Source organism: Pantoea sp. EA-12, assembly GCF_030053355.1.
Classification (GTDB): Bacteria; Pseudomonadota; Gammaproteobacteria; order Enterobacterales; family Enterobacteriaceae; genus Pantoea; species Pantoea vagans_C.
In genome coordinates this window covers 288358-345276 of the sequence record NZ_JASGBY010000005.1, presented here as the reverse complement: position 1 = coordinate 345276, position 56919 = coordinate 288358, and the positions used below count along the sequence as shown (strand labels likewise).

At 53.9% G+C, this 56919-nt stretch carries 53 protein-coding genes, 1 tRNA gene, 1 pseudogene and 1 riboswitch (2 of these 56 cut by a window edge); of the genes and pseudogenes, 30 read left to right on the top strand and 25 right to left on the bottom strand.

Features of this window, described 5'->3' with window-relative positions:
• The 3 genes from sstT to QMZ30_RS10515 all read right to left on the bottom strand — a co-directional run.
• On the bottom strand, positions 1-439 hold the beginning of the coding sequence (gene sstT / locus QMZ30_RS10525; protein WP_283227307.1) for a serine/threonine transporter SstT. Its footprint begins 794 nt before the window's first position; only the first 439 of its 1233 coding nucleotides appear in the window; it begins with the start codon at positions 437-439; its stop codon lies beyond the left edge, outside the window.
• A gap of 228 nt (positions 440-667) precedes the next feature.
• Positions 668-1639, bottom strand: a complete 972-nt coding sequence (locus QMZ30_RS10520; protein WP_283227306.1) for a TerC family protein — start codon at positions 1637-1639, stop codon at positions 668-670.
• A 255-nt stretch (positions 1640-1894) separates the two neighbouring features.
• Positions 1895-2881, bottom strand: a complete 987-nt coding sequence (locus tag QMZ30_RS10515; protein ID WP_283227324.1) for a Gfo/Idh/MocA family protein — start codon at positions 2879-2881, stop codon at positions 1895-1897.
• Between the two features lie 139 nt (positions 2882-3020).
• Here QMZ30_RS10515 and QMZ30_RS10510 point away from each other — a divergent pair, with 139 nt between their 5' ends.
• Entirely contained in the window at positions 3021-4700 is a 1680-nt protein-coding gene (locus QMZ30_RS10510) for a chloride channel protein (RefSeq protein WP_039328487.1), read from the top strand.
• Here the strand turns inward: QMZ30_RS10510 and QMZ30_RS10505 are convergent.
• Positions 4697-5197 (bottom strand): M48 family metallopeptidase, encoded by a 501-nt coding sequence (locus QMZ30_RS10505; RefSeq protein ID WP_283227305.1) that lies wholly within the window; start codon positions 5195-5197, stop codon positions 4697-4699. The genes QMZ30_RS10510 and QMZ30_RS10505 overlap by 4 nt on opposite strands.
• Before the next feature lie 81 nt (positions 5198-5278).
• Between QMZ30_RS10505 and rlmG the strand changes: the two genes are divergently transcribed.
• Positions 5279-6397, top strand: coding sequence for a 23S rRNA (guanine(1835)-N(2))-methyltransferase RlmG (gene rlmG, locus QMZ30_RS10500; protein ID WP_039328489.1), 1119 nt, complete (start codon positions 5279-5281; stop codon positions 6395-6397).
• On the opposite strand, the gene QMZ30_RS10495 is transcribed toward rlmG, so the two are convergent.
• Positions 6398-8401: an NADPH-dependent 2,4-dienoyl-CoA reductase gene (locus QMZ30_RS10495; RefSeq protein ID WP_283227304.1), complete on the bottom strand. Its 2004-nt coding sequence runs from the start codon at positions 8399-8401 to the stop codon at positions 6398-6400.
• Positions 8402-8872: 471 nt separating this feature from the next.
• On the opposite strand from QMZ30_RS10495, the gene idnD reads away from it, so the two are divergent.
• The 3 genes from idnD (at position 8873) to QMZ30_RS10480 (ending at position 12077) form a co-directional block, all read left to right on the top strand.
• Positions 8873-9904 carry an L-idonate 5-dehydrogenase gene (idnD, locus tag QMZ30_RS10490; protein ID WP_283227303.1) on the top strand — a complete coding sequence of 344 codons (1032 nt, stop codon included), beginning with the start codon at positions 8873-8875 and terminating at the stop codon, positions 9902-9904.
• Positions 9905-9913: 9 nt separating this feature from the next.
• Positions 9914-10678, top strand: a complete 765-nt coding sequence (gene idnO, locus QMZ30_RS10485; protein ID WP_283227302.1) for a gluconate 5-dehydrogenase — start codon at positions 9914-9916, stop codon at positions 10676-10678.
• A gap of 79 nt (positions 10679-10757) precedes the next feature.
• Positions 10758-12077 carry a gluconate:H+ symporter gene (locus QMZ30_RS10480; RefSeq protein WP_283227301.1) on the top strand — a complete coding sequence of 440 codons (1320 nt, stop codon included), beginning with the start codon at positions 10758-10760 and terminating at the stop codon, positions 12075-12077.
• A 29-nt stretch (positions 12078-12106) separates the two neighbouring features.
• On the opposite strand, the gene QMZ30_RS10475 is transcribed toward QMZ30_RS10480, so the two are convergent.
• Positions 12107-12817: a purine nucleoside phosphorylase YfiH/LACC1 family protein gene (locus tag QMZ30_RS10475; RefSeq protein WP_283227300.1), complete on the bottom strand. Its 711-nt coding sequence runs from the start codon at positions 12815-12817 to the stop codon at positions 12107-12109.
• Between the two features lie 109 nt (positions 12818-12926).
• Here QMZ30_RS10475 and QMZ30_RS10470 point away from each other — a divergent pair, with 109 nt between their 5' ends.
• From QMZ30_RS10470 to QMZ30_RS10455, 4 genes and pseudogenes are all read left to right on the top strand, one after another.
• The gene (locus QMZ30_RS10470) at positions 12927-13736 is read left to right on the top strand and encodes a 5'-nucleotidase, lipoprotein e(P4) family (RefSeq protein ID WP_039328497.1); all 810 of its coding nucleotides are present in this window, start codon (positions 12927-12929) and stop codon (positions 13734-13736) included.
• A gap of 587 nt (positions 13737-14323) precedes the next feature.
• Positions 14324-14446 (top strand): annotated as a pseudogene (locus QMZ30_RS10465) (carbonic anhydrase); the annotation flags it as partial.
• 50 nt (positions 14447-14496) lie between these two features.
• Positions 14497-15966, top strand: a complete 1470-nt coding sequence (locus QMZ30_RS10460) for a SulP family inorganic anion transporter (RefSeq protein WP_283227323.1) — start codon at positions 14497-14499, stop codon at positions 15964-15966.
• Between the two features lie 229 nt (positions 15967-16195).
• Positions 16196-17620: a GGDEF domain-containing protein gene (locus QMZ30_RS10455; protein ID WP_283227299.1), complete on the top strand. Its 1425-nt coding sequence runs from the start codon at positions 16196-16198 to the stop codon at positions 17618-17620.
• Positions 17621-18068: 448 nt separating this feature from the next.
• Here QMZ30_RS10455 and ddlA read toward each other — a convergent pair whose 3' ends face one another.
• The gene (ddlA, locus tag QMZ30_RS10450; protein ID WP_283227298.1) at positions 18069-19163 is read right to left on the bottom strand and encodes a D-alanine--D-alanine ligase; all 1095 of its coding nucleotides are present in this window, start codon (positions 19161-19163) and stop codon (positions 18069-18071) included.
• A 399-nt stretch (positions 19164-19562) separates the two neighbouring features.
• Between ddlA and QMZ30_RS10445 the strand changes: the two genes are divergently transcribed.
• On the top strand, positions 19563-20267 hold the full coding sequence (locus QMZ30_RS10445) for an MgtC/SapB family protein (RefSeq protein WP_283227322.1): 705 nt from the start codon (positions 19563-19565) through the stop codon (positions 20265-20267).
• A 278-nt stretch (positions 20268-20545) separates the two neighbouring features.
• On the opposite strand, the gene QMZ30_RS10440 is transcribed toward QMZ30_RS10445, so the two are convergent.
• Positions 20546-21256: a hypothetical protein gene (locus QMZ30_RS10440; RefSeq protein WP_283227297.1), complete on the bottom strand. Its 711-nt coding sequence runs from the start codon at positions 21254-21256 to the stop codon at positions 20546-20548.
• Positions 21257-21324: 68 nt separating this feature from the next.
• Between QMZ30_RS10440 and QMZ30_RS10435 the strand changes: the two genes are divergently transcribed.
• On the top strand, positions 21325-21582 hold the full coding sequence (locus QMZ30_RS10435; RefSeq protein ID WP_283227296.1) for a hypothetical protein: 258 nt from the start codon (positions 21325-21327) through the stop codon (positions 21580-21582).
• A gap of 275 nt (positions 21583-21857) precedes the next feature.
• Here the strand turns inward: QMZ30_RS10435 and QMZ30_RS10430 are convergent, their stop codons facing one another.
• The 3 genes from QMZ30_RS10430 to QMZ30_RS10420 all read right to left on the bottom strand — a co-directional run bounded on the left by QMZ30_RS10430 (position 21858) and on the right by QMZ30_RS10420 (position 23722).
• Positions 21858-22016: a hypothetical protein gene (locus QMZ30_RS10430; RefSeq protein WP_283227295.1), complete on the bottom strand. Its 159-nt coding sequence runs from the start codon at positions 22014-22016 to the stop codon at positions 21858-21860.
• Between the two features lie 338 nt (positions 22017-22354).
• On the bottom strand, positions 22355-22834 hold the full coding sequence (locus QMZ30_RS10425) for an Hcp family type VI secretion system effector (protein ID WP_283227294.1): 480 nt from the start codon (positions 22832-22834) through the stop codon (positions 22355-22357).
• Positions 22835-23047: 213 nt separating this feature from the next.
• Positions 23048-23722 (bottom strand): hypothetical protein, encoded by a 675-nt coding sequence (locus QMZ30_RS10420; protein WP_283227293.1) that lies wholly within the window; start codon positions 23720-23722, stop codon positions 23048-23050.
• Positions 23723-23963: 241 nt separating this feature from the next.
• Between QMZ30_RS10420 and QMZ30_RS25880 the strand changes: the two genes are divergently transcribed.
• Positions 23964-24227: a hypothetical protein gene (locus QMZ30_RS25880; RefSeq protein ID WP_502921471.1), complete on the top strand. Its 264-nt coding sequence runs from the start codon at positions 23964-23966 to the stop codon at positions 24225-24227.
• Positions 24228-24345: 118 nt separating this feature from the next.
• Here QMZ30_RS25880 and QMZ30_RS10410 read toward each other — a convergent pair.
• Both QMZ30_RS10410 and QMZ30_RS10405 read right to left on the bottom strand, forming a co-directional pair.
• A tRNA-Ile gene (locus tag QMZ30_RS10410) sits at positions 24346-24421 on the bottom strand.
• 198 nt (positions 24422-24619) lie between these two features.
• Positions 24620-25402: an SDR family NAD(P)-dependent oxidoreductase gene (locus tag QMZ30_RS10405; protein ID WP_283227292.1), complete on the bottom strand. Its 783-nt coding sequence runs from the start codon at positions 25400-25402 to the stop codon at positions 24620-24622.
• A 135-nt stretch (positions 25403-25537) separates the two neighbouring features.
• Between QMZ30_RS10405 and QMZ30_RS10400 the strand changes: the two genes are divergently transcribed.
• The 3 genes from QMZ30_RS10400 (at position 25538) to QMZ30_RS10390 (ending at position 27483) form a co-directional block, all read left to right on the top strand.
• Positions 25538-26125, top strand: a complete 588-nt coding sequence (locus QMZ30_RS10400; RefSeq protein WP_283227291.1) for a TetR/AcrR family transcriptional regulator — start codon at positions 25538-25540, stop codon at positions 26123-26125.
• Positions 26122-26637 (top strand): G/U mismatch-specific DNA glycosylase, encoded by a 516-nt coding sequence (mug, locus tag QMZ30_RS10395; RefSeq protein ID WP_283227290.1) that lies wholly within the window; start codon positions 26122-26124, stop codon positions 26635-26637. Before QMZ30_RS10400 ends, mug begins: the two co-directional genes overlap by 4 nt.
• Before the next feature lie 84 nt (positions 26638-26721).
• Positions 26722-27483 carry a substrate-binding domain-containing protein gene (locus QMZ30_RS10390; RefSeq protein ID WP_283227289.1) on the top strand — a complete coding sequence of 254 codons (762 nt, stop codon included), beginning with the start codon at positions 26722-26724 and terminating at the stop codon, positions 27481-27483.
• Positions 27484-27531: 48 nt separating this feature from the next.
• Here QMZ30_RS10390 and rpoD read toward each other — a convergent pair whose 3' ends face one another.
• The 3 genes from rpoD to rpsU all read right to left on the bottom strand — a co-directional run bounded on the left by rpoD (position 27532) and on the right by rpsU (position 31811).
• On the bottom strand, positions 27532-29376 hold the full coding sequence (gene rpoD / locus QMZ30_RS10385) for an RNA polymerase sigma factor RpoD (RefSeq protein WP_039328543.1): 1845 nt from the start codon (positions 29374-29376) through the stop codon (positions 27532-27534).
• Between the two features lie 355 nt (positions 29377-29731).
• Positions 29732-31477 (bottom strand): DNA primase, encoded by a 1746-nt coding sequence (dnaG, locus tag QMZ30_RS10380; protein ID WP_283227288.1) that lies wholly within the window; start codon positions 31475-31477, stop codon positions 29732-29734.
• A gap of 118 nt (positions 31478-31595) precedes the next feature.
• Positions 31596-31811 (bottom strand): 30S ribosomal protein S21, encoded by a 216-nt coding sequence (gene rpsU, locus QMZ30_RS10375; RefSeq protein WP_001144069.1) that lies wholly within the window; start codon positions 31809-31811, stop codon positions 31596-31598.
• 279 nt (positions 31812-32090) lie between these two features.
• Here rpsU and tsaD point away from each other — a divergent pair, with 279 nt between their 5' ends.
• On the top strand, positions 32091-33104 hold the full coding sequence (gene tsaD / locus QMZ30_RS10370) for a tRNA (adenosine(37)-N6)-threonylcarbamoyltransferase complex transferase subunit TsaD (RefSeq protein WP_283227287.1): 1014 nt from the start codon (positions 32091-32093) through the stop codon (positions 33102-33104).
• Positions 33105-33134: 30 nt separating this feature from the next.
• Here the strand turns inward: tsaD and plsY are convergent, their stop codons facing one another.
• Positions 33135-33734, bottom strand: a complete 600-nt coding sequence (gene plsY, locus QMZ30_RS10365; RefSeq protein ID WP_039328547.1) for a glycerol-3-phosphate 1-O-acyltransferase PlsY — start codon at positions 33732-33734, stop codon at positions 33135-33137.
• Positions 33735-33841: 107 nt separating this feature from the next.
• Here plsY and folB point away from each other — a divergent pair, with 107 nt between their 5' ends.
• Both folB and bacA read left to right on the top strand, forming a co-directional pair.
• The gene (folB, locus tag QMZ30_RS10360) at positions 33842-34201 is read left to right on the top strand and encodes a bifunctional dihydroneopterin aldolase/7,8-dihydroneopterin epimerase (RefSeq protein WP_034828354.1); all 360 of its coding nucleotides are present in this window, start codon (positions 33842-33844) and stop codon (positions 34199-34201) included.
• 191 nt (positions 34202-34392) lie between these two features.
• Entirely contained in the window at positions 34393-35211 is an 819-nt protein-coding gene (bacA, locus tag QMZ30_RS10355; protein ID WP_038644661.1) for an undecaprenyl-diphosphate phosphatase, read from the top strand.
• 17 nt (positions 35212-35228) lie between these two features.
• Here bacA and QMZ30_RS10350 read toward each other — a convergent pair whose 3' ends face one another.
• Together QMZ30_RS10350 and QMZ30_RS10345 are read right to left on the bottom strand one after the other, a co-directional pair.
• Entirely contained in the window at positions 35229-36461 is a 1233-nt protein-coding gene (locus QMZ30_RS10350; protein ID WP_283227286.1) for a multifunctional CCA addition/repair protein, read from the bottom strand.
• 141 nt (positions 36462-36602) lie between these two features.
• Positions 36603-37226 (bottom strand): TIGR04211 family SH3 domain-containing protein, encoded by a 624-nt coding sequence (locus QMZ30_RS10345; RefSeq protein WP_039328553.1) that lies wholly within the window; start codon positions 37224-37226, stop codon positions 36603-36605.
• A 204-nt stretch (positions 37227-37430) separates the two neighbouring features.
• Here QMZ30_RS10345 and QMZ30_RS10340 point away from each other — a divergent pair, with 204 nt between their 5' ends.
• From QMZ30_RS10340 to hldE, 3 genes are all read left to right on the top strand, one after another.
• Complete coding sequence (locus tag QMZ30_RS10340) at positions 37431-38741, top strand: CYTH domain-containing protein (protein ID WP_283227285.1); 1311 nt, start codon at positions 37431-37433, stop codon at positions 38739-38741.
• A gap of 31 nt (positions 38742-38772) precedes the next feature.
• The gene (gene glnE / locus QMZ30_RS10335; RefSeq protein WP_283227284.1) at positions 38773-41628 is read left to right on the top strand and encodes a bifunctional [glutamate--ammonia ligase]-adenylyl-L-tyrosine phosphorylase/[glutamate--ammonia-ligase] adenylyltransferase; all 2856 of its coding nucleotides are present in this window, start codon (positions 38773-38775) and stop codon (positions 41626-41628) included.
• Positions 41629-41810: 182 nt separating this feature from the next.
• Complete coding sequence (gene hldE, locus QMZ30_RS10330) at positions 41811-43235, top strand: bifunctional D-glycero-beta-D-manno-heptose-7-phosphate kinase/D-glycero-beta-D-manno-heptose 1-phosphate adenylyltransferase HldE (protein WP_039328559.1); 1425 nt, start codon at positions 41811-41813, stop codon at positions 43233-43235.
• 197 nt (positions 43236-43432) lie between these two features.
• Here the strand turns inward: hldE and ubiK are convergent, their stop codons facing one another.
• Positions 43433-43738 carry a ubiquinone biosynthesis accessory factor UbiK gene (ubiK, locus tag QMZ30_RS10325; RefSeq protein WP_034828368.1) on the bottom strand — a complete coding sequence of 102 codons (306 nt, stop codon included), beginning with the start codon at positions 43736-43738 and terminating at the stop codon, positions 43433-43435.
• A 171-nt stretch (positions 43739-43909) separates the two neighbouring features.
• Positions 43910-44059, top strand: a riboswitch (FMN riboswitch).
• Positions 44060-44169: 110 nt separating this feature from the next.
• Here ubiK and ribB point away from each other — a divergent pair.
• On the top strand, positions 44170-44826 hold the full coding sequence (ribB, locus tag QMZ30_RS10320) for a 3,4-dihydroxy-2-butanone-4-phosphate synthase (protein WP_283227283.1): 657 nt from the start codon (positions 44170-44172) through the stop codon (positions 44824-44826).
• A gap of 321 nt (positions 44827-45147) precedes the next feature.
• Positions 45148-45933 carry a 4,5-DOPA-extradiol-dioxygenase gene (gene ygiD / locus QMZ30_RS10315; protein ID WP_283227282.1) on the top strand — a complete coding sequence of 262 codons (786 nt, stop codon included), beginning with the start codon at positions 45148-45150 and terminating at the stop codon, positions 45931-45933.
• A gap of 37 nt (positions 45934-45970) precedes the next feature.
• On the opposite strand, the gene QMZ30_RS10310 is transcribed toward ygiD, so the two are convergent.
• From QMZ30_RS10310 to tolC, 3 genes are all read right to left on the bottom strand, one after another.
• On the bottom strand, positions 45971-47134 hold the full coding sequence (locus QMZ30_RS10310; RefSeq protein WP_039328568.1) for a glutathionylspermidine synthase family protein: 1164 nt from the start codon (positions 47132-47134) through the stop codon (positions 45971-45973).
• A gap of 8 nt (positions 47135-47142) precedes the next feature.
• On the bottom strand, positions 47143-47835 hold the full coding sequence (locus QMZ30_RS10305) for a DUF1190 family protein (RefSeq protein ID WP_283227281.1): 693 nt from the start codon (positions 47833-47835) through the stop codon (positions 47143-47145).
• 133 nt (positions 47836-47968) lie between these two features.
• Entirely contained in the window at positions 47969-49441 is a 1473-nt protein-coding gene (gene tolC / locus QMZ30_RS10300; protein ID WP_039328571.1) for an outer membrane channel protein TolC, read from the bottom strand.
• Between the two features lie 212 nt (positions 49442-49653).
• Here tolC and nudF point away from each other — a divergent pair, with 212 nt between their 5' ends.
• From nudF to QMZ30_RS10270, 6 genes are read left to right on the top strand one after another with little or no spacing between them, the layout of a single operon-like run.
• A complete protein-coding gene (nudF, locus tag QMZ30_RS10295) occupies positions 49654-50289 on the top strand; it encodes an ADP-ribose diphosphatase (RefSeq protein ID WP_283227321.1) in 636 nt (211 codons plus the stop codon).
• The gene (locus tag QMZ30_RS10290; protein ID WP_058968800.1) at positions 50286-50711 is read left to right on the top strand and encodes a DUF1249 family protein; all 426 of its coding nucleotides are present in this window, start codon (positions 50286-50288) and stop codon (positions 50709-50711) included. The genes nudF and QMZ30_RS10290 overlap by 4 nt, the downstream gene beginning before the upstream one ends.
• Before the next feature lie 30 nt (positions 50712-50741).
• On the top strand, positions 50742-51569 hold the full coding sequence (cpdA, locus tag QMZ30_RS10285; RefSeq protein WP_283227280.1) for a 3',5'-cyclic-AMP phosphodiesterase: 828 nt from the start codon (positions 50742-50744) through the stop codon (positions 51567-51569).
• A gap of 3 nt (positions 51570-51572) precedes the next feature.
• Positions 51573-52154, top strand: a complete 582-nt coding sequence (yqiA, locus tag QMZ30_RS10280; protein WP_039328578.1) for an esterase YqiA — start codon at positions 51573-51575, stop codon at positions 52152-52154.
• A 47-nt stretch (positions 52155-52201) separates the two neighbouring features.
• Positions 52202-54097 carry a DNA topoisomerase IV subunit B gene (gene parE, locus QMZ30_RS10275; RefSeq protein ID WP_039328580.1) on the top strand — a complete coding sequence of 632 codons (1896 nt, stop codon included), beginning with the start codon at positions 52202-52204 and terminating at the stop codon, positions 54095-54097.
• A gap of 57 nt (positions 54098-54154) precedes the next feature.
• A complete protein-coding gene (locus tag QMZ30_RS10270; protein ID WP_283227279.1) occupies positions 54155-55054 on the top strand; it encodes a LysR substrate-binding domain-containing protein in 900 nt (299 codons plus the stop codon).
• Between the two features lie 38 nt (positions 55055-55092).
• Here the strand turns inward: QMZ30_RS10270 and QMZ30_RS10265 are convergent, their stop codons facing one another.
• Both QMZ30_RS10265 and QMZ30_RS10260 read right to left on the bottom strand, forming a co-directional pair.
• Positions 55093-55401: a putative quinol monooxygenase gene (locus QMZ30_RS10265; protein ID WP_039328588.1), complete on the bottom strand. Its 309-nt coding sequence runs from the start codon at positions 55399-55401 to the stop codon at positions 55093-55095.
• A gap of 31 nt (positions 55402-55432) precedes the next feature.
• Positions 55433-56014: an NAD(P)H-dependent oxidoreductase gene (locus tag QMZ30_RS10260; protein ID WP_283227278.1), complete on the bottom strand. Its 582-nt coding sequence runs from the start codon at positions 56012-56014 to the stop codon at positions 55433-55435.
• A gap of 163 nt (positions 56015-56177) precedes the next feature.
• Here QMZ30_RS10260 and QMZ30_RS10255 point away from each other — a divergent pair, with 163 nt between their 5' ends.
• Positions 56178-56919: the 5' portion of a transporter substrate-binding domain-containing protein gene (locus QMZ30_RS10255; protein ID WP_039328592.1), read on the top strand. It continues 23 nt past the right edge of the window; the window shows 742 of its 765 coding nt (coding positions 1-742); the start codon lies at positions 56178-56180; its stop codon lies beyond the right edge, outside the window.

Sequence of the window (56919 nt, the reverse complement as noted above, 5' to 3'; positions counted from 1 at the left end):
TAGCGTTCATTAACGCTTCAATCGGGTTAGCCACCATGCTCATCAATAAACCATGCAGCACTTCGGTGATGCCAGACGGCGGGGAAATCTCGGTCGCTCCCACTTTCATGGAGAGGGTTTGCGGGAACAGATGGCTCATGCTCACGGCGACCACCGCCGCAAAGAAGGTGCTGAGCAGATAGAGCATCACGATCGGTCGAATATTGGTTTTCTGACCCTGCTGGTGATTGGCAATCGAAGAGATGACCAGCACCAGCACCAGCAACGGTGCTACAGCCTTCAACGCGCGAACAAAGAGTTCACCCAACAGGCCCACCGCCAATGCGGCATCATGCGAGAACCACGCCAGCGCCACACCGGCAACCAGGCCAATCATGATTTGTTTTACCAGGCTTCCTGCGAACAGCGCGCCCAGACGTCCAATAAAGTTGTTTTGCATAGTTCGGTCTTTTTATAGCGGTATGAATGTTGTGCGCGGTTCCTCCGCGCCTAACGGTTTGCCCGGCGGAGTATAAGGAAAAGTCTTGGTGATAAAAGAGATAATTCTGTACTAAACGCTCAGGTTGGTTTTTTGATCTGCTGGTGTAGGACGATGTTGCAGAGTTATGAAAGGGAAAGATTACAAGAGACAAAACAAAGCAGGGGCGATAACCGCCCCTGCAGAGAATTATGGCGAGATCTGCTTCTGGTCGTTTCTGTGGTTAACCCAGGCGTTAATCAGCAGTGTACCGCCCAGAATCACTCCCACCACCGTCAGTGAGACACCAACCGGGATATGATAGAACTCGACAATCAGCATCTTGATACCGATAAACACCAGCACTATCGCCAGGCCATATTTCAGCATCGAGAAACGTTCCGCCACGTTCGCCAACAGGAAGTACATCGCACGCAGGCCGAGGATTGCGAACAGGTTTGAGGTCAACACGATAAAGGGATCGGTGGTGACCGCGAAAATCGCCGGGATGCTATCAACCGCGAAAATCACATCGCTCAATTCCACCATAATCAGCACCAGCAGCAGCGGAGTGGCAAACAGCACGCCGTTTTTGCGGGTGAAGAATTTCTCTCCTTCCAGGTTATCGGTCATGCGCAGATGTTTACGCAGCCAACGCACCACCGGTTTATCGCCTACCGCCGCATCATCGCCATCTTTTGCAAAGGCCATTTTGAGGCCGGTGAACAGCAGGAAAGCACCGAAGATGTACAGTATCCAGCTAAACTGCGTGACCAGATAACTGCCCGCGAAGATCATGATGGTACGCAGCACAATCGCGCCCAGTACGCCGTAGATCAAGACGCGACGTTGTAGCTGCGCCGGAATCGCAAAGTAGCTAAACAGCATCAGCCACACAAAGACGTTATCCACCGCCAGCGCTTTTTCCAGCACGTAGCCGGTCAGGAAAGCCAGGGTTTGTGCGGTTGCCACTTCACGTCCCGCGGTGCCTTCGAGATACCACCAGAACGCCGCGCTGAAGAGTAGGGAGATGGAGATCCAAACCAGAGACCAGATAGCCGCCTGTTTGAATGACATGGTTTGAGCGCCGCGACGTCCCTGTAAGAAGAGATCAATCGCCAGCATGATGAGCACAACAACAGCGAAGCTGCCCCAGAGTAGTGGTGTGCCTACAGAGTGCATAGTCGTATCCTGTCGGAAAATAAAAAACGGCTAAGTCAGAAGACGTTAGCCGCTTTTATTAAGCTGCAAGCAAACCTCGCCTTCCGGCAAGGTCTCACTTACAACTCAGAATTCGATTCCGGGTTGCCTGACGACCGGATGCGTTAAGCATCGTAATGACGATCAATCAGCTTACAAGTTACTCCCCTTTGCAGCGCTCAACATACGTCCAACCGCAGGAAGATACAATGGGGGAGTGGAAATATTTTGCAATATTTACTGATTAACCTGGTCCGCCGGGAACACCACGCCGGTCTGACGACGGATTTCCGTCAGCAGTTTTGCCGTGATACGTGAGGTTTCCAGGGCTGGATGTTCAACCTGATGTTGTTCAACCAGACGGGCAAAGGTCTCGGCTTCATACAGCATAGTATTAGTATGCTGGGGCTGCGTCAGCGTCTGGCTCTCACCGCCGCGCGGGATAAATCGCAGTTGCTGGCACTCAGAGATTTTCTCAATCACCAGCGAACCGGCCTCACCCTGAATTTCGCTGGGGATCAGGGAGTCGCTGACTTTAGAATGCAGCAAAGTGACGTCAAAATCCCCGTAGCCCAGCACCACTACGCCGTGTGCATCCACGCCGCTTTCCAGCAGTGAAGCCTGCGCCTGTACCTTTTGTGGCTCGCCAAATAGGGTCACCGCCGCGGCCAGACAGTAGAATCCGATATCCATGATCGAACCATTCGACCAGCGTGGATTAAAGGTGTTCGGGTTTTCACCGTCGAGATAACGCTGATAACGTGATGAATATTGGCAATAATTGATCAATGCTTTACGCAGCTTGCCGAGTTGCGGCAGGGTTTGCTGCAGTTGCAGGAAAGTGGGCAAGCTGGCGGTTTTAAAGGCTTCAAACAGCACCACCTGATGCTGGCGCGCGCAGGCGATCATCGCTTCGGCTTCACGCAGGTTTGAGGCCATCGGCTTTTCACAAATCACGTGTTTGCCGTGCGACATAAACAGCATCGCCTGTTCAGCATGCAGCGCATTCGGGCTGGCGATGTAGACCGCGTCAATCTCCGGGCTGGCTGCCAGCGCATCAAGCGACGTGAAAGTGAGTTTGCAGGGATAATCGGCGATAAAGGCATCAGCCTGGGCTTGCTGACGCGAATAGACGCCGCTTAACTTCATTTTGCCGGTCTCGTGCGCGGCGTCGATAAACTGGCGGGTTATCCAGTTGGTTCCCACAATGGCAAAACGAATCACGGTTAGCTCTCCTGCAACAGTAAAGCGGCAGAGTAGCATGTTCAGCGGGAAGGTCGTCAGACGAAATTTGATCATGCGATCCGCATTCCAATATGATGATGCGGCACAATTTTCTTAACCAGCAAACGGGGACGCGTGGGTGAGTGGAAGTAAACATGCATTGAACTGGACCACGCTGTTAATCGCTATCCCCGTGGGATTTGTCGCCTCGCTGGTGACGCTCGCCTTTCGCGGCGTGATTGATCTCATCAACCGTCTGCTGTTTAACAGCGACAGCGAAATCACCGTGGCGATGCACGTTTGGCCGTGGATCTTCTGGCCGTTGCTGGTGGGCGCGGGCGGGGTACTGGCGGGCTATTTCCTGCGTTTTGCCGTGGCGATCGAGAAACAGGAAACGGTCAAAACCGATTACCTCGAAGTGATCAACGCCCGTCTGGATGCGGTGCCGACCAAAACCTCCTTGTTCCGTGCGCTGTCATCAATTGCCAGTATCGGCAGCGGCGCCTCGATCGGTAAAGAGGGGCCGATGGTGCAGCTGTCGGCGCTGAGCGGCAGTCTGATCGGCCGCTGGTTTCCGCAGATGCGCAACAGCGATATCGTGGCGATGGCCGCGGCGGCTGGGCTCTCTTCGGTGTATCACGCTCCCTTAGCGTCCGCGATCTTCGTGGCTGAAATTGCCTTCGGTATCTCAGCCTTACAACGGCTGATCCCGTTGATTGTCGCGTCGGCGGTGGCGGTGATGACCATGTGGTCATTGGGTTTCCGCAGCGCGCTTTATCCACTCTCCGAAGCGCTATTCCAGATGGATATCAGCAGCTTGCTGATGACCATCCTGATTGGCCTGGTGGCGGGGGGCGCGGGCTGGCTACTGATTAAGTTGATTGCACGCAGTAAAGCGCAGTTTGCTCGTATCTCATCTCTGCCCGCACGCCTGGGGTTAGGCGGTTTAGCGGTGGGTTTTTTGGCGCTGATCTCCACGGATATCTTGGGCAATGGCTACGAAGTGATCGTGAAAATCATTGATGGTCACTATGTGCTGGCGGGATTGGTGGGCCTCTTGGTGCTGAAAACCCTGGCGACCACACTGTCGGTGGGATCGAACGCGGTGGGCGGGCTGTTTACCCCTTCTTTACTGATAGGCGCGTTGCTGGGCGTGGCACTGGCGCAGATTGGCGTAGTGCTGCATATACCGGTGGGTAACACCTTGCTGTATGCGGCGATTGGCATGGCGGCGGTGCTGGCAGCAGTCAGTCAGGCACCGTTGATGGCGATGTTGATGGTGCTGGAAATGACGCTCAACAGCAGCCTGCTGTTCCCAATCATGATTGCCTCGGTGCTGGCCTCCATGGTGGTGTACCGGCTGCAATCCGCCAGCACCTATCCGGTGGTGAGCAATCACTTTAGTCGTTCAGAAGCCAAATTCGACTTCGATAATATGCGCGTGGATCAGCTGATCATCCCCGGCGCGGCGCTGCAACCGGAAGAGTCAGTGGGGCAGGCGCTGGCGGTGAGTTCGCTCAAACGTGAACGCTATGTCTACGTGATCAACAGCGTTGGGCAGTTCCTTGGCGTGGTGTCGATTCACGATATCTCCCGCAAAGTGCTGACGCAGGAGATCACCCTGGATTCGCCGGTTAGCAGTGTGATGGACGATAACTTTCCGTGTATTTATCAGAATCAGAGTATGCGGGAAGGCTGGGAGGCATTTGCCCGGGTGACGCTGGAGCGCTTGCCGGTGCTAAACAACCCGCAGGAGCGCCGTTTTATGGGCGCCCTGACCAAAACCAGTTTGATACAGAAGGCGCAGGAGTTTCTTTAAGCCGCGTTGCCGCGCATCGCCTGGTCTGTCATCCACAGGCGAGCATCAAACTCCAGCTGGTGATAATCCGGTTCCATATGGCAGCAGAGTTGGTAAAACGCTTTATCGTGCTCTTTCTCTTTCAGGTGCGCGAGTTCGTGCACCACGATCATGCGCAGAAAAGGTTCCGGCGCCAGGCGGAAGAAGGTGGAGATGCGAATCTCGGCTTTGGCCTTTAGATTGCCACCCTGCACGCGTGAAATGGCCGTGTGCAGGCCAAGCGCATGTTTCATCACCTTGATTTTGTTATCCCAAATCACTTTGCTCACTGGCGGCGCGCTGCGCATATAGCGGCTTTTCATCGCCTGGGTGTAATCGTAAAGTGCCCGATCGCTGACTATATCGTGGGTATCGGGATAACGTTCCTGCAAAAAGCTGCCTAATCGCTGATTATCAATCAGCAACTGCACCTGTTCGAGGATGTTTTCAGGGTAACCCTGCAGATAGATTAATGACATTGGGATTCCCGACGAAAGACAGTATACTGCGCCCCCTTTTTAGGGCGAAAATCGCGCAAAGTGTACCACGCCGGAGATTCCATGAGCCAATTTGAACTGACCGATCGCACGCTGACGTTGCAGCGCTTCCCGCCAATGCGTGAAGAAAGCCCGTTACAGGCGTGGGATTCCGCCGATGAATACCTGTTGCAGCAAGCCCTGCCAGAAGGACCGGTGTTGGTGTTCAACGACAACTTTGGCGCCTTGACCTGTGGATTAGGCAACCGTGAAGTCTGGCACGTGAGCGATTCCTGGCTCAGCCAGATGGCGGCGAAACAGAACCTGCGTCTGAATGAGATGGATGAAGATCAGGTGCACTTTATCGATAGCCTGGCACCACTGCCGGCCGCGCCTGCCGCCGTATTGATCAAAATCCCGAAAGCACTGGCGCTGTTAGAGCATCAACTGCGTGCGCTGCGCAAAGTGGTCACGCCTGATACGCTAATCATCGGCGCGGCAAAAGCCAAAGACATTCATAATTCCACGCAACAGCTGTTTGACCGCATCCTCGGTGAGAGCAAAACGTCACTGGCGTGGAAGAAGGCCCGTCTGATTTACTGCACCTTCACGGAACCGAAATTGCCGGAGGTATCAGACACAACGGTTTGGCCGCTGGATGATTCGTCTTACCAGATCCATAACCACGCCAACGTCTTCTCACGCGGTTCGCTGGATGTCGGCGCACGCTTCTTTATGCAGCATCTGCCGTCGGATATTGAGGGCGAAATCCTCGATCTGGGCTGCGGTAACGGCGTGATTGGTTTACTGGCGCTGGAGCAGAACCCGAATGCTGAGGTGCTGTTCTATGACGAATCCTACATGGCGGTGGCGTCCAGCCAGCTCAATGTGGAAGTGAACCGTCCGCAGGATCTGGCGCGCTGCCAGTTCCGCGTTAACAACGTGCTGAGTGGGTTCCCGTCGGATCGGCTGCACGCCGTGCTGTGTAATCCACCGTTCCACCAGCAGCACGCGGTGACCGATCATCTGGCCTGGCAAATGCTGCGTGATGCCAAACGTTGCCTGCAATATGGCGGCGAATTGCGCATTGTTGGCAACCGCCACCTCGGTTATCACGTCAAAATGAAAAAGCTGTTTGGTAACTGTGAGCTGGTGGCGTCCAATGCCAAATTTGTGGTGCTGCGCTCGGTTAAACTGCGTTAATCACACACTGAGCGCCAGTTCAGTCGCCTGAGCGATGGCGCGGCGAGCATCCAGCTCCTGCGCCACATCCGCGCCACCAATCAGCCGCACTGCTTTACCGCGTGCGGTCAATTCATCCGCCAACTGGCGCATCGGTTCCTGACCGGCACAAATCACTACATTATCCACTGCCAGCGTGATCGCCTCGCCTTGATGGCGCAGATGCAGTCCTTCATCATCAATCTTCAGATATTCCACATCGCCCCACAGCTGCACCCCGTGTGCCTGCAAACTGGCGCGGTGGATCCAGCCAGTGGTTTTTGCCAGTCCAGCACCAGGTTTACCCGACTTACGCTGCAACAGCCAGATTTGCCGATCGGCTGCCAGCGGCTGCGGGCGCACTAATCCGCCGCGCGCCTGCATGCTGCGATCGATGCCCCAGCTTTGATAGAAGTCTTCATGTTCATTTCGATGCAGTAAAAACTCGGCGGTATCGAAACCAATGCCGCCGGCACCAATGATCGCCACGCGCTGTCCCACCGGTTTTTTATCGCGGATCACCTCGAGATAGCTGAGCACGCTGGGGTGATCGATGCCGGGAATGCTCAACTGGCGTGGCGTAATACCGGTGGCAATCACCACTTCATCGGCGCTTTCCAGTTCATCTGCACAGACACGATGCTGCGTATGGATCGCCACGCCTGCGGCTTCCAACTGATGGCGGAAATAGCGCAGCGTTTCACTGAACTCCTGTTTGCCGGGGATCTGCCGGGCGATATTAAACTGACCGCCGATCTGCGCATCGGCCTCATACAGCGTGACCTGATGCCCACGCTGTGCCGCCTGCAGCGCAAATGCCATGCCTGCGGGGCCAGCGCCTACTACCGCAATCTGTTTGCGATGCTGCGTAGGCACAATCGGCATCAACGTTTCATGGCAGGCGCGAGGATTGACCAGGCAAGAGGTGACCTTGCCGACAAAAATCTGGTCGAGGCAGGCTTGGTTACAGGCGATGCAGGTATTGATGGCATCGGGCTGCCCGGCTTGTGCTTTGCGCACAAAGGCCGCATCGGCGAGGAAGGGGCGGGCCATCGATACCATATCGGCGACGCCATCGCGCAGTAGCGTTTCCGCCACCTGTGGATGATTGATGCGGTTGGTGGCGATAACCGGTACCGACACGGCTTCACGTAAGTGCTGTGTCACCCAGGCGAATCCAGCGCGCGGCACGCAGGTGGCGATGGTGGGAATGCGCGCTTCATGCCAACCAATGCCGCTGTTAAACAGCGTCACGCCGCGCTGTTCCAGCATTTTTGCCAGCGTCAGCGTCTCTTCCAGCGAGCTGCCGTTATTTACCAGGTCGAGCATCGACAGGCGGAAGATAATAATAAACTCGTTACCCACTGCTTCACGTACCGCCTGGGTCACCGCCAGCGCAAAGTGCCGACGCCGCACGACATCGCCACCCCAGTGATCATCGCGATGGTTGGTGCGCGCGACCAAAAACTGATTAATCAGATAGCCTTCCGAGCCCATGATCTCCACGCCGTCATAACCGGCCTGCTGAGCTAAGCGGGCGCAGTGCGCGAAGTCAGCAATGGTTTGCTGAATCTCCGCATCGCTGAGTTCACGCGGGGTAAAGGGGTTAATCGGGGCCTGTAACGCCGAAGGCGCCACAAGATCGCGCTGATAGCTGTAGCGTCCGGTATGAAGAATTTGCAGGGCAATTTTACCGCCTTGCGCATGCACCGCATCGGTGAGCGTGCGGTGCCAGTCGCACTGGCTTTCCTGGTTAAGAACGGCTCCCCCTTGCGCACCCACCCCTTGCGGATTTGGCGCGATGCCGCCCGTCACGATCAGTGCCACGCCTTCACGCGCCCGCTCGGCATAAAACGCCGCCAGGCGCTCAGCACCATCGGCATGCTCTTCCAGTCCGGTGTGCATTGAGCCCATCAAAAAACGGTTCTTCAGTTGGGTAAATCCCAGATCAAGCGGGGTAAACAAGTGGGCGTAATGCTCAGTCATGATCACAGTCTCAGAAAGTGGTCGGATGAGTGAACTGTAGCGGGAAAAGGGCGGGATGGAAATTCGTGGCGTTCAGGCTGTGAGAAACCTCAAAAAAAGCAGGGCGGCAAGTCGCTAGCGAAAGGTTCGGACTCCTTCGCCAGGCACGGGAAGAAACCTGCGCGCCCTGAAAGAACATGAAGATGCGGGCTAATGAATTAGCTCTTTGGTTATGACTCCTGTCAGATTCAATCTAAACAACATTCCCAGGTGAGGGTGTGGCGATAATGGCATATTCATTCCCGCTTAATCCCCCAGACCGTTCTTGGTTTTCGCCAGTAAAAAGTGATCCAGGTTCCATCTTCAGCACGAGTAGTTCACGTTCCAGGTAACACCTTTTTCGTAACATGATTTTGAGTGATCTGGTTCACAGTTTTGTCGTGCGGATCCCGTTGTTATGGCGCCATTGCAATAGCACCAAATGGGGAAATCATGAATATCGAAACACAATCCTGCGTGATCACCGGTAAAAAACAGGTCAGCGTCGCGCAGCAGCAGGTGAAGTGGGAGGGTAAAGGCACGCTGGTGCGGGTTACGCGCGGAGGCATCTGCGGTTCTGATCTGCACTACTATCAGGAAGGTAAGGTCGGCAATTTTGAAGTCAAAATGCCGATGATCCTCGGCCATGAAGTTATCGGTCAGGTGGTCGAGAGTGATGATCCTAACCTCAAGCCGGATCAGAAAGTGGCGGTCAACCCGTCCAAACCCTGTGGCGAGTGCAAATACTGCCAGCGCGATCAGGAAAACCAGTGCACCTCCATGCGCTTCTTCGGCAGCGCCATGTACGTACCGCACGTGGATGGCGGTTTCACCCAATACAAAGTGGTGGACAGCAAGCAGTGTGTTCCCTTCCCACAGGACGCCGATGAAACAGTGATGGTGTTTGCCGAGCCGCTGGCGGTGTGCATTCATGCTACGCATCAGGCGGGCGATCTCACCGGCAAGCACGTGTTTATCTCTGGCGTGGGGCCGATTGGCTGCTTGATTGCCGCCGCCGCCAAAGCGCGTGGTGCCGCTTCAGTGGTGTGCAGCGATATCAGTGAGCGTTCACTGAGCATGGCATTGCAGATGGGCGCGAGCGAGGTGATCCACGCCGCCGACGGAGATTTCACGCCGTATCTGGCGGATAAAGGCTATTTCGATGTGGCGTTTGAAGCGTCTGGCCACCCGTCTTCGCTGCAACGCTGTCTGGATGTGGTGTGTGCCAAAGGCACGCTTGTGCAGGTCGGCATGGGCGGCACCATCCCGAACTTCCCAATTATGGCGCTGATTGCCAAAGAGATTCAGCTGGTTGGATCTTTCCGCTTCACGCACGAGTTCAACACCGCCGTGGAGTGGCTGGCGACCGGCGTAGTGCAACCGCTGCCGTTGTTCAGCGGTGAATACGATTTGCAGGACATCGATGCAGCATTGCAGTTTGCCGGGGACAAAACCCGTGCAGCGAAAGTTCAGTTAACCTTTTAAGGAGCAGTGATGAGTCAGTTATTTTCCCTCGAAGGCAAACGTGTATTGCTCACCGGTTCTGCGCGCGGCATCGGCTTTCTGCTGGCACGGGGTTTAGGTGAAGCCGGCGCGGAAGTGATTATTAACGCCACCACCGCTGAGGGCGCAGAGAAGGGCGCCGCAAAATTACGCGAGCTGGGCCTGCGCGCGCACGCCAAAGCCTTTGATGTGACGCAGTCTGCCCAGGTGCAACAAGCGGTGGATGAGATTGAAGCGGAGTGGGGGCCGATCGATATTCTGGTCAACAATGCCGGCATTCAGCGTCGTCGTCCATTCCTGGAATTCCCAGAGCAGGACTGGAATGACGTGATTGCCGTTAACCAGACCGCGGTGTTTTTGGTGTCACAAACCGTGGCGAAGAAAATGGTCGATCGTCAACGCGGCAAGATCATCAATATTGGTTCGATGCAGAGCGAGCTGGGCCGCGACACTATCACGCCTTATGCTGCCTCAAAAGGGGCGGTGACCATGTTGACGCGCGGCATGTGCGTCGAGCTGGCACGTCATAACATCCAGGTGAACGCTATCGCACCGGGCTACTTCGTCACTGAAATGACGCAGGCGCTGGCCGACGATCCTGCCTTCACCGGCTGGCTTACCAAACGCACTCCAGCTGCTCGTTGGGGTAAACCGGAAGAGCTGATTGGTGCGGCTGTGTTCCTCGCTTCTGGTGCCTCTGATTTCGTGAATGGTCATCTGCTGTTTGTTGATGGTGGTATGCGCGTCGCCGTGTAATGCCATGGCGCGGCTGGCATTATTGCCGGGCCGCGCCTAAACCTTAATCACCCCTCTGTATTTCTAAGGATAATAAAAAATGCCAATAACCATTATTGTGCTGGGTGTGATACTGCTGCTGGTGTTAATGATTGTTTTCAAGGTTAACGGCTTCATTGCGTTGGTGTTTGTCTCAGCTGTGGTCGGGATTGCCGAAGGCATGACACCGCTTAACGTGATGGCCTCGATCCAGAAAGGTATCGGTTCAACGCTCGGCGGATTAGCGATGATCCTCGGCTTCGGTGCCATGCTCGGGCGGCTGGTATCGGATACCGGTGCGGCACAGCGTGTTGCCACCACCCTGATTGCGGCTTTTGGTAAGGAACGGCTGCAATGGGCGTTGGTGGTCACCGGCTTGATCGTCGGCCTGGCGATGTTCTACGAAGTGGGCTTCGTGTTGCTGCTGCCGCTGGTGTTCACCATCGTCGCCGCGGCCGGTTTGCCCCTGCTGTACGTCGGCGTACCGATGGTGGCTGCGCTCTCCGTGACGCACTGCTTCCTGCCGCCGCATCCCGGTCCAACTGCCATCGCCACCATCTTTGGTGCGAATCTCGGCACTACCTTGCTGTACGGCATGATCATCACCATTCCTACGGTGATCGTGGCTGGGCCGATCTTCTCGAAATTCCTCAAGAGCTTTGAGAAGTCGCCGCCGGAAGGGTTGTACAACCCGAAAATCTTCAGTGAAGATGAGATGCCAGGCTTCGGTATCAGTATTTTTGCGGCGGTGATCCCAGTGGTGCTGATGGCGATTGCCGCCGTGTTTGAGCTGACCACGCCAAAAGAGAACCCGCTGCGTCAGTTCTTTGAGTTCATCGGCAACCCAGCGGTGGCGCTGTTTATCGCGGTGGTGATTGCGGTGCTGACGTTGGGCCTGCGCAATGGACGCAAGATGGAAGAGGTGATGGATATGTGCGGCGAGTCGATTGCCGCCATCGCCATGATCGTGTTCATCATTGCTGGCGGCGGTGCCTTTAAGCAGGTGCTGGTGGACAGCGGCGTCGGTAACTACATTGCCGACATGATGAAAGGATCGTCGCTCTCTCCGCTGTTGATGTGCTGGACCGTGGCCGCCATGCTGCGTATCGCACTGGGATCGGCGACGGTGGCCGCGATCACCACGGCGGGGATCGTCACGCCGATCATTGCTGCGACCCATGCCGATCCGGCATTGATGGTGCTGGCGGTGGGATCGGGCAGTGTGATCGCCTCACACGTTAACGATCCGGGTTTCTGGTTGTTCAAGGGTTACTTCAACCTCAGCGTGGTGGAAACCCTGAAAACCTGGACAGTGATGGAGACGCTGATCTCCATCCTCGGCCTGGCGGGTGTGCTGGCACTCAACGCCATCATCCACTGAGGTCACGGCTTCACAGGGACGTGAAGCCATCAATCCCGGCGGCGAATCCACGAAAAACGTGACTGGAAGCCGCTGTCAAAATGGGTGTTGAAGCGATAGCTCGATCCCGACTCTGCCATGCAATAGGTGCACACATTCAGCAGCTCAATGTGTTGCGCCGCCATACCGCGCTGTAACAACAATCCCCGCGCCAGATGCGGCAAATCAAACCAGACACCCTGATGATGCGCGCGGGCCTGCGGACGGATCGCCGCGCTATTTTGCGGTTGCTGGCTGGCCCATTTTAATTTAGGTAAATCATCACGCTGCTGCATCTCTGCCACTAAATCCTTACCCAACTCATAGCAGCATGGCCCAATCGCCGGGCCAATGGCGACACGCAGCGTGTCAGGGCGAGCGCCGCGCGCCAGCAGGCCATCAATCGCGCTGTTCAGCACGCCTGCCAGCGTCCCTTTTAGCCCTGCGTGCACCGCCGCAACCAGATGGTGCTGGGTATCGGCAAACAGCACCGGCAGGCAGTCTGCGGTATAGACCGCCACGGGCAGGTGATCGTCACCGATTACGCCATCTGATTCACAGCTTTTCGGCGGCTGATTCTGCGTCGCCAGCACCACGGTGGCGGTATGGCGCTGCTGGCCATAAGCCGCATCGGTGGGCACCGGTTGGCCCGCAGGCTGAAAGGCATAATCAACCCATGGCAGAGCATCAAGCAGGGTTGAGCGCGGTCCGGCATGTGACATAAGTGTCTCCTTTGACTGGGCGGCAGCTTTCTTCTGCCCACAGCTTACGTTAACTGCTACATTTTTAAAGCTTTACACAAACTGACCATAATCACTTAAGGATGAAATGATGAAAAACACCACGTTGCTGGCGGCGTCCGGCATGCTTGCGCTGCTGCTGACAGGATGCGCACAACCCGCCAAACAGCAGGCTCAGCAGCAACTCAGCCAGCAATCGGTATTGGCGGTGAACTGGTTCCAGCAGTCTGGGGAATATCAGGCGTTAAGCTGGCAGGCATTCAACAGCGCCCGTATGGCATTTGATGCCGCCCCTTCGCTGGCGGGCAAGCCTAAAGCGGTGATCGTCGATCTGGATGAAACCATGATCGATAACAGCGCCTACAGCGCATGGCAGGCGAAAAACGGTCAGCCGTTCTCCGGTAAAACCTGGTCCGCCTGGACTCAGGCGCGTCAGGCCACTGCGGTGCCGGGCGCAGTAGAGTTTGCCAACTACGTGAACAGCCATGGTGGCACCATGTTCTACGTCTCCAACCGCGACCAAAAGGATTACGCGGCGACAGTGGATAACCTCAACAAGCTGGGCTTCAGCGGCGTCAGCGACCAAACCGTGCGCCTCAGCACCGGGAACTCCAACAAACAGGATCGTTTTGATGCCATCAAAAATGCCGGCTACAACGTGGTGCTGTATGTGGGCGATAACCTGAATGACTTCGGCGGTGGAACCTGGCATCAGGGCAATGCGCAACGCCAGCAGTTCGTTAGCCTTAATCATCAGCGTTTTGGCACCCAGTTTATCGTGCTGCCTAATCCACTGTACGGTGACTGGGAAAGCGGCATGGCGGAAAACTACAATAAGCTGACGCCGGAACAGCAGCTTCAGGTCCGTGAAGCTCGCCTGAAAGCGTGGAACGGTAAATAATTCGTCAAGCGAAATAGCGCCTCTCTGGCAGGCGCTATTAATCCTTCATTCAGGACCAGTCATATTTACTTTTCTTCGTCATTATTATTACCCTCATTATTTTCCTGATATCTTGCTTTGTTGTTGGTAGTATTTTAGAGAAAAATGCCGCTAATTTAATATTCGTCCGGTGAATCACGCTAATCATAAATTTTATAATTAAGATTTTTCTCACCCCAAAATGTTTATATCACCATACCAGTGCATAGGCATAAAGAGAGTGCGTGTATATTTTTGTCATTTCATTTGAAATGAATGATTTAAATCTCGTCTTAATTGATTGATATTTATTTAATATGCTGATTCTCAAGTCAACTCTCTCGCTTGCACTAAATTACGTTCGAATGACATTTTTTGACGTTAATTTTACAGAACGTGTTGTTTTATGGCGCGTGGAAATATTCAGCATGCAACACCAAGCATTAGCAGCTATAAACAATTTCTGTGAAGGATCGCGGATTTTGCCTTTCACCGCCTGTCCTTGCGGCTTTTAAACTCCTGTGGCTCAGCCTGAAAATCCTATTTCTGGCAGTAGAGAAAAGATAATTATGACGATACTAAAACCCTTATTAGCGAAAAATTGCAGCGGGGCATTACAGCGCCTTGAGCGTAATCCAGATTATTTTGCGCAGTATCTGCATCAGCACAAACCACATTTGTTGTGGATCGGTCCGCTGAAACAGCTGGCCCAGCCATTTGCCGAGGGACCTGTGCCATGAATCTGAATACACTGCGTCAGGATGTACCCGCCGGACTGGTGGTGTTTTTGGTGGCCCTGCCGCTCTGTTTAGGCATTGCGCAGGCCAGCGGTTTACCGCCTTTTGCCGGGCTGCTTACTGGCGTGATCGGTGGCCTGCTGGTCACCTCGCTGAGCCCATCACGTTTTGCGGTTAGTGGCCCGGCAGCGGGTCTGGTCACCATTGTGGTCGCGTCGATCGAAACACTCGGCAGCTTCTCGGCTTTTCTCACCGCATTGATTCTGGCGGGCGTGTTGCAGTGCCTGTTCGGCGTGCTGCGCGCCGGTCGCTTTATTTCCCTGGTGCCGAGTAGCGTGATTAAAGGGATGTTGGCTGCAATCGGTATTTTGTTGATTATGCAGCAGGTCCCCGTCGCACTCGGTGCAGCGGGGGATGCCGAGCTGGTCTCGCTGGTGCAGGGCGATTTCCAGTTTTCTCTCAGTGCGATGTTGGTAGCAGGCATCGGCCTGGCGATTTTGTGGCTGTGGACCACTCCCGTAGTGAAATCGGTTAAGGCGCTGGGCTGGATCCCGGGGCCGTTAGTCGCGGTGCTGTTCGGTTGTATGGCGACGCTGTTTGGCGATCGCCTGTTGCCAAGCCTGGCGGAAGGGCTGCCCCGCATCGTCTTGCCGGCCTTTGACAGCCTGTCGGCACTGGCGGCTGAACTGGAAACGCCGGACTGGCTGGCATGGCAAAATCCGTCGGTTTGGGTGGTCGCCGTGACGCTGGCGCTGGTGGCAAGCCTGGAAACGTTGCTGAGCCAGGAGGCACTGAAAAAGTTGCGCTCTCAGCATCCGGCGCCGTCACCTAATAAAGAGATGTTCGCCCAAGGCGTCGGCAACCTGACGGCTGGCTTGCTGGGTGCGATGCCTATCACCGCCGTGATTGTACGCAGCTCGGTGAACGTCAGCGTCGGGGCGCAAAGCAAGCTTTCCATTTTGATCCACGGCGCGCTGTTGTTGATTTGCGGGCTGTGGTTCAGCGATCTGCTAAATACCATTCCGTTAGCCAGCCTCGCGGCCGTGCTGTTGTACACCGGCTACAAGCTGGCGACGCCGCGCCTGTTCGTTGAGCAATTCCGTATGGGGGCGCAGCAGTACGTTCCTTTTCTCGCCACCATTGGCGGCATTATCGTGTTTGGCATGTTGGCAGGTATTGGCATCGGGATCGCCACGCAGATCCTCTACAGCATTTATAAGAGCCATCGTAATGCGTTGCAGTTAACCCGCCATGATGATCACTACGTCCTGCGCTTCCAGCAGAATCTGACCTTTATGCACAACCCGAAATTGCAGGGTTTGCTGGCGGAGATCCCGGAAAACAGCACGGTGATTGTCGATCATGATAACGCCAGGTACATGGACCCGGACGTCAAAGCGGTCCTGAAGGATTTCGGTGAAAACGCCCCTCAGCGTGGTATTCGTCTGAGTCAGTGGCCAGTTGCGGTGAAATAGCAATATCACTTTGCTTAAAAACGGGTTTTTAAGGTAAAAATCGGATATCTCGGATATCCGATTTTTTTATTTGCAGGGCATAATTGCAGCGATTGAGCACCCCCAGTCGCAGAGTAGGTTGACGAACACCCGCTTAATTGCCGAATCATCACACGGGTATTTCAGGTTTAATGCTTGCTGATGCCCGTGGGCAGAGAGCAGCGATTTCCAGGTCACAGGGTTCAGACGTATGCGCGTTAAGCTGTTTGCTGAGAATAATTTAAAAAAGAATGCACTCTCGCTGTTCCTCATTACGCTTTTTTTCTGCTTTATTGGCAGTCATCTGCGCATTCCTGAGGAATTTTCACTGTTTTGGCCGGTGAATGCACTGATTGCCGGTTTGATGGTGCGCAATCCTTTCCTGCATACCACCTCCAGTTATCTGGTGTGTTTTGCTGCGATGATTTTTAACGACACGGTGTTCTCAGGCTGGGCGCTGCCCGCCGTGACGGTCAACTTCGCTAATATCCTGTTTATCCTCGTTTCAGTCAGTATGCTGATTAAGCATCTGCAGCCACCTTCCGCTAACAGCCAGGTATTCAATGCGATGCGCATCTTCCCGGCCTGTTTTCTCGGGGCCGCCGCCTGTGCGACCTGGGGCGCATGGGCGCAGGATATCGATTTCAATGCACGCTTTGTGGTGGCCTGGGGCGACTGGTTTAGCGAGCAGTTCTCCACCTCATTAATGCTGTTACCGGTGATGCTGGCGCGCTCTCTGCGCAGTGTTTCCCCACGCGCCTTGCTGCATCCCGGCAAGCTGTTGCCGCTGGCGGCGGTGGTACTCTCATTAACCATGGGCGCAATGATTGGTGGCGCAGGCAGCCTGACCTTCCCGGTGCCGGCGCTGATCTGGTGCGCCATCGTGTTACCGATTCCTGTTACAAGCTTGGTGATCCTGATTACCGGCATCACTGAGATCGTTCTCGTTTCACATGGTGTGATGAATATTCAGGGCGATGACGCGCTGCTGCCTATCAGCCACCTGACATCGGCGCGCTTGGGTGTTGCCACCGTGGCCTTAAGCCCACTGCTGGTGGCAGTAAGTATGGATGCGGTCCGCCAGCTTAATCATCGCCTGGCGCTGCGTGCTAACTTCGATTTCCTTACTCAGCTGCTGTCGCGATCAGGCTTATATGAAAGCCTGAAGCAAGAGCCTTTCTCCCTGCAGCGCGAAGCAGGCGTCTTAATGCTGGATGTCGACTATTTCAAAGCGATCAACGACAACTTCGGCCATGATGCCGGTGATGGCGTACTGGAAGAGATTGCGCGTCGCATCCAGAAAGTGGTGGGTAATCGCGGCATGGTGTGTCGCTTTGGCGGCGAGGAGTTTGTGGTGGTGGTGTTTGACTACAGCCACCTGCAACTGTATCAACTGGCGGAAGCCATCCGTCAGGCGATGGTCAAAGAGAAGTTCTGGATTCAGGGCAACACCGTGACCGTGACTGCCAGTCTAGGTCTGGCGCGCGGCAGCGGCATCAACGAACGCGAGTGGCCTGGCGTGATCAATCGCCTGGTGTCAGCGGCGGATAAGAATCTCTATCTCTCTAAGCGCAATGGCCGCAATCAAACCTCTCCGGCGATGGAACCCCGCAGCATGGTGAATGACGTGGCCTGAGGTATGCAAAGGGCAATAGATTGTGCCGCGACGGTTGGGGAGAATACTGATGCCATCACTGGCTGCAGCGCAAATGCGCAATAAACTGCGCCGCAACGGTGGGGGAGGATATTGATGCCAACACTGGCTGCAGCGCAAAGGGCAATAGATTGCATCGCTACGGTTGGTGAGCATGTCGATGCCAGCACCGGCTACAGCAATAACCATGCTAAAAGCCCCGTAAAGGCCAGCCCGAAGAGCAAAGCGTCCGCCGCCGGGAGCGGCGGCCGATCTGCATGGATGCGTGATTCCTTTGCGATCGGGCTGGCCTTTATGGGGCCGTGCACGATACCCACAGCAACGTTAGCCAGACCAGCAAAAAGTGTTACCTGTGTGCCCGGTCTGATCCGTTACCCACGTGCTCAGTTGTACCTTCATGCACACCAGGAAACGGCTCTGATCTTACTGATTAAACGCTGCTTTTTAACTGGCTGCTCTGCTGATGTCGCGCCTGCGCCAGCTCAATCAACCGCGTAATCAAATCGCTGTAGCTCAATCCTGCCGCCTGCCATAACTTCGGATACATGCTGATATTGGTGAAGCCCGGCAAGGTATTCACCTCGTTCACCACAATCTCGCCACGCTCCGTCAGGAACACATCTACGCGCGCCATGCCGAAGCACTCCAGCGCCTGGAAAGCGCGGATCGCCACCTCACGAATCGCTGTGCTTTCTTGCTCAGTGATGGCAGCAGGCACCACGATTTGCGCGCCGTCTGCGCTGATATATTTGGTGTCGTAGGAGTAAAAGGCATCATGCACCACCACTTCACCGCACGGGCTGGCTTCTGGTTCATCATTACCCAGCACCGCACACTCAATCTCGCGACCTTTAATGCCTTGTTCGATCAGCACTTTGCGATCGAAGGTAAAGGCCAGATCAAGCGCTGCCGCCAAATCTTCAACGCGATCCACTTTACTCACGCCGACGGACGAACCCTGATTGGCTGGCTTGATAAACAGCGGTAATCCAAACTGATCGACCACGGCTTGCGCATCCAGACGAGCACGCTGCGCCTGAGTGACACTAATCCATGGTGCCACTTTCAATCCTGCATCACGCAGTAAGCGCTTAGTGAAGTCTTTGTCCATACTCACCGCCGATCCCAGTACATCCGAACCGACAAATGGCAGGTTAGCCATGCGCAGCAAGCCCTGCAACGATCCATCTTCACCCAGGGTGCCGTGAACAATCGGGAAGATCACATCCAGCTGTGACAGCGGTTGTGCCTGCTGGCGGCTAATCAGCTGCTGCGAAGCACTGCCCGGCACCAGCGCCACGTTTTCGCCTGAGCGGTTCAGGGCAATCAACGCTGGATTATCAGCATTCAGCAGAAAGCCTGATGCCTCATTCAGATGCCACTCGCCCTGTTTATCAATGCCCAGCAACATCACCTCATATTTGCTCTTATCAATCGCTTCGAGGATGTTTTTTGCTGATTGTAACGACACTTCATGCTCAGCGGACTTGCCGCCAAACACGATTCCTACACGTTGTTTTGCCATTGCTGTTGATCCGGTTGCGGTAAAGCGAGTGGGTAAGATAGCACGGTGATTAAAGGCATCAACAGCGCGGGTAACCGGATCGAGGTGTCTTGAACCCAACCTAAACGAAAGCGCTATTCAGAGTAGCCATAACAGGGCGCGGGGTTTAGAATCCCGGCGAATTTTTACCCATGAGGATAAAAGCCTTGGACACCTGTCCCGAACGATTACAAAAGGTCCCTGCGGTAAGATAGCCCTCTACGCTGTCTTAACCGTGCGTTAAGACGGTGGATTTCCTTCCTGAATCTCCCCCTCTTTTTTGGCGTGATGCTGCTGAATTTCAGCGGTAATGGCACCGGCTGTAATCCATTTATTACCCCCTGATGTTCCGTCACATGAAGCGGCGGAGTGAGGTTTATGATGGATTGGAAAATCTTTTTACTGCGCGTCACTGTCGCGCTGGTTCTGGGCGCGCTGATTGGCAGCGAGCGCCAGCTTCGCCAACGTATGACCGGTTTGCGCACTAATGCGCTGGTCAGCACCGGCGCGTGTTTATTTGTGTTGATGACGCAAAGCGTACCCGGCATCGCCACCGATGCCTCACGCGTCGCGGCTTATGTGGTCTCCGGTATCGGCTTTCTCGGTGGCGGCGTGATCATGCGCGATGGTCTCAACGTGCGCGGACTGAACACCGCCGCAACCCTTTGGTGTACCGCCGCCGTAGGCGTGTTGTGCAGCATGGGATTGCTGTTGGAAGCGGCAATCGGCTGCATGGTGATCCTCTGTGCCAACATTCTGCTGCGCGATCTGGCGCAAGGGATCAATCGCCAAAGCCTGGTGCCGGCTGAAGAAGTGGTGCAGCACTACAAAGTGCAGATCATCTGTCTGGCGCAGGATGAAGTGCAGGTGCGCAGCCTGATGCTGCACAGCCTCGGTGGCAGCGGCTTGCGCCTGCAATCACTGCATAGCGAGGATATGGATCCGCCACACCGTATGGAGGTGAATGCCGAAGTGCTGGGGAAACCGAGCATGACGGATCAGCTGGAGAATCTGGTGGGTAGGATCAGTCTGGAGAAGGGCGTGAGTTCGGTAAGGTGGCAGGTTTTTGGATTGGAAGGGGAGTGATGGGTTGCGATACGATTTCGTTTCCTCCAGATGTGGGGAAGTTCTATCATCGATGACTTGGGTCGGAAGTTAAAATAGAGTACTGACAGATGGTATTGAAAATATTCAATACCATCTGTTGTATTTGATGTATATGAAGGAAACAAAGATCACCCAAGATATACTCAGGAATGCAGCATAATTTGGAATGAATCGTACGAATATATAGATACCTGCCACAAGGGCTGCGAGGGGTATGAGGTAGATGAATGACTGAATTAACCACAAAAGTGCTCTCTTCATCTTTTCAAAATCTCGTATAAAGCACCTGCAATTTTTTCTTCATTGTTATCACCCGATTTCACCTGATAGATGATTTCAGACATTTGTGGTGCAATGAGGAAGTAAAGCATTTCAATATTTTCTCTTGATAGGGCTTGATAGTATGCAGGATCTTGAAATTTTAATTGATTGACTGCTGAGGCAGCTGTCTGTGCCTTGGCGTAAAGCGTAGCTCCATTCACAAACCATGTGGAAAATGAGTTAACGAGCTTGATATGCTTATTCTTAAAATCGGCGCTACCGAGCACCAAATTGGCAATCGTGAGTGATAGGGCCAATTTGCTGGATTTAGTTGAAGCGTGTTCTGCTGCTATCCCTAACATTTTTTGGATATGAGAGACGAGATTATTGCTTTTTTGGTCACCGAGCTTTGTGAAGGTCTTACGAAAATATATTTCGACCATATCTAATGCTACGTCTTTCCTTTTATAGATCTCACCTAACGCTAGAACTAACCTTTTGTCCTCTCTCCAGGTATCACGGCATGAGCTACGATAATATTCATTAGGGTCAAAGCAGGATCCATAGTTGGTGAGCCGCTGTGCACCCATCTTGAACATATCTATAGTGGATATCTGATCGGCATGGATCTGGCTTAATGAATGAGTTAATGCTACCGCTAGCTGCTTATTGGACTGCATCTTCAGCTGTAAATAGGTCTGTGACATACCTTCGCTCCATGATGTATCCTTTACTCAATTTTTGATCATGTTCATTAGCAAGGGCAAGAAAGAAGATGAAAAAGGCTAAAAAAACCTTAATTTATGTATTGGTTGTTATTATTTATATTCTAATTATACCGGAGATCATTCTTCGTACCTTTACCTCTGAACAGCTTGCTCTTCTGAGTGATTTCACTAGTTTGGGAGGTATAGTCAATCCTCTGCTTTCGCTGCTTGTATGTTTTGTCATTTTCTCTGTTGTGTTGGCAATCATTACGCTCTATGGGATAAGAAGTTTTATATTAGGGGTGGAAGATTCGGGATTAAAATAAATTTCTTTTTTTTTTATGCGTTAGCTGATGTATGTAATAGTAGGTTATTCAATTTATTCTTCGCAAATAAAATAACGGCATGTTATTGGGTTGTTCGATAAAAAGCAGGAGCAGATTGGTCAATATGATATGTTGGTGGCACGTTATTAGGGATAGCTCACACCAGTGAGGAGATAACTATTAGTTGATGAATGGATAAAGACCGTTAAGAACTGAATATTTGGATACCTGGCTGTGAACCGCTATTCAAGTGAGTGATGATGATATTTACCGAATTAGCGAGCTGAACCGATAACTTTTGCCTTAACTTTGTACTGCTCAAGATTTTGCTCAATTTTCTTTACAGCTTCACCCGTTTCAATAGCCGTTGAACTAGCTACAGAGCGGTAGATTTTTTGTTTGGTGATTTTAGTGCTGGTGGCTCGACTTAGCATTTTTTATTATCGTTGTGCTTAACGGGATTTTTATAGGCCGAGAGTGAGCTTACTTGATGGTTTATCAGAAGATGTTTGCCGAAAGATATCCCACCTTCGTGTGACTGCCGGGAAATGTAATTGGGCAAAGATATTACTAACATCGAGGTGTATTAATCAACGGGGAGCAGGGCACCCTGCGTGTTGCGGCGCATCTCGGCATAGGCATTGCCGAACATCAGAAAAATCCAAGGTGAATTTTCTGAACTCCTGGTGACTCATGAGCGGGAGACCACGCCAACGTCAAGCTTGTTTCTGACGTCGACACGGCTTAACAACGCCAGGTGATGGCTATTTTATTAAGCGATCATTCGCTCGTTCCAACCATCTTTAAACTGTACATTTCCCTCAACATACTTCCACATGATTGTTTCATAACGGATCTCGATATTTTCCATGTGTGTACTTGCAATGCCTGAGGGTACGAGTGATGGGGTAATACTGGTGATTTTTACGTTTTCCAACACAATGTTAAAATATTCAGTTTCGATTCCGGCTTCGTTAATCCTGTACATCTTGATTGTTGCTGATTTAAGCGTTCTTCCTTGGCACAGAGCGCGAAATAATAAAGGTGTTGTCTGATCAAATTCTTTCTGGAACACAATCGGTGCGTGGAGTCGAGTTGCGGTTAGTCTTCCAGTGTTCCTATCAGTTGGGATTGTGATGTTATGCGTCAGAGTGCGCATTTCTATTGAACCGAGCCGTGTGGGCATCAGGCATTCACCAACGATTGGTGATCCGTTTTCATCTGTTAGCCATAAATGAGCTGGAGTTGACATAATTAAGTTCCTTTTAAATTTAACGAGGACGGTTAAACCAGGTAACAAACCCAAAGGTCAGTATTATAAAAATACCTGTTGCCTGTAGTGCATAGGTGCGGAAGTACGTTACGGCAATTACTCCGAAAGTAAGAATGAAAATAAGCGGAATGTAGCCCCAGAAAAAATATGATGCCTGGGCCTTCAGCCATTGTTTGAGAAATTTTCTCATGCCTACTTCACCATGTTAATTATTACGTCGGTAATATCACCATCAAATGCTCTAGCTTTCATAAAAGTAGGCTCGACGAGGAAATACATCATTTCGAGTCTTTGCATGTGAAGGGCATGATAATATATCGGTGCTTGTAGCCTAAGCCGTTCAGCACTATCAGCAGCTTGTTGTACTATGCCATATAGCCCTAGCCCGGTTACGGTCAGTGCAGCGGCCTTGCCTGTCCAGGCGACAATGGATGAGTTAAAGCTAATGCCAAGGCACACAATGGTTGTTATTCCGATGACAAAAGCCTGGTTGTTTAGTGTGCTGGCGGAGATGATCACACCTGCTTTTAATAAACCAGACTTGATTGCTGCAAGTTGTTCACGTGTTTTAAATCTAAAGATTTCTTCAAAATAGATGTAAACCAGTCTGTAGATAATGTCACGCCGTTTGACAACTTCGGAAATACCATCGAGAAAGCGCAGATCTTCTTCTTTTAGCTTTGCACATACATCTTGATAGTTATCGGTGAAGCAAGATGTGTAATACATCAAACGCGTTGCGCCGTCGCCAATTTTACTGGCTTGTAGAAGAGCTTGGTCTTTTACACCCAAAAGCGCTTTTTCAAGCTGTGATGCCATCAACTCATCGGCTTTAATGCCTGTGAGTATCGAATCGCTGTGATACATATTGTTTCCTTACATTTGGAAATCATTCCTTTGCGTTATTAATATGTATCCATTCGAGTTATAAGGTCAATTCAGCGGGCTTAGAACCTTTCAAATCTGTGTAGAGGTGCACATTCGTTGTGTGAGTGACGATACTGAATGTATCCATATGAGCTGGTTTTAAGCCGTTTGGGCGAGTATGAAGCGTTTTGTAAAAGGGCTATTTAAGGGAGTTCAGTATGAGAAGGACCATCATTAAGATGTGCCGGGATTCTGGAAAATTTTACTCGTTCGTATTCCAGTATCTGAAGTGATTTTCAATCTTTCAACAGTGTGCCGTCACTTGGGAAACGGTATTTTGACTGCCGAAGAACCCAACCTCGCTCCTGGCTTCCTGCTCACTGAGGGTTTCAAGCCATTTCACTTGCACAAAATACTACGACTTATCGAGATCGTCCGCATTCTGGCGATGCAGTTCGCCATATTTGAGTTCGTCGATGGCGAGTTCTTCACCGGGCAATTATGAACAGCTTTGAAAGGCATGGGGGTAAAAAACCATCGCCATTTTATCGCCACTGCAAAACACAGAAACAAAAAAACCACCGTAAGAGGTGGCTTATTATCATGATTTTAATCACTAAATTTGGTGGCCCCTGCTGGGTTTGAACCAGCGACCAAGCGATTATGAGTCGCCTGCTCTAACCACTGAGCTAAGGGGCCAGCGGAGCGGGGATTATAAAGTATCTCGGATAGGTGATCCAGCGTTCGCCAATCGGTTGGTGAAAATTAGAACAATGCATGAGTCATTGATCTCCAAACAAAAATCCCTTCTTACAACGAATGATCATCCAAACCACCCAACCCCGATCTGTTTTTGAGACAAGACGCACCACGCGCCTTACCCATAAACTCTAACTCTTACAAATAACGTGAAGCAGGCTTATTCAGCGAGATAAACGGAATCATCGCGCTACGCGCTTCATCCAGCTTCTGCCACAGGCCCATGTCTTCCACCGATGGGATGGTAATCAGCTCACCAGCATCCAGCCCACGCAGCGCAGCGGCGACCAGATCCTCAACCTCCATCATCTTCTCGGCGGGGATCTCATTAATCGATTTTCCAGCACGATCGAAGATCTCGGTGCGCGTGAAACCGGGCAATACCGCCTGCAGCACCACGCCGCTGCCCGCCAACTCGCGGTCCATATTGCGCGTCAGCGACAGCACATAAGCTTTACTGGCGTTGTAGGCGCCATTCATCATCTCATGCACCAGCGCAACTACAGACGCGATATTCACGATGGTGCCTTGTCCGCGTGCAAGGAAGCCCTGCGCCGCACTGTGGGCCAGTTCGGTCAGCGCGATGATGTTGAGAGACAGCATGGTTTGAATCGGTTGAATGTCGGCGTCGGTAAATTCACCTTCCACCACCATTCCCGCGTTGTTCACCAGCATCGTGATGTCGCGGTTCTCGCGCAGCTCACGCGCCACTTTCGCCAGGTCATCCGCTTGAGAGAGATCCGCCGCCAGCACACTGACCTCCACGCCATGAGCTTCACGCAGTGATGCGGCAAGTGCATCAAGACGTGCTGCATCGCGCGCCACCAGAATCAGATTGCTGCCGCGAGCGGCCAGTTGTTTTGCGTAAGTTGCGCCAATGCCGCTGGATGCGCCGGTGATCAAAGCCAGTTGTTGTGTCATGGTCGGTTCCTGTAAATGATGGTTGTCATATTTGATAGGCTTAATATGACGATCATCATATTTATCGTCAAGCTGGAATATGATGATCGTAATAATTACACTGATTGGCATCAACGATGAGCAGGACGGTGAACGATGGAAAAGCTGAGCCACAAAGCGCGTACGCGGCAGCGCATACTGGATGAAGCCGCAGTAGTGATGCGTGAATGCGGCACGGAAGGCATTGGCGTGGCGGCACTGATGAAGCGCGCGGGTCTGACTCACGGCGGGTTTTATGCGCACTTTGCCTCGCGCGAAGCGCTGGTTGAAGCGGTGATAGCGGAGATGTTTGCTGATTCCGCGCAGCGTTTCGCGGCCATCGTCAATCTGGAAGATCCGGCGGAGCGTTTGACGCAGTTGATCGACAACTATCTCTCTGAGCATCACCGCAATACGCCGGGTGAGGGCTGTCCGATGCCCGCCTTAGTCAGTGAGATCGCCCATCTGCCCATCGAGACGCGCACGCTGTTTTCGCAGCGTCGTGATGCCGTGAAGCAACGACTGGCGCAGGCGCTGCGTGAATTAAAGCATCCACAGGCTGATGAAGTGGCAAGCAGCATACTGGCTGAAATGGTCGGTGCCGTGGCGCTGGCACGAGCCTGTCCGGATGACGAGGAAGCCCGCACCATGCTGGCGGTCAGTCGTCGTGCGGTGAAACAACGGGCAGGGCTGGAGAGCGCATGAGCGAACACGATATTCAGGACATCATAGCACCCGATTTACAGGTGCTGTTCTGCGGCATCAATCCGGGAAAATCCTCGGCGCACACCGGCTTTCACTTTGCCCATCCCGGCAATCGTTTCTGGAAGGTGATCCATCAGGCGGGTTTCACCCGAGAGTTGTTGAAGCCAGAGCAGGAGCAGAGACTACTGGAAACCGGCTGTGGCATCACCATGCTGGTTGAGCGTCCGACGATTCAGGCTAACGAGTTGGCTGGGGATGAGCTGCGTGATGGCGGAGCGCGTCTGCAGGAGAAGATCTTACGCTATCAACCGCGCGCACTGGCGGTGTTGGGCAAGGATGCGTACCAGCGGGCGTTTCGTCAGCGCAAGGTGGAGTGGGGCGAGCAGCCGCAAATGTTGGGTGAGACCAGACTGTGGGTGCTGCCTAATCCCAGTGGTTTGAACCGCGCCTCGCTGGATGAAATGGCGGCGGCCTATCGCCAACTTCATGATTGGTTACAGATTAACGCGTGAGCTGGCTCCGCTTAGCGCGGTCCTGTTGTTGTTCAATCTGCTGTTTCTGACTAAACCCAACTCTTTATGGCAAAAAGGAGAGGGATGATGAAACGCATATTCGCGCTGGCGGCGCTCGTGGTGCTGGCGCAACAGGGCGCGCAGGCTGAAACGTTAAAAGTGTTTAGCTCCGGTGGCATGTACCCGGTGATTGAGAGCTTAAAACAGGACTATCTGCAGCAAACCGGCAATACCCTGCAACTGGAAGCCGCGCCGTCGATGGGTGATACACCGCAGGCGATCCCAAATCGATTAAAACGGAAGGATAATGCCGATGTGCTGGTGATGGTCGATTACGCCATCAAACCGCTGGAGCAGGCGAAATGGGTCGAGGGTAAAAGCCATCAGGTGCTGGCGCACTCCTATATCGCGATGGCGGTGAAACAGGGCATGACGCCGCCAGATATCAGCACGGTGGCGAAGTTCAAACAGGTGTTAACCGAAGCCTCTAGCATTGCAGTGTCGGACAGCGCCAGCGGCAAATACATTCAAAGTAAGATGCTGGACAAACTGGCGTTAGGGCAGAAGACGGCGAGTAAAGTGTCGGTGATTCCGGCCACACCGGTAGGCGAGGCGGTGGCGGAGGGCAAAGCGGAGCTGGGCTTCCAGCAGAACAGCGAACTGCAGGCGGTGAAAGGCATCACCATCGTAGGATTGATCCCGCCTGCGGTGCAGCAGGATACCCTGTACGGCGCGGTAATTACCCGCAGTACGCAGCAACCCAAGGCGGCAGCGCAGTTCGTGAAGTATCTGCAGAGCGATAAAGCGCGCAAAATGATGCGGGAGAAAGGGCTGACGCCGTTTTGAAGGCAATAAAAAACCCCGGCAAGCCGGGGTTTTTCGTCTCAACGAGGATTAATCGTCAAGGAAGCTACGCAGCACTTCAGAGCGGCTTGGGTGACGCAGCTTACGCAGCGCCTTGGCTTCGATCTGACGAATACGCTCACGGGTAACGTCAAACTGTTTGCCTACCTCTTCCAGCGTGTGGTCGGTGTTCATATCGATACCGAAACGCATACGCAGAACTTTCGCTTCACGTGCAGTCAGGCCTGCCAACACATCGTGGGTGGCTGAACGCAGGCTCTCTGAGGTCGCAGAATCCAGCGGCAGCTCCAGCGTGGTGTCTTCGATAAAATCGCCCAGATGTGAATCTTCATCATCACCAATCGGCGTCTCCATAGAGATCGGCTCTTTAGCGATTTTCAGCACCTTACGGATTTTATCTTCTGGCATCAGCATACGTTCGGCCAGCTCTTCCGGCGTTGGCTCACGGCCCATCTCTTGGAGCATCTGGCGCGAAATACGGTTGAGCTTGTTAATGGTCTCAATCATATGCACCGGGATACGGATGGTACGCGCCTGGTCAGCGATAGAACGGGTGATAGCCTGACGGATCCACCAGGTCGCATAAGTTGAGAACTTATAACCACGACGGTATTCAAACTTATCAACCGCTTTCATCAGGCCGATGTTACCTTCCTGAATCAGATCGAGGAACTGCAGACCACGGTTGGTGTATTTCTTCGCGATCGAAATAACCAGACGTAAGTTTGCTTCAACCATCTCTTTCTTCGCACGACGCGCTTTCGCTTCGCCGATCGACATACGACGGTTGATGTCTTTAACCTGCTCGATAGTCAGGCCAGTTTCTTCTTCAATCTGCTGCAATTTCTGCAGTGAACGCGTAACGTCGTCTTCAACTTCCAGCAGTTTTTCAGACCACGGCTTATTCATCGCCAGCGCGGCTTTGAACCAGCTTGGGTTGGTTTCATTACCGGTAAACAGGGTAATGAAGTTCTTCTTCGGCATTTTGCACAGTTCAATACACAGCTTCATGATTAGGCGCTCTTGCGTACGCACGCGCTCCATCATCACTCGCATACTGTTCACCAGGTAGTCGAACTGCTTCGGCACCAGGCGGAACTGTTTGAACACTTCAGACAAATTATTGATTTCTGCAATGGCATCAGCGTGGCTGCGGCCTTTGGCTTTGATTACAGTACGGGCGGTTTCGTACTGTACGCGCAGGTCGTTGAATTTCTCGCGCGCCAGTTCTGGATCGATAGAGTTATCGTCGTCAGAACTGTCGTCGTCGCCATCTTCGTCTTCGTCTTCGTCGTCATCACGATCTTCTTCAGACAACTCAGAACCCACGTGGGTGGCAGTAGGCGCGATATCTTCTTCGGCATTAGGATCAACAAAGCCGGTAATGATATCAGACAGGCGTGCTTCGCCTGCTTCTACGCGATCGTACTGATCGAGCAGATAGTTGATGGCTTCCGGATATTCAGCAACGGAGCACTGTACCTGGTTGATACCGTCTTCGATGCGCTTAGCGATGTCGATTTCGCCTTCGCGCGTCAGCAGTTCAACGGTACCCATTTCACGCATGTACATGCGCACCGGGTCGGTGGTACGGCCAATTTCAGACTCAACGCTGGACAGCACCTGAGCGGCAGCTTCTGCGGCATCTTCGTCAGTATCGGAACTGTTTTCATTCAGCATCAGATCATCGGCATCAGGCGCTTCTTCAACAACCTGAATACCCATGTCGTTAATCATCTGGATGATGTCTTCGATCTGGTCGGAGTCGACGATATCTTCCGGCAGATGGTCATTGACCTCAGCATAGGTCAGATAGCCCTGCTCCTTACCACGGGTGACAAGCAGCTTAAGCTGTGACTGCGGGTTTTGCTCCATAAGACGGTATCCACACTTCTGTTAATTAGATTGGTGTCGGTCGGCAGCGAGCCAACTATAACAGTGAAGGCGTTGTGTTTTTGCCGCTGCCTTCAACGCGGCCAGGGCTTCAGCCCTTCAATAATCGGCACTTAAGCCGCTGAATTCTGTTCGGGCCTGGCTTACTCGCCATTTCCGTCCCCGGCAGTGCTCGCAGTCCTCACGTACTTTAGTACGCTCCGGGTGCTCCGCGCTGGCGGTGACGGAACTGGCTTCGACGCCGACGGCCCTCGTACGGTGCGCTAAAAGCGTAGACCGGACGAACAAACCAAAACGGGGCTTTAACAGCCTTCGGCGTTCTGGTCTGGTATAAATCTTATTTTTTCGCTAATGCCTGGCTTAATGCCCAGAACTCGCGGCGTTCGGCGGCGCTCAGGCCTTCGGTTCGGTCACGCGCGATAAGCGCTTCGAGGCGCTGTTCAAGGGCAGAGTCATAAATGCTCGCCAGTGAATCATGGAAGACGGCTTCCGCCTCTTCATCCACTATCATGTGGTTCCAGGTTGCCAGCGTTTCAAGGGGCTGGCTAAATTCTGTCCCGCGATATAACTCTAGTAGCTGTCCGGTCGTCAGGCCAGGATTCTCCGTACAACGACTGACTAACTCCACAAACAGCGGTAAACCCGCCATCTTTGACTGCTCAAGCCCGTCCAGCGTAGGGACGATGGCGGCAAATTGCGGATTCTGCACCAGTAACGCGATCAATACGCGCATGGTGGTGCGCTTCAACGGGGGTGCCGTTGGCGCGGTACCGCTTTCTGCCAGCTTCGGCATCAGCTTGTCTAACTGGTTATCGTCAAGAATGCCGAGTTTATTACCCAACGTTTGACGCATATAAATGCGCAGCGTTTCACCTGGGATCTGGCTAATCAACGGCAGTGCCAGCGTAGCCAGCTTGGTTTTACCATCGCGCGTGCTCAGATCGACCTGCGGCATCAGGCTGTCGAATAAAAACGTGGAGAGCGGCAGTGCCTGCTCCATCCGCGCTTCGAAGGCCTCTTTGCCCTCTTTTCGCACCAGCGTGTCCGGGTCCTCGCCATCAGGCAAAAACATAAAGCGTAGCTGACGACCGTCATTCATGTAAGGCAATGCGGTTTCCAGTGCCCGCCATGCGGCTTCGCGCCCGGCACGGTCACCGTCGTAACAGCAAATCACCGTGTCGGTAGAGCGGAACAGCAATTGAATGTGTTCCGCCGTGGTCGAGGTGCCCAGTGAAGCAACGGCATAATCGATGCCGAATTGCGCCAGTGCCACCACGTCCATATAGCCTTCCACCACCAGTAAACGCGCCGGTTGCGGATGATTTTTTAAAGCTTCATACAGGCCATACAACTGACGGCCTTTATGGAAAATCGGGGTTTCAGGGGAGTTCAGATACTTAGGCGTGTCGTTGCCCAGTACGCGTCCACCAAAGCCAATGACGCGCCCACGCTTATCGCGAATCGGGAACATCACGCGATCGCGAAAACGATCGTAAGTCCGGCCTGAATCGTTACTGACCAGCATGCCCGCTTCCATCAAGGATTCGCGGTCTTCTTTCTGCTGACCAAACCGTTTCAGTGCGTTATCCCATCCTGCGGGTGCATAACCAATAGCGAAGTGGTCGATAACTTGCTGGCTGAGACCGCGCGTGGCGAGATAATTTTGTGCAGATGTCGCTTGCGGGTTACGCAGGCTTTGCTGATAGAAACCGTCAAGGCCTTCCAACAGCTGATAAAGGCTTTGACGCTGATGGCGTTCCATTGGGCTAGGGCCGTTGCCCGCTTCATACGGCACTTCTAAGCCGTGTTGCGTAGCCAGCTCCTCAACGCTCTCAACGAAATCCAGACGATCGTGATTCATCAGGAAATCGATGGCGTTCCCTTTGGCGCCACAGCCGAAGCAGTAATAGAACTGCTTCTCACCACTTACGGTGAAAGAGGGAGTTTTCTCGTTATGAAAAGGACAGCACGCGTGATAGTTTTTACCCTGCTTCTTGAGCTTAACGCGGGCATCGATAAGATCCACGATGTCCGTGCGTGCCAGTAAGTCATTGATAAATACGCGTGGAATTCGTCCAGCCATAAGCCCCGGTTTTTCAGCTCATAAACGGCAACAAGCCGCGCTTCCTTTCGGAAAGCACGGCCTCTTACTTGACTCTGTCTGCGTTTAACACGCGGCGGAAGCGAACTTCCGAAAGAAATTAGTACAGACGAGTGCGGCGTGCGTTTTCGCGAGCCAGTTTCTTGGCGTGACGCTTAACAGCTGACGCTTTAGCGCGCTTACGTTCAGTCGTTGGTTTTTCATAAAACTCACGACGACGAACTTCAGCCAGAACGCCTGCTTTCTCGCAAGAACGCTTGAAGCGACGCAGTGCTACGTCGAAAGGCTCGTTTTCACGTACTTTAATTACCGGCATGTAACTCTTACCTCGATAAAATTCGGTTTTGCTGCTGACTGCGGCGCCAGCACTTTTAAAATGGTGCAGCATTTTACTTCAGCCGCGGCTGACTTGTAAAGCACCATGAACAATTTAGAACCAACAGAGACATGTGTCATCGCGGCTGCCGGTTTTTTCAGGCCGTGGAGTATAGCGCACTCTTTGTGCGACAGAAAAACACTTTTTCCTGGCAAACTGCTCCGGCGTGTGATTTGCCTGTGCTACACTGCGCGCCGCAAGAAGAGGGTGATAAAAGCTATGCGAGTTCTGGGTATTGAAACGTCCTGCGATGAAACCGGCATCGCGATCTATGACGATGCGTCCGGTCTTTTGGCGAATCAACTATATAGCCAGGTGAAGCTGCACGCCGATTACGGCGGAGTGGTGCCCGAACTGGCATCCCGCGACCACGTGCGTAAAACCGTGCCGCTGATTCAGGCCGCGCTGAAAGAAGCCGGACTGGTAGCGAAAGACATCGATGCAGTCGCCTATACCGCAGGCCCTGGTCTGGTGGGCGCACTGCTGGTGGGCGCCACCATTGGCCGTGCGCTGGCGTTTGCCTGGAACGTGCCGGCGGTGCCTGTCCATCATATGGAAGGCCATTTGTTAGCGCCGATGCTGGAAGAGAATCCGCCAGAATTCCCGTTTGTCGCGCTGCTGGTTTCCGGCGGTCACACGCAGTTGATTAGCGTAACCGGTGTGGGTGAATACACCTTACTGGGCGAGTCGATTGACGACGCCGCCGGTGAAGCCTTCGATAAAACCGCCAAACTGCTCGGTCTGGATTATCCCGGCGGCCCTATGCTCTCACGCATGGCGCAGCAAGGAACACCGGGCCGTTTTAAGTTCCCGCGCCCGATGACCGATCGCCCAGGGCTGGATTTCAGCTTCTCGGGTCTGAAAACCTTCGCCGCGAACACCATTCGTGAGCATAACAGCGACGAACAGGCTCGCACAGATATCGCCCGAGCGTTTGAAGATGCGGTGGTGGATACGCTGATGATCAAGTGCAAACGCGCGCTGGAGCAGACTGGGTTTAAACGCCTGGTGATTGCCGGTGGTGTGAGTGCCAACCGTACGCTGCGTGAACGCATGGCCGAGATGATGCAAAAGCGCGGTGGCGAGGTGTTCTATGCCCGTCCGGAATTTTGCACCGATAACGGCGCGATGATTGCCTATGCCGGCATGGTGCGGCTGAAAGGCGGCACGCGTGGTGAACTCGGCGTTACCGTGCGGCCGCGCTGGCCGCTGGCTGAATTGCCCGCCATCTAAAACGAAAAAACCGGCATCGCGCCGGTTTTTTTATTTCTTCTTCTTCCGCTTCCAGATCTTATTTTCCTGGCCGCGCCACAGACGCTGGATGTTGTCGTGGTGACGTAACAGTATCAAACAGGACAGCATCGAAACCGGGAAGGTGAACTGCGGTTTGAACCACCAGACGTAGAAAGGGGCAATCAGTGCGCTGACAATCGCGCCAAGTGATGAATAGCCGCTTAGCAACACGGTTAAAAGCCAGGTGCCGGTCATCAACCCCGTTAAATCCCAGCCAATCGGCGCAATCGCGCCAAACGCTGTTGCGACGCCTTTTCCACCGCGAAAACGGAAAAATACCGGATAGATATGGCCGAGGCAGGCGGCTATGGCGGTCAGGCCCAGATACATCGGTGTGACGTGCAGCAGGTAGGCAATCCACACCGGCAGCATACCCTTAGCCACATCAAATATCAGTACTGCGGCGGCAGGGACTTTGCCGCCAATGCGCAATACGTTGGTGGCACCAGGGTTGCCGGAACCGGCAGTACGCGGATCGGGTAAACGCGCGAGTTTACAAACCAGTATCGCACTGGAAATCGAACCGCAAAGATACGCGAAAATAATCATACCAAGCGCGATAGCACTCATAGCCTCGTACCGTTCCTTTTGGGTCGTTTTGTTCTCGATAAGCGTGGATAATACGCATAATCCGCCGGAAGTGGTATCCGGCATAGCCAAAAACAGAGACTGACATCATGGATATCGTATTTATAGAACAACTCACCGTGTTCACCACCATTGGCGTTTACGACTGGGAACAGGGCATGCAGCAGAAGCTGGTGCTCGATGTCGAAATGGCGTGGGACAACCGCCGTGCGGCGGTTAGCGACGATGTGAATGACTGTTTGAGCTACGCTGATGTCACGGAAGTGATCCTCAATCATTTGCAGGGCCAGCGCTTTGCCTTAGTGGAACGCGTGGCGGAAGAAATTGCCGATCTGTTGATGAACCGTTTCAAAACTCCCGGCGTGCGCATCAAGGTCGGCAAACCGGGTGCCGTTGCCCAGGCCGCGACGGTTGGCGTGCGTATCGAGCGCGGGACTATTCCTAAATAAACTCTCCGTGATTGCCATCACAATGAAACCAAACCAAATTATGGTGTGTCTCACTTGAGGCCGTTGCGCTAACGGGCGCGAAGTGACCGATTTTCTTAAGGTTTCCTTCAGCGTGGCGCAGGCATAATTTCAGGCGGTAGCACCTTGCGACCGCCTTTTTACTGTTTAAAACGGATAGAGGAAAAATTTTGATGGCAGATATTCATCAGCTATGGGTCGCTGCAATCCTGGGGGTTGTGGAAGGCCTCACGGAATTCCTGCCGGTCTCTTCTACTGGCCATATGATCATTGTTGGCCATCTGCTTGGCTTCGAGGGCGACAAAGCCGAAACCTTTGAAGTGGTGATTCAGCTGGGTTCAATTCTGGCGGTGGTGGTGATGTTCTGGCGTCGCCTGTTCGGATTGATTGGTATTCACTTCGGTAAAGAGCCACATGAAGGTACCGGAACCGGCAAACTGACGCTGATCCATATCCTGTTAGGCATGGTCCCGGCGGTAGTCATTGGTTTGGTACTACACGATCAAATCAAAAGCCTGTTTAACCCAATCAACGTGATGTATGCCTTGGTGGTGGGTGGCGTGCTGCTGCTGGTGGCGGAATACTTCAAGCCGAAACAGCCAAAAGCGGTAGGTATCGATGACATCACCTATCGTCAGGCGTTTATGATTGGCTGCTTCCAGTGTCTGGCGCTGTGGCCGGGCTTCTCGCGCTCGGGTGCGACCATTTCGGGCGGTATGCTCATGGGCGTGAGCCGCTATGCTGCCTCGGAGTTCTCGTTCATCCTTGCCGTACCGATGATGATTGGTGCCACCGGATTGGATCTCTATAAGAGCATGGGCTTCCTGACGATGCAGGACTTCCCCATGTTCGCTGTCGGCTTCGTGACCGCCTTTATCGTTGCACTGCTGGCGATCAAAGTGTTCCTGGAACTGATTAAGCGCATCTCGTTTGTGTCGTTCGCTATCTATCGCTTTATTGTTGCGGCGGCGGTTTACGCCATCTTCATGTAAGCGCGGCGAGCGGCCAGTTATGCTGGCCGCTCGTTAATCAACCCTTCCTGCACGGCCATCACACGACGACGCGTCAACTCTTCACGCACGGCTGGCCCTTTAAAGCCTGCAGCCACCACCTCTTTAGTCGGCACTGCTTGAGCTAAGGCAAAGGCCTGGCGCAGATAATCACCTTGCGGATACGCCATGCTCTCCAACCCGGCACGACCGCGCGCATCAGCTTCACTGGTCAGCGCCATTTTCTCAACGCGGTCGGGTTTACGCCACGCATCGATGCGATCAAACAACGCAATCAACGATGCGGCCGACTGACGCTCGATGGTGTGAACCACATCGTGGAATTCGGTCACGATCAATGCCAGATCGCGTACCTGATTCGGCACGCGCAAACGCTGACACAGTGCTTCAACCAGCGGTACACCGGCTAAACCATGGCCATGATGGCTCGGCCATTTTTCCGGCGGAGTCAGCGCCTTACCAACATCGTGGAACAGGGTGGCAAAGCGTACGTCCAACTCGTCTGAAAGTGCGGCGGACATCGTCAGCGTCATCAACGCATGCACACCGGTATCAATTTCCGGATGCCATTTAATCGGCGCGGGAATGCCATACAGATTATCCAGTTCCGGGAACAGCACCTGAAGTGCGCCACAGTCTCGCAGTACCTGGAAATAGACTTGTGGATTGCGGGTCAACAGCGCTTTTTCGGTCTCTTTCCATACGCGCTCTGCGGTGAGGTGCGCCAGTTCGCCGCTTTCCGCCATTTCGCGCATCAGTAATTGCGTTTCATCTGCCACGCGGAAATTGAGATGAGCAAAGCGAGCAGCAAAACGCGCCACGCGCAGTACACGCAACGGATCTTCATTAAAAGCAGCAGAGACATGGCGCAGAGTGCGATGGGCTAAATCCTGCTGACCGTTATAGGGGTCAATTAAGGCGCCATCGTCAGCTTGAGCAATCGCATTGATAGTGAGGTCGCGGCGCTGCAAATCCTGCTCCAGCGTGACGTCCGGGGCGAATTGCGTGACAAAGCCGGTGTAGCCGTTACCGCTTTTACGCTCGGTGCGCGCTAGCGCATACTCTTCGCGGCTGCGCGGATGCAAAAAAACCGGAAAATCCCGGCCAACCTGCTGATAACCTTGTTCGAGCATATTCTCGGGCGTGGCTCCCACCACCACCCAGTCTCGATCTTTTACCGGCAGGCGCAGTAAGGCATCACGCACTGCGCCACCGACCAGAAACGTCTTCACTCAACCACTCCAGAGGCAATGATAATCTGCGCGCCAGGCACGCATGTTGCGTTATTGTTGCATACTTTGGCCAAAAATCGGGCATGCCAAAAGGGGCATCTTACGATCCCCTGAAATAAAAGAACAAATCGGCGTGGTGGCTTAGTTCATCCAGCGATCGTTTTTCTTACGGCGCGGCAGCATGTGCGGCAGCAAAAGACCCAGCAGCAGACCGACACCCAACACCCCGCCACCATACATAAACCACTGCATGATGATGGTGCGCTGTTTGTCATCTAACTGGACGTTCGCAGCGCTGACTTTCTTCTGCGCTACGATCAGCTCATTTTTCAGTTTCTGATTTTCGGCTTTCAGGCCATCAATGGTGCCATCGCTGTTTGCCACCTTGTTCTGCATTTCAGAGGTGCGCTGGTTCCAGCTGTTGTCGATATTCGCCAGTTTATCCGTCAGATCTTTAACCTGCTGCTCAAGCTGCGGCACGCGGGTGCGCAGGCTGGGTTGAGCGCTGAGCTGTGACAGCGGAATCCAGTTAGTTTTGCCTTCGGCATCGCGAATCTGGCCATATTGGGAATCGTTGTTGACCTGCAGCAGGGTGACTTCCTCTCCGGCATTCAGCTTGCCAATCAGGCGATATTGATCGCCAGGACCGCTGCGTACCCAAGTGGATAATTCATCGGAGATATAACGCTTTTCATCAGCAGCATGAACGGGGGCGATGGCGCTAAAAGCCAGCAAAGAAAGGGCAGCAAGTGTGATTTTTTTCATTCGATATCGTTTTTTCTTAATGGCGTAAAATTACTGGCACAGTCTGGGGACGCTTCTCAAAAATCTGAATGAGAACTATCCTGGTCTCAATCCGGTGCGAAAAGGGTCTAAAAAGCACAAGAAAGCAGAGACAGCGTGCTTCCGGTGCATTACTCTTCGCCAGATTAAACTCGTAAGTGCCAGCAGCGTATTGAATAAAAAATTATGACCATTGAAATCGAACTAAAGTTCATTGCCACACCGCAAGCCGCCGAAAAACTCGGGGAAAACCTTGCCGCATGGCCGCATCAGCACTTCGCCGCACGCGAATTGACCAACATCTATTTTGAAACCGATGACAATCAACTGCGTCGTTGGGATATGGGCCTGCGCATTCGTGGTGTTGACCAGCGCTTTGAAATGACGCTGAAAGCCGCCGGTAAAACGGTAGGCGGTCTGCATCAGCGCCCGGAATATAACGTTGATCTCAGCGAGCCGCAGTTGGATATCGCCCAACTGCCAAGCGAAATCTGGCCGCAAGGCACGGATATCGCGGCATTACAGCAGCGTTTACAACCGCTCTTCAGCACCCATTTCCAGCGCGAAGTCTGGCTGGTTCAGTATGGTGACAGCGAAATCGAAGTTGCTTTTGATCGCGGTGAAGTCGCTGCAGGTGAGTTAAGCGAACCGCTGTACGAAGTTGAGCTGGAGTTAAAGAGTGGCCAGCGCGCGGACATGCTTAAATTTGCTGAAAGCTTAATCTCCACCGGTGGCCTGCGCCTTGGCAGTTTAAGCAAAGCGGCACGCGGCTATCAGCTGGCGCAAGGCAATCCGGAGCGCCCACTGCGTGCGCTGGCGCTGCAAAAAATCGCCGCCAAAGCGACAGTGGAGCAGGGCATGGTGAACGCCATGACGGCGGCACTGAATCAGTGGCAGTACCACGAAGAAGTGTGGCTGCGCGGAAATCACGATGCCAAAGATGCTGTGGTTGAAGCACTGGAGACACTGCGTCAGGCGTTCTCTTTATTTGGTGCTTTGGTGCCGCGTAAGGCCAACAGCGATCTGCGTCAAAAACTGACTCACCTTGATGAGTTGCTGGCAGAGGCTGACATTGATGCAGAAAGCGCCTGTTTTTCCCCAGTTTCCGTTGCCGCCCAGTTAGCACTCACTCACTGGCTGGTAGAGTCACAATGGCATAACTGGCTGGATGATAAGAGCAAAAGCAAACTGCAGGGTTCGTTCAAACGTTTCAGTGACATTATGCTCAGCCGCATCGCCGCCGATCTACGCGAAACCTTTGTTGATGTGCAGCTGTTTAATGAATTTCAGGATAAGTCTACGCGCTTGAATCGCCAGCTGTTGGCCGTGCATCTGCTGGCAGGTGCTTATCCAGCAGAAGAGGTGAGTGTCTGGCTGGCGGGTTGGCAAGAGCTACAGCATGCCATTAACACTCATCAGGAGCGCGGCTTGATGCAACTGGTTAACCTGGCCATTCGGCCTGCGCCGTTCTGGCTGAATAGCGGAGTGAAACGCTAAGCCCGACGCACTATCTCATCAGGGAGGGAAGATGTTGTTACCGTTACCGGCGCTGATGCAGGCGCAGTTAGCTATCGTGGCCGAGCGCCTTAATGTGCTGCCTTCGGCCTTTACGCCAGAACAGGCGGGAGCGCTGACCTTTAGTGACTTTATTGTTGATAACCTGCAGCAGCACCCGGAATGGTGGCAACAACTTCAGCAGCAACCACCGGTGTCGGATGAGTGGCAGAATTATTCGACCTGGCTGAAGGGTGCGCTGCAATCGGTGGAGAATGAAGCCTCGCTGATGCGCGAACTGCGTCTGTTCCGTCGCCATATGCTGGTGCGTATTGCATGGATGCAGGCGCTGCAACACGCCACGACTGAACAGAGCCTGACGCAACTCAGCACCCTGGCGGAGATTCTTATCGCTGCCGCGCGTGACTGGGTATGGCAGGACTGCAGCCGCGATTTTGGCACCCCGACCAATGACGCCGGCGAAGCGCAGCCGATGCTGATACTGGGCATGGGCAAGCTGGGTGGCGGCGAACTCAACTTCTCCTCTGATATCGATCTGATCTTTGCCTGGCCGGAAAACGGCGTAACCCAGGGTGGACGGCGTGAACTCGACAACGCGCAGTTCTTTACCCGCATGGGCCAACGCCTGATTAAGGTGCTGGATCAGCCCACCGTAGATGGTTTTGTCTATCGCGTGGATATGCGCCTGCGCCCCTTTGGTGACAGCGGCCCACTGGTGCTGAGCTTTGCAGCGCTGGAAGATTATTACCAGGAACAAGGCCGCGACTGGGAACGCTACGCGATGGTGAAAGCGCGGCTGATGGGCGACGATCACGGCCACTGGAGCCAGGAGCTGCAGCAAATGCTGCGTCCCTTCGTTTATCGTCGCTACATCGATTTCAGCGTGATTCAGTCGCTGCGTAACATGAAAGGCATGATCGCGCGTGAAGTGCGTCGTCGCGGCCTGAAAGACAACATCAAACTCGGGGCAGGCGGTATTCGCGAAACCGAGTTTATTGTGCAGGTATTCCAGTTGATTCGTGGTGGACGTGAGCGCTCACTACAACTCCGGTCCCTGTTACCTACGCTGAAGGCGATTGGTGAACTGGCATTATTGACCTCACAGCAAGTCGAGCATTTGCAAAATGCTTACCTGTTCCTGCGCCGCCTGGAAAACCTGCTGCAAAGCATCAATGACGAGCAGACGCAAACGCTGCCGGAAAACCCCCTCGATCGTCAGCGCCTGGCGTGGGCGATGGGCATGGCGGACTGGGATGCGCTGATGCAGCAACTTGAGCTGCAAATGGCGGGTGTGCGCAGTATCTTTGATGAACTGATTGGCGATGATGCGCCAGACGTCGACGACCAGCCGCAGCTGGCGGAATTTGCCGGCTTGTGGCAGGACACGCTGGAAGAGCGCGATTTAATTCCCGTGGTGCCGCAGCTGGATGAAGCGCAACGCCACGCGCTGTCTAACGCGCTGAACAGCTTCCGTCAGGACGTGGGTCGTCGCACCATTGGCCCGCGTGGCCGCCTTGCACTTGATCAATTGATGCCGCGTTTGCTCAGTGAAGTGTGTCCGCGCGAAGATGCGGATGTGGTGTTAGGGCGTCTGACACCGCTGCTGCTGGGCGTTTTAACCCGCAGTACCTATCTGGAACTGCTGACGGAGTATCATGGCGCGTTGCGTCATCTTATCCGCTTGTGCGCCGCCTCGCCGATGATCGCCAGCCAGCTGGCGCGCTATCCGCTGCTGCTGGATGAATTACTCGATCCCGCCACGCTGTATCAACCCACCGCGACCGATGCCTATCGTGATGAACTGCGTCAGTATCTGCTGCGCATTCCCACCGACGATGAAGAACAACAGCTGGAAGCACTGCGTCAGTTTAAGCAGGCGCAACATCTGCGCATCGCCGCGGCTGATATCGCAGAAACGCTGCCGGTGATGAAAGTGAGCGATCACTTAACCTGGCTGGCGGAAGCCATCATTGAATCGGTAGTTCAGCAAGCCTGGCAAATGATGGTGCAGCGTTATGGCCGCCCTTCGCATCTGACCAGCGACAATGAGCGTGGTTTTGCCGTGGTCGGCTACGGTAAACTGGGCGGCTGGGAATTGGGTTACAGTTCCGATCTGGATTTGGTGTTCCTGCACGACTGCCCGGATGATGCGGAGACAGACGGCGAGCGCGTCATTGATGGCCGCCAGTTCTACCTGCGTCTGGCTCAGCGCGTGATGCACCTGTTCAGCACGCGCACCTCGTCCGGTATTTTGTATGAAGTGGATGCACGTCTGCGTCCTTCTGGCGCAGCGGGAATGCTGGTCAGTACCTTTGCCGCCTTCGATGAATATCAGCGTAATGAAGCCTGGACCTGGGAACATCAGGCGCTGGTGCGCGCCCGCATTGTCTTTGGTGAGACCACACTGTGCGACAGATTCAATGAGATCCGTCGTGGCATTCTCTGCCTGCCGCGTGAGCGCAATACGCTGCAAAAAGAAGTGCGTGAGATGCGCGAGAAGATGCGTGCACATCTCAGCAACAAGCACAAAGGGCGCTGGGAAATTAAGACCGATGAAGGCGGGATAACCGATATTGAATTCATCGCGCAATATCTTGTCTTAAGCTACGCGGCCGAACAGCCCGCGTTGACGCGCTGGTCGGATAATGTGCGCATTTTTGAATTGATGGCGCGTCAGGACATTATGGAGGCAGAAGAAGCGCAGGCGCTGACTCATGCCTACGTGACATTGCGAGATGCCCTGCACCATTTGGCATTGCAGGAGCTTCCGGGGCATGTTGCGCCAGAGTCCTTTGCCGCCGAACGCGCTGCTGTACATCACAGCTGGCAGCGTTGGCTGGCCGCCACCGAATCTGATGGCGCGGAGTAGTCATTCACAAGCTAACCCGAGATAATTTGAGCTGTCTTAAGGTGGCAAGTGTGTAAATCCCTTGAGCTTACAAGGCTGGGGTAAACAGACGTAGCCAACGCACCATTGGCTCAAAGTATGACGGCTTTATGCTACTATCCGCGCAATATTTTGACTGAAGTACGAAGTCTGGAGTCTTTGGAATGAAAGTAACGCTGCCTGCTTTTGGCAAAGCCGCTGTGCTGGTTGTCGGCGATGTGATGTTAGATCGCTACTGGTATGGTCCTACAAGCCGCATTTCTCCGGAAGCGCCGGTGCCTGTGGTGAAAGTGGATACAATTGAAGAGCGCCCGGGCGGCGCAGCAAACGTGGCCATGAACATCGCTGCGCTGGGTGCGGTATCGCGTTTGATTGGCCTGACCGGTGAAGACGATGCGGCACGCGTACTGAGTGAAACACTGCAGAAGGTGAAGGTTGACTGCGATTTCGTTGCGGTGAAAAGCCACCCGACGATCACTAAACTGCGTGTGCTATCACGTAACCAGCAGTTAATCCGCCTCGATTTCGAAGAAGGTTTCGAACAGGTTGATCCACAGCCGATCCACGATCGTATGCGTCAGTCGCTGGCTCAGGCCGGTGCGCTGGTGCTATCAGACTACGCCAAAGGCGCGTTAAGCAGCGTCGAAACCATGATTCAACTGGCGCGTGAAGCCAAGGTTCCAGTGCTGATCGACCCGAAAGGCACCGACTTTGAACGCTATCGTGGCGCGACCTTGCTGACTCCAAATCTGTCTGAGTTCGAGGCGGTAGTCGGTAAGTGTAAAACGGTCGAAGAGATTGTCAGTCGTGGCATGCAGTTAATCGCTGACTATGACCTCTCTGCGCTGCTGGTCACTCGTTCAGAGAACGGCATGACCTTACTGCAACCGGGCAAAGCGCCATTGCACCTGCCAACACAAGCGCAGGAAGTGTATGACGTCACCGGTGCGGGCGATACGGTGATTGGCGTGCTGGCCGCGGTGCTGGCGGCGGGCGATAGCCTGGAAGAAGCCTGCTTCCTCGCCAATGCGGCAGCCGGTGTGGTTGTCGGTAAGCTGGGTACTTCGACTGTCAGCACGGTTGAGCTGGAAAATGCCATTCACGCGCGCCCGGACAGTGGATTTGGCGTAATGACCGAATCTGAGCTTAAAGCGGCCGTTGCTCAGGCGCGTCAGCGCGGTGAAAAAGTCGTGATGACCAATGGCGTGTTCGACATCCTGCACGCTGGCCACGTTTCCTACCTGGCGAATGCGCGCAAGCTGGGCGATCGTTTGATCGTTGCAGTGAACAGTGATGCTTCCACCAAACGTCTGAAAGGCGAAACCCGTCCGGTTAACCCACAGGAAAACCGCATGATCGTGCTGGGCGCACTGGAAGCGGTGGACTGGGTGGTGCTGTTTGAAGAGGACACGCCGCAGCGTTTGATCGCTGAAGTGCTCCCCGATCTGCTGGTGAAAGGGGGGGATTACAAACCGGAAGATATCGCGGGCAGCAAAGAAGTGTGGGCCAACGGCGGCGACGTGCGAGTGCTTAACTTTGAAGACGGTATTTCTACCACCAACATCATTAAAACCATCCGCAGTCATTGATACTGTCGGGGCGACCTTAAGGCCTGATTTTTGTCATTCAGGCGCATTCCGGTCGCCATAAATGGCAACCCTACGATGATCGTGCGCGGTTTCGTAGGGTGCGCATTTATGCGCACCGGCTTGAAAATGCCCTAAGCGGTATTAGAGCTTTCAGGCCGGCCGACGCTATTGCGCGCGTGCCAAGGCACGCCGCAACATCACTGTGGTGTATCGATTTTACCGGCTGGATCCGGTGTCACCACCGCAGGAGCCGGAGCGGCAGGGCTCTCACTCTCCAGTTTTGCCAGACGCTGTTCCAGTGCGGCCAGCTTCTCACGCGTACGCAGTAACACCTGCGTCTGCACATCAAATTCTTCCCGATTAACCAGATCCATGCGGGTTAATTGCGCCTGCAATACCTGACGAATTTTCTTTTCGACATCGTCGCCAAAGTCGCGAATGCCTTTCGGCATAGCTTCATGTACCTGGCGAGCCAGTTGTTCAATTTTTTTCGTGTCGATCATGGTAATTTCCTGGTTGCGGTGGCTGATAACAGCGCGTGTTCCGACTCAACAAAGGGTAAGTGTAATGCCTGAACCGAAAAGGTTAAACCTGAATTGCGCAACGCAGGAAATGCAAAAGCATTTGCACTTTTGGCGATTGCCCGTCCAGATGATTGGCGTTATAGTGACCTCGCTTATTCTCAGGGCGGGGCGAAATTCCCCACCGGCGGTAAATCAGCTTCGGCTGAAAGCCCGCGAGCGCTTTCGCTTCACTGTGAAAGGTCAGCAGATCCGGTGTAATTCCGGGGCCGACGGTTAGAGTCCGGATGGGAGAGGGTAACGACATCAGCCGGGCTCACGCCCGCGTCACGTTTTTGCCATGTGTTTTTTTGCGCACTCCTAAGCACGCCCTGGTTCTGGTAACTCATATATTTTTTATAAGGTTTTTTACCATGAATCAGACGCTTCTTTCTGAATTTGGCACGCCTGAACAGCGTGTAGAACGCGCCATCGATGCGCTGCGTAACGGTCGCGGTGTAATGGTGCTTGACGATGAAAATCGTGAAAACGAAGGCGACATGATCTTTGCCGCCGAAACCATGACCGTAGAGCAGATGGCGCTAACCATTCGTCACGGCAGCGGCATTGTCTGCCTGTGCATCACTGAAGAGCGCCGTCAGCAGTTGGATCTGCCAATGATGGTGGAAACCAATACCAGCTCTTATGGCACCGGCTTTACAGTGACCATCGAAGCGGCTGCGGGTGTGACAACTGGGGTATCTGCAGCAGACCGTATCACCACCATTCGCGCTGCGATTGCCGATGGTGCTAAACCAAGCGATCTCAATCGCCCGGGCCACGTCTTCCCACTGCGCGCCCTCGAAGGCGGTGTGCTTTCTCGTGGTGGTCACACGGAAGCCACGATCGATCTGGTCACACTGGCGGGATTCAAATCCGCTGGCGTGCTGTGTGAACTCACCAACGACGACGGCAGCATGGCGCATGCACCGGAAGCCATCGTGTTTGCTAAGCAACACGATATGCCGGTCGTGACCATTGAAGACCTGGTGGCTTACCGCCGCGAGCGCGAGACACGCCAAGCAAGCTAAACCTTGTCGGGGCCGCCCGCCGCCGCCTTCGGGCGCAGTTCAAAGGCGCGCCCCTACGAAGAACGGTTACTTCCGTCTTGGACTCGAACTTTAGGGGGCGAGCCCCCGGCAAATAACCGTAGCGGCGCGATTTATCGCGCGTGTCTAAAGCGGCAATACTGCTGACAGATACGCAATGAATTGCGCCGTCCATCATCATCCCACCTTCAAATTCTTATTCAAATTCCCTGACAGACATCATCACCGTTATCAGCGTTATTACCGGTAGAAAAGCGCGTATCGTAGCGATTAATAAAGCGACACTTCGTCAGAGGAACCCTCATGAGCCACAACCGAATGCCCGCCCTGTTTTTAGGTCACGGCAGCCCGATGAACGTACTGGAAGACAACCCTTATACCCGCGCATGGCAGCATTTGGGTACAACTTTGCCGCGTCCGCGCGCCATTCTGGCGGTGTCGGCACACTGGTACACTCGCGGTACCTCGGTGACGGCGATGAATAATCCGCGCACCATTCATGACTTCGGTGGTTTCCCGCAGGCGTTGTTTGACGTGCGTTACCCAGCGCCAGGATCACCCGAACTGGCGCAGGAAGTGATCGATCTGCTGGCACCGATTGACGTGCATGCCGATCACGATTGGGGATTTGATCACGGCTCATGGGGCGTATTAACCAAAATGTACCCGGACGCGGATATCCCAGTGGTGCAGTTGAGTATTGATGGTACCCAACCTGCTGAGTGGCACTTCGAGTTGGGCCGCAAACTGGCGACGCTGCGTGATGAAGGTGTGATGATCGTTGCCAGCGGTAACGTGGTGCACAATTTGCGTATGCTGCGCTGGCAAGGCGCGGCGACAGCCTATCCGTGGGCTGAAAGCTTCAATGAATATGTGCGTGAGAACCTGAATTTTGAAGGCGCAGTCGCGGATCACCCATTGGTGAATTACCTGCAGCACGAAGGTGCAGAGTTGTCGAACCCCACACCCGAGCACTATCTGCCGTTGCTGTATATCCTTGGTGCGCGTGCCGACGATGAATCTATTACGATTCCGATCGAAGGTATGGAGATGGGTGCGATCAGTATGATGTCTGTGCAGATCGGCTAACGCTCTGGCCGCCCAAGTGTTCCGGGCGGCGCAGCGATCATTCGATAAAGGTGTGCGGGTAGAAGCGAGACAGATCTTGGGTGATCAGGGCGCGATCTTCACGAATACCGATACCGGCTGGTTGATCATCAATCAGCCAGCTACCTATCAGCGTGTAGCTATCGCCAAATTTAGGCAGCGGATGGAACTGCTGAATAATCATCCCTTCTTCGCCATACGGGCCGTCAGCACGCGCGATTTCCTGGCCATTTTCGATGATGCGAATGTTGGCACCCTCACGAGAAAACAGCGGTTTCACCACGTACTTGTCCATCTGCGGGGCATTCTTGTCATCAGCAAAATAGGCGGGCAGCAAGTTAGGGTGATTCGGGAACATCTCCCACAGCAGGGGCAGCAGCGCTTTATTTGAGATGATGCTCTTCCACGCAGGCTCTAACCAGCGCACACCCGCATCGGCGAGCTTAGTGGAGAACACTTCGCGCAGCATGAACTCCCACGGATAGAGCTTGAACAGGTTGCTGATCACTTGATCCTGCGGATCGGTGAACTGTCCTCTCTCACCCAACCCAATCTCATCGATGTAGAGGAACTCGTTCGGCAGGCCCGCCTCGGTGGCGCAATCCTGCATATATTGCACCGTAGCACGATCCTCTTCGGTATCCTGGCAGCAGGCGAAGTGCAGCAGATTAAAACCATGCTCTTGATGCAGCACCGCGAAGCGCTCAATCAGCTTTTCCTGCAGGCTGTTGAACTGGTCACTGCCTTGCGGCAGGTTGCCTGCACGCACCTGATCTTCCAGCCAGATCCACTGGAAAAATGCCGCCTCATACAGCGAGGTGGGCGTATCGGCGTTATTCTCCAGCAGCTTGGCATCGCCTTTGCCATCCCAGGCTAAATCCAGGCGCGAATAGAGCGAAGGCTGGCGCAATTTCCAGGAATCACGTACGAAATCCCAGGTATGTTTCGGAATGCAGAAGCGGGTGAGCAGTTCATCACTGTTCACCACCTTCTCGACGGCCTGCAGGCACATCTGGTGCAGTTCGGCGGTGGTCTCTTCTAACTGCTCAACTTGCGCCAGCGTGAACTGGTAGTAAGCCTCTTCACACCAGTAAGGCTCGCCGTACATGGTGTGAAACTGGAAACCGTATTCGTTGGCCTTTTCACGCCAGTCCGGGCGTTCGCTGATGGCAATGCGTTGCATACTGCGGCTTAGCCTCCCATCGAACGGCTGCTGCCGGTGCTGCTACGATTGGTGCTGGTGGCATTACTGCGCTGCATGGTGTTTTGCTTCGCGACCGTTTCACCAAAGCCACCACGGGTAATCGTGGTGGTGGTCGCTGGTTTCGGTGCCATGGCGGTTTTCGGCACGTTCATGGTACGGCCTGAAGTGGCAGCACCGTAGTTTTTGCCTGAGGCATCAACGAACTGACCGTTGGCTGGGCTGTTCGGTGTTTTCGGTGAGAACAGCGGCTGCTGCGCGAAGCCTGCGCCACCGCCCATCAGACGGCCCATCATGTAACCGGCCATCAGTGGCATCCAGAAGCTACCGCTCTGCTGTGCTTCAGCATTGTTGGCAGTGGTACCAACGCCGGCCTGTGCTGGCGTCTGCTGGCACTGGTTCTCACCAAATTCCGCCACGCAATCTTCACGGGTAGCGTATTTTGGTGCAGTGCGCTCAGCTTCTTTCACTGCGTTGTTATACGCCGTGGTGCATTGTGCGCTCTGGCTTGGATTGGCTTTCGCACAATCATCCGCATTTTGATACAGCGAGACTGTTTCATCGCTCTGTTCGCAGCCTGCCAGCATAAACACCGCGGTCACCGCGAGTGCAACCGGCGTTAAGTGGCGAGCCTGCCAGCTTTTACGAAAAGCGGCATGACGAATATTTTTAGTCCGTTTCATTTTGTTTCATCCTGTGCCCAAAGGTGTGGCTTAGGATAGGTGATGAGTGGTGGAAAATGAAGCGAGAAGCCGGAAGGCTGGGGGATCTTTACGTAGTTATACGTTAAGGGGCCGCAAGCGACCCCTTAACAGATTAATTACCGAATGGATTTCCACTGCTGTGAGCGGCTGCCGGACGGGTTTTCGCTGCGGCTGAAGCGGTAGTGGCTTTTGGACCATTATCCACGCGTGAAGCCTGCTGGCTGTTTTCCGGGGCAACCACTTCAGGTGCGGTGGTCACTTCTTTACCCAGCGAGCTGTTCAGCACCTGCAAATCCTGCTCGTTCAGCGTACCCAGCGCATATTTAATATTCAGCTGGTTAATCAGATAGCTGTAACGTGCATCAGAGAGCTGCTGTTTGGCGTTGAACAGCGTGGTGGTCGCATCCAACACATCAACGATAGTACGCGTACCTACCTGATAGCCAGCTTCCATCGCATCCAGTGAGCTCTGGGCAGACACAACGGCCTGTTTGTAAGCATCGATACTACTGATAGAGGCGTTGACGTTATTGAAGGATGAACGCACGGTCTGGATGGCGCTGCGATGCGCACCTTCCAACTGTTCGCTGGCGGCAACAAAATTATATTGCGCCTGCTTCACCTGAGAGGTCACCGAACCACCGCTGTACAGCGGCAGTGAGAAGCTCAGACCAACCTGGTTGGATCCCGTGATGGAATCGGTGGTACCTGAGCTCTGATTCGCACGGCTGCCGCCATATTTGCTGTTAGACATGCCCGTTGAAGCGGTCAGATCCAGCGTTGGCATATGGCCAGATTCAGCAGAGCGAATCTGTTCACGCGCCAGATCCTGGCTCAAACGAGCAGATAACAGATTGAGGTTACGGCTTTCAGCCTGCTTCAGCAGTGTTGCTACTGCATCTGGACGGGCAGTTTTGAAGCGATCGATGTTCAGTGATGCCAGTGCCAGATAATCCATGCCGGTGATCTGGCGCAGAGATTCCACCGCGTTATCGAGGTTGTTACGCGCCGTCACTTCGTTGGCCAGCACGCTGTCATATTGCGCACGGGCGTTCTGCACATCGGTAATGGCAACCAGTCCAACGTTAAAACGCTGAGTGGTTTGATCCAGTTCACGGTAGATCGACTGTTTCTGCGCTTCTGTGTAAGAAAGGGTATCAATCGCCTTCAACACGTTGAAATACGCGGTTGCAGTGTTCAGGATCAAATCCTGTTGGGCAACCTGATAGGTGACGTCCTGAATCCCGGCTGTTTTTTCCTGCAGCGACAGAGCGCGCCATTTCGACATGTCGAAAATAGTTTGAGTTAATTGCAGAGAAGCACTGGTCGTGTTGGAATGGAGACCGCTGCTGTCACGGTAACCGTTGTTATAGGTGTAATCTGCGCCTAAACCCAGCTGTGGTAATAAAGGACTACGCGCTTCGTTAATTTTCTCAAAGGCTGCATCGCGGTCAGCGGCTGAAGCACGCAGATCCGGGTTGCTAAGGCGCGCCTGCTGGTAAACCTGCAACAGGTTTTCTGCCTGGCTGGCAAGGCTAAATCCGCCCAGGCTCAACCCAATAAAAAGTGGGAGCAGTTTTTTCATTTGCATTCCTTTTGTTGCAGCAAATTGCACTGGTAGTGCTGCAGGTAAGCCAAAAAATAATCGCCGATTCTACAGAGGCGGCGTCAGAGATAAGTTGGCTGAACGTGCCTTCTTCCCCTAATTTACGTAAATAATTCAGAAAGAACCACTCGGACGGAGCACAAGGGTTGGCTTTTCTTCGCTCCATCCCAATCTGCATAAGGAGCCAGATGATGGCGGGTGAAAAAAAATCCCCTGTGACTTTCACAAAAAACGATGTAGAAATTATTGCACGTGAAACACGTTACGATGGTTTTTTTTCCATCGTCAGCTACCGTTTCCGTCACCGCCGCTTTAACGGCGATATGAGTGGTGAAGTGGTGCGTGAAGTTTTTGAGCGCGGACACGCCGCCGTGCTGTTACCCTATGATCCCAAACGCGATGAAGTGGTATTGATCGAACAGATCCGTATCCCGGCTTTTGATTCCAGCCCAACGCCCTGGCTGCTGGAGATGGTGGCCGGTATCATTGAACCGGGCGAAACCCCAGAAGATGTCGCGCGACGTGAGGCGGTAGAAGAAGCAGGCCTCAAGGTGGGGCGCATTAAACCGATAGTGAATTACTTAGCCAGCCCGGGCGGAACGTCTGAACGTTTGTCGGTGCTGGTGGGCGAAGTGGATGCCAGCCTGGCAGAAGGAAATCACGGGCTGGAGGAAGAGAATGAGGATATTCTTGTCCATGTGGTGAGCCGCGAACAGGCTTATCGCTGGGTGGAAGAGGGGATTATTGATAACGCGGCATCTGTCATCGCCCTGCAATGGCTGGCGTTGCACCATGAGAAACTACGACAAGAGTGGAAGCTAAAATGAAACAGCGCTATACCCCTGACTTTCCCGAAATGATGCGTCTGTGCGAAACCAATTTCGCCCAGCTGCGTCGCCTGCTGCCGCGAAATGACGAGGCAGGCGCGTCGGTGATCTATCAGGTGAACGGCGCCAGTTATCAGCTCACCATCCAGGAGTCGACGCGTTATACCACGCTGGTGGAGGTTCGCCAGGTGGCCCCTGCGGTCAGTTACTGGAGCCTGCCATCGATGTCGGTGCGGCTCTACCATGATGCGATGGTCGCTGAAGTGTGTTCCACTCAGCAGATCTATCGTTTCAAAGCGCGCTATGATTATCCTAATAAAAAACTGCATCAGCGCGATGAAAAACATCAGATCAACCAGTTCCTTGCCGATTGGTTGCGATATTGTCTGGCGCACGGTGCTGTGGCCGTGCCGGTTTGCTGATAACAATGGCGTGGAGATAAAGGAAACGCTTTGGATAGCCTGCTCACTCTTCCTGCGGCAAATGGGGCCGATATCAGGATTTTACAAATCACGGATACCCATCTTTTTGCAGGAAAACATCAATCGCTGCTTGGGGTAAACACCTGGTCGAGTTTTGATGCGGTGCTGGACGCCATCACGGCACAACAGCACGATTACGATCTGATTATCGCCACTGGCGATCTCGCCCAGGATCACACCGTCGAAGCTTATCAACACTTCGTAGCGGGTATTACACGCCTGCCGAAGCCGTGCGTCTGGCTGCCGGGAAATCACGATTTTCAACCTGCCATGGTCGATACGCTGGCCGAAGCGGGTATCGCCTCTGACAAACATGTTTTGCTGGGGGAGCACTGGCAGTTGGTGTTGCTGGATAGCCAGGTGTTTGGCGTACCGCATGGCATGCTAAGTGAATACCAGCTGGAATGGCTGGACATCGCGCTGCGCAAACATCCGGAGCGTCACACGCTGGTACTGTTGCACCATCATCCGCTGGCATCAGGGTGCACCTGGCTGGATCAGCATAGCCTGCGTAATCCGCATCAGTTAGAAGCGGTGTTGCAACACTTCCCGCGTGCACGAAACCTGGTTTGTGGCCACATCCATCAGGAACTGGATCTCGACTGGCATGGTCGCCGCGTGCTGGCTTCACCGTCGACCTGCGTGCAGTTCAAACCGCACTGCACCAGCTTCACCATTGATAATGTCGCGCCGGGCTGGCGCTGGTTAACGCTGAAAGCAGATGGCGTGCTGGAAACCGAAGTGAACCGTCTGCAAAGTGATATGTTCCGCCCTGACCTTGATTCCGAGGGATACTAAACGATGGCGGCGCTGATCTATCTGCATGGATTCAACAGTTCACCGCAATCGGCCAAAGCCACACAACTGCAACAGTGGGTACATGAGCACCATCCCCACCTCAATGTGCTGGTGCCGCAACTGCCCACGTTTCCGGCAGAAGCGGCCAGCATGCTGGAAGAGTTGGTGATGCAGTATGCAGGTGAACCGCTGGGTTTAGTAGGATCCTCTCTCGGCGGTTACTTCGCCACCTGGCTGTCGCAATGTTTTATGCTGCCTGCGGTGGTGGTCAATCCTGCCGTGCGGCCGTTTGAACTGCTGGTGGATTATCTCGGTGAAAACCGGAATCCCTACACTGGCCAGCAATATGTGTTAGAGTCTCGCCACATTTACGATCTGAAAGTTATGCAGATTGACCCGCTTGAAGCGCCCGATTTACTCTGGTTGCTGCAACAAACTGGCGATGAGGTGCTCGACTACCGCCAGGCGCTGGAATATTACAGCGCGTGCCGCCAGACGGTCGAAGAAGGCGGCAATCATGCCTATATCGGATTCGAACGCCATTTTGCGCAGATGATTGATTTCCTGGGATTAAATGCTCCCTGATTGCTGCGGGATGGGCCCATTTTCATATTGCTAATCAGACAGTTACGATGAGCCAATCAAGCTATAATGCCGATGCGATTGAGGTCTTAACCGGCCTCGAACCGGTGCGTCGTCGTCCGGGGATGTACACCGATACCACGCGTCCTAACCATTTAGGACAAGAAGTGATCGATAACAGCGTCGATGAGGCGCTGGCCGGTCACGCTAAACGCGTGGAAGTGATTCTTCATGCTGACCAGTCGCTGGAAGTGATCGACGACGGCCGCGGCATGCCGGTGGATATCCACCCAGAAGAAGGCGTACCCGCCGTTGAGCTGATCCTCTGCCGTTTACATGCGGGCGGTAAATTCTCCAACAAAAACTACCAGTTCTCAGGCGGCCTGCATGGCGTAGGGATCTCGGTGGTGAACGCCCTGTCGAAACGCGTAGAAGTCACGGTGCGTCGTAATGGCGAAGTGTATGACATCGCCTTTGAAAATGGCGATAAAGTGCAGGATCTCACCGTTACCGGTACGGTAGGCAAGCGCAACACCGGCACGCGTGTCCATTTCTGGCCAGATGAAAGTTTCTTCGACAGCCCACGCTTTTCCGTTTCTCGTCTGACACATGTGCTGAAAGCCAAAGCCGTGCTCTGTCCGGGCGTGGAAATTGTCTTCAAAGATAAAGTCAACGATACCGAGCAGACCTGGCTCTACCAGGATGGCCTCACCGATTATTTGGGTGAAGCGGTCAACGGTCTGCCCACGCTGCCAGAGAAGCCTTTTGTCGGCAGCTTTGCCGGTGATGTGGAAGCGGTGGATTGGGCGCTGCTGTGGCTGCCGGAAGGTGGTGAACTGCTGACGGAAAGCTACGTCAACCTGATCCCCACCATGCAGGGCGGTACTCACGTTAATGGCTTACGCCAGGGCCTGCTGGATGCGATGCGCGAGTTCTGCGAATTCCGCAACATTCTGCCGCGCGGTGTGAAACTGTCGGCGGAAGATATCTGGGATCGCTGTGCTTACGTCTTATCGGTGAAAATGCAGGATCCGCAATTCGCCGGTCAAACTAAAGAGCGCCTGTCTTCACGCCAGTGCGCGGCCTTTGTTTCTGCGGTGGTTAAAGATGCCTTCAGCCTGTGGCTGAACCAGAACGTGCAGGCTGCAGAAATGCTGGCCGAGCTGGCGATCTCCAGCGCACAGCGCCGTATGCGCGCCGCCAAGAAAGTGGTGCGTAAGAAGCTGACCAGCGGCCCAGCGCTGCCGGGCAAGCTGGCGGACTGTACTGCGCAGGATCTGAACCGAACCGAACTGTTCCTGGTGGAAGGGGACTCCGCGGGTGGGTCGGCCAAACAGGCGCGCGATCGAGAATATCAGGCGATCATGCCGCTCAAAGGTAAGATCCTGAATACCTGGGAAGTGTCGTCCGATGAAGTGCTGGCATCGCAGGAAGTGCACGATATTTCTGTGGCGATCGGTATCGATCCTGACAGTGAGGATCTGAGCCAACTGCGTTACGGCAAGATCTGTATTCTTGCGGATGCGGACTCCGATGGCCTGCATATTGCCACCTTGTTGTGCGCGCTGTTTGTGAAGCACTTCCGTACGCTGGTGCAACATGGTCACGTTTACGTCGCCATGCCGCCGCTGTATCGCATCGATCTCGGTAAAGAAGTCTTTTACGCACTGGACGAAGATGAGAAAGAGGGCGTGCTGGAGCAGCTGAAGCGTAAAAAGGGCAAGCCTAACGTTCAGCGCTTCAAAGGTCTGGGTGAAATGAACCCGTTGCAGCTGCGTGAAACCACACTCGATCCCAACACGCGCCGTTTAGTGCAACTGACGGTCAGCGATGACGATGTAGAGCAAACGCTACGTGTCATGGACATGCTGCTGGCGAAGAAACGTTCGGAAGATCGTCGTAACTGGCTGCAGGAAAAAGGCGACCTCGCCGACCTGGAAGCTTAATCACAGGGGACGCTGCGGCGTCCTTTGTTATTTAGGACGAGTCCCGGAGAACGGATCGTGAAAATCACGCTGGAAGAGTTACGCGCCTGGGTGGCGGTGGTGGATACGGGATCGATCACCGCAGCCGCCGATCATCTCGATCAAACCAGTTCTGGCATCAGTCGGGCGCTCAGCCGCCTGGAATCCAAGCTGCAAACCACCTTACTGCATCGCACCACCCGACGGCTGGCACTGACTGAGGAGGGGCTGATCTTCCTCGATCATGCGCGGCAGATCCTCTCATCGGTTGAGCTGGCAGAAGAGCAGATTGCCCAACGCCGCGATATCCCCTCTGGCCGCTTGCGGGTGAATGCTAACGCCCCCTTTATGCTGCATGTGATTGTGCCGCTGGTGGCGGAGTTCCGGCAGCGCTTTCCGCAAATCCAGCTGGAGTTAAACACTGACGACATCATGATCGATCTGCTGGAACAGCAGACCGATATTGCTATTCGCGTCGGGGAACTGCGTGACTCTACGCTGCGCGCTCGCGTGCTGGGCAGCAGTGCGACGCGCTTAGTCGCCAGTCCTGGCTATCTGCAGCAGCATGGCACGCCGTTAAATGTGGAGGCACTGTCAGCCCATCAGCGGCTCGGATTTAGTCAGTTAGATGCGCACAATGTCTGGCCGGTGTGGCAGCGGGAGGGGGAGTTTTTACAGATCAAACCCACGCTGTTAGCTTCCAGTGGAGAGACGTTGAGACAACTGGCGTTAGCGGGGCAGGGCATTGCACGCTTATCCGATTTTGTCACCCGTGAAGATCGTGCGCGCGGAGATTTGGTGCAGGTACTGGAGAGTGACACGCGTGAGTTGCGTCTGCCGATCCATGCGGTGTATTACCGTAACCAGTCTCTCACTTCACGCATTACCTGCTTTCTTGATTTTCTGCGCGAGAAGATTGAGCAAAACCAGCTGCTGTAATAAAAAAAAGCCTCTGCCAGGGCAGAGGCGCGAGCGGATTAGCGAACCGGCTCCAGCACCAGGATCTTCACATCCACCACATCATCTTTAATCAGGGCGCGATGCGCATCCATATGCGGCATCTGCTGATGTTGCTCCAGATGGCGTAACGATTCCCACTGCTCCAGCATAAAGATCGAGTCCGGTGAATTGTGCTTCCACGGCACCTGCGCCTGGTGATCGACCAGCGCATCGTACTGATGGCAACCTTCCTCTTCCAGCACGGTAGGGATCAGTTTGTTGATGGCTTCCAGCACCACATGACGGCGGCCTGGCTTGATACAAATCTCTGCAACGACAGTTAACATAGTGCTTCCTCTTTTCCCGGTGTGCTTAAAGTTAAGCAAAGATTTGGCTGAGATGAGTCCGATAACGCTCAATATCGCGTGGCACGTCCGGCATCTTGATCACATCGTTACAGATAAAGGTGGGCAGGCTTTCCATACCGAGGAACTGGTTGGCTTTGTGGAAGTGCAGGTACAGGCCGTCAACGCCGACACCTTCAAAGAACTGATCGGGATCGGTGAAGGCTTCCAGCGGGGCGTTCCAGGTCAGCGACAGCATATATTTTTTGCCCTGAATCAGGCCGCCTGAACCGTATTTTTTACTGGCATCGCTGCGGCTGCGGCCATCGCTGGCATACAGTGCGCCGTGGCCTTCGGTAAACACATCATCGATGTACTTTTTCACGGTCCAGGGTTCGCCCATCCACCAGCCTGGCATCTGGTAGATCACCACGTCACTGTCGAGATATTTCTGCACTTCTTCTGCGACGTTGTAATCGCTGTCAGCCACCGTCACCACAACGTTATGGCCGAGGTCACGCAACTGGCTGGCGGCAACGTCCGTCAGCGTGTGGTTCAGCTCGCCTTTTGAGTGGGCGAAGGTTTTACCGCCATCGATAATTAAAATGTTGCTCATGGATGATTCGCTCCGTTATCCGTTAATGGCGCACACTCTACGCGCGCAGGCGAAGCAGAAAAATGCGTGATTGATCACAAGACTTTTGCTAATAAAGCAATAATGCGGCGCTTCATGAAACAATCCGCAGGCAAACCAACATCAACACAATAAAGAAGAATCCATGAAAACCGCGATACTGAGTGCATTACTTCTGGTGACAGGCACGGCTTCGGCGCAGTCTCACCTCGATGAAATTCGTAGCAGTAAAACCCTGAAAGTCTGTACCACCGGTGACTACAAACCCTATAGCTATCTGCGCAGCGACGGTCAGTATGAAGGGCTGGATATCAGCATGGCGCAGTCACTGGCGGCAAGCTTAGGGGCCAAAGTGCAGTGGGTGCCCACCACGTGGAAAACCATGAGCGACGATTTTGTCGCGAAGCAGTGCGATATCGCCCTCGGTGGGGTGTCCGTCACGCTGAAGCGCCAGCAGATTGCCTGGTTCGCTGAGCCGTTGGGTGTGGATGGAAAAATCCCGCTGGTGCGCTGCGATGATAAAGACAAATACCAGACCGTTGAGCAGATTAACCAACCCAGCGTCCGCGTGATTGAACCGGCAGGCGGCACCAACGAAGCATTTGTACACAGCCATTTGCCGCACTCCACACTGCAACTGGCCGATAACGTGGGCATTTTCCAGCAGCTGGTAGATAAAAAAGCCGATGTGATGATCACCGATGCGTCAGAAGCCCTGTTCCAGATGAAGCATTACCCTACATTGTGCGCCATCAATCCGGACAAGCCCATGCAGTATGGTGAGAAGGCTTACATGATTCCGCGTGATGATATGAGCTGGAAGCTGTATGTCGATCAGTGGCTGCATCTCAGCACCGCGACCGGTGAATATGCGCAGATCGCGCAGC

Coding starts and splice junctions, on each gene's coding strand:
- QMZ30_RS10520 (WP_283227306.1), bottom strand. CDS start 1,639: ATGCACTCTGTAGGCACACCACTACTCTGGGGCAGCTTCGCTGTTGTT.
- QMZ30_RS10505 (WP_283227305.1), bottom strand. CDS start 5,197: ATGTCATTAATCTATCTGCAGGGTTACCCTGAAAACATCCTCGAACAG.
- rlmG (WP_039328489.1), top strand. CDS start 5,279: ATGAGCCAATTTGAACTGACCGATCGCACGCTGACGTTGCAGCGCTTC.
- QMZ30_RS10495 (WP_283227304.1), bottom strand. CDS start 8,401: ATGACTGAGCATTACGCCCACTTGTTTACCCCGCTTGATCTGGGATTT.
- idnD (WP_283227303.1), top strand. CDS start 8,873: ATGAATATCGAAACACAATCCTGCGTGATCACCGGTAAAAAACAGGTC.
- idnO (WP_283227302.1), top strand. CDS start 9,914: ATGAGTCAGTTATTTTCCCTCGAAGGCAAACGTGTATTGCTCACCGGT.
- QMZ30_RS10480 (WP_283227301.1), top strand. CDS start 10,758: ATGCCAATAACCATTATTGTGCTGGGTGTGATACTGCTGCTGGTGTTA.
- QMZ30_RS10475 (WP_283227300.1), bottom strand. CDS start 12,817: ATGTCACATGCCGGACCGCGCTCAACCCTGCTTGATGCTCTGCCATGG.
- QMZ30_RS10470 (WP_039328497.1), top strand. CDS start 12,927: ATGAAAAACACCACGTTGCTGGCGGCGTCCGGCATGCTTGCGCTGCTG.
- QMZ30_RS10455 (WP_283227299.1), top strand. CDS start 16,196: ATGCGCGTTAAGCTGTTTGCTGAGAATAATTTAAAAAAGAATGCACTC.
- ddlA (WP_283227298.1), bottom strand. CDS start 19,163: ATGGCAAAACAACGTGTAGGAATCGTGTTTGGCGGCAAGTCCGCTGAG.
- QMZ30_RS10445 (WP_283227322.1), top strand. CDS start 19,563: ATGGATTGGAAAATCTTTTTACTGCGCGTCACTGTCGCGCTGGTTCTG.
- QMZ30_RS10440 (WP_283227297.1), bottom strand. CDS start 21,256: ATGTCACAGACCTATTTACAGCTGAAGATGCAGTCCAATAAGCAGCTA.
- QMZ30_RS10435 (WP_283227296.1), top strand. CDS start 21,325: ATGAAAAAGGCTAAAAAAACCTTAATTTATGTATTGGTTGTTATTATT.
- QMZ30_RS10430 (WP_283227295.1), bottom strand. CDS start 22,016: ATGCTAAGTCGAGCCACCAGCACTAAAATCACCAAACAAAAAATCTAC.
- QMZ30_RS10425 (WP_283227294.1), bottom strand. CDS start 22,834: ATGTCAACTCCAGCTCATTTATGGCTAACAGATGAAAACGGATCACCA.
- QMZ30_RS10420 (WP_283227293.1), bottom strand. CDS start 23,722: ATGTATCACAGCGATTCGATACTCACAGGCATTAAAGCCGATGAGTTG.
- QMZ30_RS10405 (WP_283227292.1), bottom strand. CDS start 25,402: ATGACACAACAACTGGCTTTGATCACCGGCGCATCCAGCGGCATTGGC.
- QMZ30_RS10400 (WP_283227291.1), top strand. CDS start 25,538: ATGGAAAAGCTGAGCCACAAAGCGCGTACGCGGCAGCGCATACTGGAT.
- mug (WP_283227290.1), top strand. CDS start 26,122: ATGAGCGAACACGATATTCAGGACATCATAGCACCCGATTTACAGGTG.
- QMZ30_RS10390 (WP_283227289.1), top strand. CDS start 26,722: ATGATGAAACGCATATTCGCGCTGGCGGCGCTCGTGGTGCTGGCGCAA.
- rpoD (WP_039328543.1), bottom strand. CDS start 29,376: ATGGAGCAAAACCCGCAGTCACAGCTTAAGCTGCTTGTCACCCGTGGT.
- dnaG (WP_283227288.1), bottom strand. CDS start 31,477: ATGGCTGGACGAATTCCACGCGTATTTATCAATGACTTACTGGCACGC.
- rpsU (WP_001144069.1), bottom strand. CDS start 31,811: ATGCCGGTAATTAAAGTACGTGAAAACGAGCCTTTCGACGTAGCACTG.
- tsaD (WP_283227287.1), top strand. CDS start 32,091: ATGCGAGTTCTGGGTATTGAAACGTCCTGCGATGAAACCGGCATCGCG.
- plsY (WP_039328547.1), bottom strand. CDS start 33,734: ATGAGTGCTATCGCGCTTGGTATGATTATTTTCGCGTATCTTTGCGGT.
- folB (WP_034828354.1), top strand. CDS start 33,842: ATGGATATCGTATTTATAGAACAACTCACCGTGTTCACCACCATTGGC.
- bacA (WP_038644661.1), top strand. CDS start 34,393: ATGGCAGATATTCATCAGCTATGGGTCGCTGCAATCCTGGGGGTTGTG.
- QMZ30_RS10345 (WP_039328553.1), bottom strand. CDS start 37,226: ATGAAAAAAATCACACTTGCTGCCCTTTCTTTGCTGGCTTTTAGCGCC.
- QMZ30_RS10340 (WP_283227285.1), top strand. CDS start 37,431: ATGACCATTGAAATCGAACTAAAGTTCATTGCCACACCGCAAGCCGCC.
- glnE (WP_283227284.1), top strand. CDS start 38,773: ATGTTGTTACCGTTACCGGCGCTGATGCAGGCGCAGTTAGCTATCGTG.
- hldE (WP_039328559.1), top strand. CDS start 41,811: ATGAAAGTAACGCTGCCTGCTTTTGGCAAAGCCGCTGTGCTGGTTGTC.
- ubiK (WP_034828368.1), bottom strand. CDS start 43,738: ATGATCGACACGAAAAAAATTGAACAACTGGCTCGCCAGGTACATGAA.
- ribB (WP_283227283.1), top strand. CDS start 44,170: ATGAATCAGACGCTTCTTTCTGAATTTGGCACGCCTGAACAGCGTGTA.
- ygiD (WP_283227282.1), top strand. CDS start 45,148: ATGAGCCACAACCGAATGCCCGCCCTGTTTTTAGGTCACGGCAGCCCG.
- QMZ30_RS10310 (WP_039328568.1), bottom strand. CDS start 47,134: ATGCAACGCATTGCCATCAGCGAACGCCCGGACTGGCGTGAAAAGGCC.
- QMZ30_RS10305 (WP_283227281.1), bottom strand. CDS start 47,835: ATGAAACGGACTAAAAATATTCGTCATGCCGCTTTTCGTAAAAGCTGG.
- tolC (WP_039328571.1), bottom strand. CDS start 49,441: ATGAAAAAACTGCTCCCACTTTTTATTGGGTTGAGCCTGGGCGGATTT.
- nudF (WP_283227321.1), top strand. CDS start 49,654: ATGGCGGGTGAAAAAAAATCCCCTGTGACTTTCACAAAAAACGATGTA.
- QMZ30_RS10290 (WP_058968800.1), top strand. CDS start 50,286: ATGAAACAGCGCTATACCCCTGACTTTCCCGAAATGATGCGTCTGTGC.
- yqiA (WP_039328578.1), top strand. CDS start 51,573: ATGGCGGCGCTGATCTATCTGCATGGATTCAACAGTTCACCGCAATCG.
- parE (WP_039328580.1), top strand. CDS start 52,202: ATGAGCCAATCAAGCTATAATGCCGATGCGATTGAGGTCTTAACCGGC.
- QMZ30_RS10265 (WP_039328588.1), bottom strand. CDS start 55,401: ATGTTAACTGTCGTTGCAGAGATTTGTATCAAGCCAGGCCGCCGTCAT.
- QMZ30_RS10260 (WP_283227278.1), bottom strand. CDS start 56,014: ATGAGCAACATTTTAATTATCGATGGCGGTAAAACCTTCGCCCACTCA.